We start from the raw sequence: 45,819 nt of genomic DNA, 5'->3' as shown, positions 1-45,819 counted from the left end.
GCCCTCACCGCGCTGCCGCGCACCCTCTCCCGCGGGAGAGGGCTGGGGTGAGGGCCAGCGCTTGAGGATTCATTGATTGTGTTTATCCATATTGACTGACTACAAGTAGCATTTCAGGCGCCTCCTATCGATGGATATTTTCATCCAGCAAATCATCAACGGCCTCGTTCTCGGCAGCATCTATGCGCTGGTGGCGCTGGGTTATACGATGGTTTACGGCATCATGGGGCTGATCAATTTCGCCCATGGCGAAGTGGTAATGATCGGTGCCATGGTCGCTTTGACTGTTATCAAGCTGCTGGCCGACAGCGGCCTGCCGGTGTTCGTCATCATTCTGGTCGCCCTCGCCGCATCGGTGACGGTGTGCATGGCGGTTGGCTTCAGCATCGAGCGCATCGCCTACCGGCCCTTGCGGCGCGCGCCAAAACTGGCGCCGCTGATCACCGCCATCGGCGTTTCGATCGTTTTACAGAATCTCGCGATGCTGGTCTGGGGACGCAACTACCACGCCTTTCCGCCGATTCTGCCAAGCATCAACCATGATGTTTTCGGCGCGACGATTACCAGCCTGCAAGTGGCCATCGTGCTCATCGCCGCCCTGATGATGACCGGCCTGATCGTGCTCATCCACCGCACCCGGCTCGGCCGCGCCATGCGCGCCACCTCCGAAAACCCGCAGATCGCCCAATTGATGGGCGTCAACATCAACCAGATCATCTCGCTCACCTTCGTCATCGGCTCGGCGCTGGCGGCGGTGGCCGGCCTGATGGTCAGTGCCAACTACTCGATAGCCCACTATTACATGGGCTTCATGCTCGGCCTGAAAGCCTTTACCGCCGCGGTACTCGGCGGCATCGGCAACATCGCCGGGGCGGTGCTCGGCGGCATTCTGCTCGGTCTGATCGAGTCGCTCGGCGCCGGCTACATCGGCGACCTGACCGGCGGTTTCCTCGGCAGCCACTACCAGGACATCTTCGCCTTTTTCGTGTTGATCGGCGTGCTGGTTTTCCGCCCCTCGGGGCTGATCGGCGAAAAAGTATCGGAGCGCGCGTGATGACGTTTGTAACTGCGCTGGAAAACTTCCGTCACGACAAACGCGCGGCCATCGCCGCCACCGTGCTCATGGGCATCGTGCTCGCTGCCCTGCCCTTCATGATCGGCAACCATCTGGGCAATTCCTGGCTGCGCATCGTCGATTTCGCCTTGCTCTACATCATGCTGGCGCTTGGCCTGAACATCGTGGTCGGCTTCGCCGGACTGCTCGACATGGGCTATATCGCCTTTTATGCCGTCGGCGCCTATCTCTATGCGCTGCTCGCCAGCCCGCAATTCGGACTGCATTTTCCGGTGTGGGTGATCATCCCGGCCGGCGCCGCGCTGGCCGGGATTTTTGGCGCCTTGCTCGGTGCGCCGACGCTGCGCCTGCGCGGCGATTATCTGGCCATCGTCACGCTGGGCTTTGGCGAGATCGTGCGCATTTTCCTGAACAACCTTAATTCTCCGATCAATATCACCAACGGGCCGCAAGGCATTTCCGGGATCGATCCGATTCACCTCGGCGGCATCACGCTGGCCAAGCCGGTCAGCTTTCTCGGCTTCACCATTCCCTCGCTTCACGCCTACTACTACCTTTTCCTGGCCCTCGCCCTGTTCATCGTATTCGTCACCATCCGCCTTGAAAACTCGCGCATCGGCCGTGCCTGGGTGGCCATCCGCGAGGACGAAATCGCCGCCAAGGCCTGCGGCATCAACACGCGCAACATCAAGCTGCTGGCCTTCACCATGGGCGCCAGCTTTGGCGGCGTCGCCGGCGGTCTGTTTGCCGGCTTCCAGGGCTTTGTCAGCCCGGAGTCGTTCAACCTGATGGAATCGGTCATGGTGCTGTGCATGGTGGTGCTCGGCGGCATGGGCAACATTCCCGGCGTCATCCTCGGCGGCATCCTGCTGACCATCCTGCCGGAAATCTTCCGTCACGGCGCCGGCCCGGTGCAACTGGCCCTCTTCGGCAAGATCCTGCTCGATCCCGAAGCCCTGCGCATGCTGCTCTTCGGCTTGGCGCTGATTGTCGTCATGCTCTACCGACCAGCCGGGCTGTGGCCATCAACGACCCGTCGGCGCGAGTTCAAGGGCGAATCCATCGACGTCATGAAGGAGGGTGAATGAAGCTAGAAAAAGCAGTTGACCACAGCGGACAGCGCGAAGCCTCCCTGAAGAGGGACGGCGAACACGGCGAAAAACCTCAGGTTTTTCTGTTTTTACGCTGTCCCTCTTCAGGGAGGCTTCGCGCTGTTCGCCGTGCCGCCGTGGTTAAACAGAGTTTTTCAGGATGAACAACCTCCTTGAAGCGCGCGCCGTTGCCAAGCACTTTGGCGGCGTAAAAGCGCTGAGCGATGTTTCGCTGACCATCCGCCAGGGCGAAATTTATGGCCTGATCGGGCCGAATGGCGCCGGCAAGACGACCTTCTTCAACGTCCTCACCGGCCTATATCACCCCGATGGCGGCGACCTCATTTTCGCTGGCGAAAAGCTGCAGGCCGACGCGCCGCACAAGGTGGCCAAATGCGGCATTGCGCGCACCTTCCAGAATATCCGGCTGTTCGGCAACATGACGGCGATGGAAAACGTCATGGTCGGGCGCCATGTGCGCACGCACGCCGGCGTGCTTGGCGCCGTCCTCTGTGACCCGCGCACCAGGCGGGAAGAAGCGGCCATCCGGCAACGCGCCGAGGAATTGCTGCATTACGTGAATATCGCCGACCGCGCCGACGATCTGGCGCGCAACCTTTCCTACGGCGACCAGCGCCGGCTGGAAATCGCCCGCGCGCTGGCCACCGATCCGAAACTGCTGGCGCTCGACGAACCGGCGGCCGGCATGAATGGCACCGAGACCGGAAATCTGCGCGTGCTGATCGAGGGCATCCGCAAGGATGGCATCACCGTCCTGCTCATCGAACACGACGTCAAACTGGTGATGGGTCTGTGCGACCGCGTGGCGGTGCTCGACTACGGCGAAAAAATCTGCGAAGACGTGCCATCGGTGGTGCAAAAAGACCCGAAGGTCATCGAAGCTTATCTGGGAGGCAGCCTTGCTTGAGGTAACCGGACTACGCGTCTCTTACGGCGGCATCCAGGCGGTGCGCGGCATCACCTTCCATGTCAATCAGGGCGAGATGGTGGCGCTGATCGGCGCCAACGGCGCCGGCAAGACGAGCACGCTCAAGGCTTTATCCCGCCTGCTCAATGCCTCGGGCGGCAGCGTGCGCTATTGCGGCAAGGAAATTTCCGCGCTGCCGCCGCATCAACTGATCTCGGAAGGCATCGCGCTGGTGCCGGAAGGGCGCGGCGTTTTTCCGCGCATGAGCATCGTCGAGAACCTGCTGATGGGCGCTTACACGCGCCGCGACAAGGACGGAATCGCCGCCGACAGCGACCACGTTTTCTCGCTTTTTCCCCGCCTCAAGGAACGTTCGCAACAGTTGGCCGGAACCCTTTCCGGCGGCGAACAGCAGATGCTGGCCATCGGCCGCGCGCTAATGAGCCGCCCGAAACTGCTGCTGCTCGACGAACCATCGATGGGCCTGGCGCCGCTCATGGTGCAAAAGATTTTCGAGGTCATCCGCACGGTGGCTGATGAAGGGATGACCGTTCTGCTGGTCGAACAAAACGCCAAGCTGGCGCTGGAAGTGAGTCAACGCGGTTATGTGATGGAAAGCGGCGAGATCACGCTGACCGACCAGGCCGCAAAACTGCTGGCCAACCCCAAGGTGCGCGAGGCGTATCTTGGGGAGTAGTGCACCTCTGCAAGCCGCACCAACAGGCGTTCTACAGAGATGCACGCCAGAGATCAATTGAATACGCCACTCTTCAGGCTAATGGCTTGTAGAACGCCTATTGACGAGGTCTACAGACTCGCAAATAAATTGGCAAGCGTGCAACTTGCACAGCACCTTTTGAAAATCAAAAGCTAATCATAAATCAAACAAAGTTTAACTTTTAATAATGACTCTCTCCTCCTAAACTTGGCAGACTTCAACCCAGGCGAAAACCAATGACGCTCAACTGCCAGACTGAACGCGACAGATCGGAGAGAACACCGCCAGCGTTCAGCGGCACGCCCTTGCAGGCCGTCATCTTCGACGTCGACGGGACACTGGCCGAAACAGAGCTTGCTGGTCACCGCGTGGCATTCAACCGGGCGTTTCATCAATACGGCCTTGACTGGTACTGGTCGCGCGAGTTGTATGGCGAATTGCTCGCCGTCACCGGCGGCAAGGAGCGCATTCGTCTTTACCTTGAAAGGTACGCGCCAGCGTTGCTCAGTCGGGTTGACATCGACAGCTGGATTGCCGGCTTGCACCAGCTCAAGAGCGGGATTTATTCCGAACTGGTGCTGGCTGGCTCCATTCCGCTGCGGCCGGGTGTCGCCCGGCTGATTAACGAACTGCGCGCGGCCGGTATACGCATCGCGATCGCCACGACGACCACGCCGTCCGCTCTGCTCAGCCTGATCACGGCAAATTTCAAGCGGGAAATGACGTCGCTGTTCGAGGTGATCGGAGCCGGCGATAGCGTCGCCAACAAGAAGCCTGCGCCGGACGTCTATGCGTGGGTACTGCAGCAGATGGGGCTTTCACCGGAAGCCTGCCTGGCTATCGAGGACTCCTTTCCCGGTCTGGCCTCCGCACGCGCGGCTGGCGTGCCGACGCTGATCACGGTCAACTCCTATAGCGCATTGCAGAACTTTGATGGCGCTTTGAGCGTCGTATCGGATCTAGGCGAGCCGAATGCGCCGGCTCATCACCTGGACGGATTGCCGCTCGACGGGCCATGCGTCGACCTGGCGCAACTACGCACCTGGCATCGACAGTATTTGGAGTACATTGCTGCCAACGCTCTGCCCTCACCCCCGACCCCTCTGAGGGAACTACTAGCCATTCGACTATGCTGCCAAAAGACGGCAGCCAAGTCGCTGGTTATCCCGCAGGGCGAGGGGAGATTCGCGAGTCGCTCGCGCGACTTTCAGACGACTTTGAACTTTTCCTGAACCAAAAACGGAGACAATAATGGATCAATCGAACCGCTACGCCGACCTCAGCCTGAAGGAATCCGACCTCATCAAGGGTGGCAGGCACATCCTGGTGGCGTACAAGATGAAGCCCAAGGCGGGCCATGGCTATCTGGAGGCGGCGGCGCATTTTGCGGCGGAATCGTCCACCGGCACCAACGTCGAAGTATCGACCACCGACGACTTCACCAAGGGCGTCGACGCGCTGGTTTATCACATCGACGAAGCCAGCGAGGACATGCGGATCGCCTACCCGATTGATCTGTTCGACCGCAACATCACCGACGGCCGCATGATGATCGTCTCCTTCCTGACGCTGGTGGTCGGCAACAACCAGGGCATGGGCGACATCGAGCACGGCAAGATTTACGACTTCTACATGCCCGAGCGCGCCATCCAGTTGTTCGACGGCCCGGCCAAGGACATTTCCGACATGTGGCGCATCCTCGGTCGCCCGATCAAGGACGGCGGCTATATCGCCGGCACCATCATCAAGCCCAAGCTCGGCCTGCGCCCCGAACCGTTTGCCAATGCCGCCTACCAGTTCTGGCTTGGTGGCGACTTCATCAAGAACGACGAACCGCAGGGCAACCAGGTGTTCTGCCCGGCCAAGAAGGTCATCCCGCTGGTGGTCGACGCGATGAAGCGTGCCCAGGACGAAACCGGCCAGGCCAAGCTGTTTTCGGCCAACATCACCGCCGACGACCACTATGAAATGTGCGCCCGCGCCGACTTCATCCTCGAATCGTTCGGGCCCGACGCCGACAAGGTAGCTTTCCTGGTCGACGGTTTCGTTGGCGGCCCGGGCATGATCACCACGGCGCGCCGGCAGTACCCCAACCAGTACCTGCACTACCACCGCGCCGGCCACGGCATGATTACCTCGCCGTCGGCCAAGCGCGGTTACACCGCCTTCGTGCTGGCCAAGATGTCCCGTCTGCAGGGCGCCTCCGGCATCCACGTCGGCACCATGGGCTACGGCAAGATGGAAGGCGACCAGTCGGACAAGATCATCGCCTACATGATCGAGCGCGACGAGTGCCAGGGTCCGGTCTATTTCCAGAAGTGGTACGGCATGAAGCCGACCACGCCGATCATTTCCGGCGGCATGAACGCGCTGCGCCTGCCCGGCTTCTTCGAGAACCTCGGCCACGGCAACGTGATCAATACCTCCGGCGGCGGCGCCTACGGTCACATCGACAGCCCGGCTGCCGGTGCAATTTCCCTGCGTCAATCCTATGAATGCTGGAAGGCCGGCGCCGACCCGATCGAGTGGGCCAAAGGACACAAGGAATTCGCCCGTGCCTTCGCATCATTCCCGAAGGATGCCGACCTGCTGTTTCCGGGCTGGCGTGACAAGATCGGCGCGCATAAGTAAGCGCAATCATTTACTTCCGTCATTCCGGGCTTGACCCGGAATCCAGTAGTGCACCTCTGGATTCCGGGTCAAGCCCGGAATGACGAGGGTTTGATACCTTTTGATCCGGATAAAGCCATGACCGCCAAAGAGCAATACAAGGTTCACAAGGAGCCCTTCTATCAGCCCCAGGGCAAGGAAGTAGAGTTGTACGAGGCGGCCTATGCCGCTCGTCTGCCGGTGATGGTCAAAGGGCCGACCGGCTGTGGCAAGTCGCGCTTTGTCGAATACATGGCGTGGAAGCTGGGCAAGCCGCTGATCACCGTGGCCTGCAACGAGGACATGACGGCCAGCGACCTGGTCGGCCGCTACCTGCTCGAAGCCAACGGCACGCGCTGGCTCGACGGCCCGCTGACCACGGCGGCGCGCATCGGCGCCATCTGCTATCTCGACGAGATCGTCGAGGCGCGCCAGGACACCACCGTGGTCATTCACCCCCTCACCGACCACCGGCGCACGTTGCCGATCGACAAGAAGGGCGAACTGATCGAGGCGCATCCCGACTTCCAACTGGTGATCTCCTACAACCCCGGCTACCAGAGCTTGATGAAGGATCTCAAGCAATCGACGAAACAGCGCTTCACCGCCTTCGATTTCGACTACCCCGAGGCGACGCTGGAAACGAAAATCGTCGCCATGGAAACCGGCATCGACGAAGCGACCGCAGCGAGTCTGGTGAAGATCGCCCAGACCGCGCGCAACCTCAAGGGCCACGGTCTCGACGAGGGGATTTCGACGCGTCTCGTGGTCTATGCCGCGCTGCTGATCAAGGGCGGCGTCGATCCCAGGGATGCCTGCCGCATGGCCATGGCGCGTCCGATCACCGACGACGCCGACATCCGCGCGACGCTCGATCATGCCATCGACGCTACCTTTGCCTGATCCGTCATTCCGGCGAAAGCCGGAATCCAGTGGTGCACCTCTGGTTTCCGGGTCAACCACAGAATGACGGCTTTTTGAGAACATGACAGCGATCACCGGACTGCGCCTTGTTGCCGACGCCCGCAAGCAGGCCATGCTCAATCCGCAGATCCAGACCTGGTGGGAGGAAATCGATTGCGGTTTTCAGCCGGTGGCCGACGTTTTCGAGGAGTGTGTCAACGAGGCGCTGAGCACCTTTTCCAGCGAGCAGATGCAAGCCTACCTGGAGGCCGCGCGCTTTCTCGGCAAGCTTGGCCGCGGCCCGGAGCCGATGCTGGCCTTCCTTGAGAAATGGCCGAGTGTCACCAGCAGCATCGGCGGCGGCGATGTGTTGCCAGCCGTCATGAACTTCGTGCGCATACTGCAGAAATCACCGAACAGCAAGGCGATCACCCCCTTGCTGCAAACCCTGGCCGCCGTCGCCCGCCGCCTGCAGTCGCCGCAGCAACTGCAGTTCTATCTCGACATCGCACAGAACCTGATGGTGCGCACCTCAGGCTCGATCCACGGCCACCACACGACCTTCGCCAGCCCGGGGCTACCCGAATTTTTTGCTCAGGCACCGTTCCTCCTCAAGCTGCTGTCGATGGCCGGGCTGAAGAACTGGGTGGATTACGGCATCCGCAATTACGGCGAGCACCCGGATCGGCAGATCGACTACTTCAAGCTGCAATCGGCCGACAGTCGCGCGGTGCTGCAGCGCGAACGACACGGCACGCTGTTCGCCGATGTCGAACGACAGCTCGACCTCACCCTGCGTGCCCTGTGGCGCGACAGCGATCAACTGGTGCCGTATTCAACCGCCTTCGATGAGTTGTGCCAACCGCCGCGCCAGCCGCTGCCCTACTACGACAAACTCGGCCTGCGCGTGCCCGACGTTTTCGACGACAGTAACGGCATCAGCGGCATCGACCGCTACCGCGCCGTGCTCGCGCACATGGTCGGCCACCGGCGCTGGAGCCAGCCGCAGATCGCCGACAACTGGAGTCCTTTCCAGCGCATGGCCGTGGAATTCTTCGAAGACTGCCGCGTCGATACCCTGCTGATTCGCGAATATCCCGGCCTGCGCCGGATCCTCCTGGCGCTGCATCCGAAGCCGGTCGAAAATGCCTGCGACCCGGAAACCACCTCGTGCCTGCGTCACCGACTGGCGATGCTGTCGCGGGCGCTGCTCGATTCCGATCATGGCTATACGGATCACCATCTGCTGGAGTTTGCCAAGCGCTTTCACGCGCTGCTCGCCGAGGGTGAATCGAGCACCAGGGAGATCGCCAGTCTGGCGCTTAATTACGTTACCAAAACGCGCCGGCAGAGCGACCAGTTGGCCAAAGTGTATTTCGACAACACGGTGATCGACTACCGCGACGACAATCGCCAACTGTGGCAATTCATCGAGGAAGGTGACGAGGAAGAATCCTTCGACGCCGAGCGCAAACCGGAACCCGGCGAAACGCCACACGGCCTGCCGCCGCGCCACTATCCCGAGTGGGACTATCTGAGCCAGACCTACCGCCCGGACTGGACGAGCGTTTATGAAACGCTGCACCCGAACGACGACGCCGCCGACATCGACAAGCTGCTGCTCAAGCACAGCGCGCTGGCCAAGCGCCTGAAGCGGCTGTTCGATCTGCTCAGGCCGCAGGACAAGGTGCGCATCCGCTTCCAGGAAGAAGGCACCGATCTCGACCTCGACGTAGCCATCCGCTCGCTGATCGACTTCAAGAGCGGCGTTACCCCGGACCCGCGCATCAACATGAGCCATCGCACCAACGGCCGCAACATCGCCGTGATGCTGCTACTCGACCTCTCCGAATCGCTCAAGCAGAAAGTCGCCGGTGGCGAGCAGAGCATCCTGCAACTGAGCCAGGAAGCCGTTTCGCTGCTTTCGTGGGCGGTAGACGCGCTGGGCGACCCGCTGGCCATCGCCGGTTTCCACTCCAACACCCGGCACGACGTGCGCTACCAGCACATAAAAGGCTACAGCGAAAAGTGGGGCGACGAGGTCAAGGCCCGGCTCGCGGCGCTCGCCGCCGGCTACTCGACGCGCATGGGAGCCGCGGTTCGCCACGCCGCGCACTACCTGGAACACCAGAAAGCCGACAAGAAACTGCTGCTGATCCTCACCGACGGCGAACCCGCCGACGTCGACACCCCCGACCAGCGCACGCTGATCGAAGACGCCCGCCAGGCAGTGAAGGAACTGGACAGCAAGAACATCTACACCCACTGCATCAATCTCGACCCGCACGCCGACGACTACGTCAGCCAGATATTCGGCCAGCGGTTTACGGTAATCGACAATATCCAGCGCCTGCCGGAAAGGCTGCCGCAGCTATTCCTGGCGTTGACCAAATAGGTGCCATGCAAGCCTTATGGATAGGCGTTCTGCAACTGGAATTCCTATAAAGCCAATGAATACGCCACTCTTCACGGCATCGATCTGTAGATCGCCTATTCATGCGGCTTTCAGGAAGTCCTATACGTTTCTTCCTTTCCTCAAGCCAGCTTCTTCAGATAATCCGGGGCAAATTCGAGGACGAAATCCCAGAATGCGCCGAGCGCCGGGGTCAGCCGTTTGCTCTTGTGGCGCACCAGGAACCAGCGACGCATCACCGGCGTTCCTTCGACCTTGAGCACGGTCAAGCGGCCGGCGCTCAGTTCGAGTCCCAGCGTGTGTTGCGAGATGAAGCTGATGCCCAGCCCGGCGACGACGGCCTGCTTGATCGCCTCGTTGCTGCCCATTTCCATGCCGATGCGCGGCTTGATCCCGTGTTGAAGGAAAAACTCTTCCATCGCCGAACGGGTGCCGGAGCCAGACTCGCGCACGATCATCGCCTCCGTGGCGATATCCTTGACGGAAAGGCGAGCGCGCCCGGCCAGCGGATGACCCGCAGCGGCGATGATGACGAGTGGATGCGGTGCAAAACTCACGGCTTCGGCGTCCATATCCGCCGGTGGGCGCCCCATGATGGCCAGATCGACCTCGTTGGAGATGAGTACGCGGCTGACTTCCTCCCGGTTATCGACCAGCAGGCGCACGCGAACATCGGCGTGCTCCTTGCGAAACTCGGCGAGCAGCCCGGGGGCAAAGTATTCGGCGGTACTGGTAACGGCAATCGCCACCCGTCCGCCCTTGAGCCCTTTCAATGCCATCAGCGATTCGTCGGCATCCTTCAGCGATTGCAGTATCTGCCGGGCGTGATCGAGCAAAATTTCGCCGGCTTCGGTCAGAAAAACCCGCTTGCCGATTCGATCGAACAGCATGGTTCCGAATACTTCTTCCAGTTGTTTGATCTGCAGAGAAATGGCAGGATGCGTAAGATGCAGTTTCTCTGCCGCACGGGCAAACGACAAGTGGGTGGCAGCCACCGAAAAGATCTGGAGCTGGCGGATTGTGGCGTTTCTCATTGATTACTCTTTGCTAAACAATTTACACATAACGTTTAACTTGTGATTTTCTATTACACCATTAGAATCTGCTCACTTATGGTGTTGGCAAGACATTTATTTTCCGGGGTACCTCTACATGTTATTCGGACGAACCAACGTAAACAAGTATCTGGTTGAGGAGCAGCGCCGCGTTCCTGCGATTGCGGGCGACTTTTCAATGCTCATCAGCGACGTCGTGCGCTCGTGCAAAGCCATTGCGCAGGTGGTTTCGCGCGGTGCGCTGGCCGTTCTGCCCAGCGCTGAAGCGAGCCAGAACGCGCCGGGTGAAACGCAGAGGACACTCGACATCTTGTCCAATCAGGCTTTCATCAAGCACTGTGAGTGGGGCGGTCATCTGTCATCGATGTCCTCTGGCGAAATGAAGGATATTTATCCGATTCCGGCCGAAAAGCAGCGCGGCAGGTACCTGCTGGCGTTCGAACCGCTTGATGGCGCGTCGAACATCGACGTCAATCTCACGGTTGGCAGCATTTTTTCGGTGATGCGTTGCCCCGACGATTGCCACGAACCTTCGGCCAGCGACTTTCTGCAGCCCGGCTGTTGCCAGCTCGCCGCCGGCTATGCCATTTACGGCCCGTCGACGATGCTGGTGCTGACAGTCGGCAACGGGACGCATGGCTTTACGCTGGATCGCGATATCGGTGAATTCCTGCTGACCCACCCCAATCTGCAAATTCCGGCCGAAACCCGGAATTTTTCCATCAACGCCTCCAACGAGCGCTTCTGGGAACCGCCGATCCGCCGTTACGTTGAAGAATGCCTGGCCGGGCAGACGGGCGTTCGCGAAAAGGATTTCAACATGCGCTGGGTAGCCGCGATGGTTGCCGACGTGCATCGCATCCTGATGCGCGGCGGCGTGTTCATGTATCCGCGCGACACCAAGGATCCAGACAAGCACGGCTACCTTGAACATATTCACCGGGCCAACCCGATGGCGATGATCGTCGAACAGGCCGGCGGCCTGGCCTCGACCGGCTACGAGCGGATCGGCGACCTGGTTCCTTCCAGCCTGCATGAACAGATACCGGTCATCCTCGGCTCACGCGACGAAGTCGAGCGTATCGACCGCTATCACCGCGAATATGTAAGCGGCGAAGATATACCCTTCAGTTCGCCCCTGTTTGCCACCCGCACACTGTTCCGCGCAGGGTGATCGGCGCAGCGGATTCTGGATTCAGAATTTAGAATTCAGCACTCCCCGAACAAATTTTTCAAAAACACTGGAGAAGCCTCATGTCGGTCAAACACCCCATCATCGCCATTACCGGCTCGTCGGGAGCGGGCACCACCTCGGTCACGCGATTCTTTCAGAACATTTTCCGGCGCGAGAAAATAAACGCCGAGATCATCGAGGGCGACAGTTTTCACCGCTACGACCGCGCCGCGATGAAAGCCAGGATGGCCGAACTGACCGCCCTCGGCGACAACCATTTCAGCCACTTCGGTCCGGAAGCCAATCTGCTGGCCGAACTGGAAGACCTCTTCCGCGAATATGGCGAAACGGGTGGCGGCAAGCGCCGCTACTACATCCACGACCAGGACGAGGGCAAGCGCCTCGGCGCGGAGCCGGGCACGTTCACCGAATGGAAAGACTTGCCGGAAGGCTCCGACGTGCTGTTTTACGAGGGCCTGCATGGCGCCGTCAAGACCGACAAGATCGATGTCGCCAGCCACGTCGACCTGCGCATCGGCGTCGTGCCGATCATCAACCTCGAATGGATACAGAAGATTCATCGCGACAAGGCGCAACGTGGCTACTCCACTGAAGCGGTGATGGATACCATCCTGCGCCGCATGCCGGACTACATCAATTACATCTGCCCGCAGTTTTCGGAAACCCACGTCAATTTTCAGCGCGTACCGACCGTAGACACGTCGAACCCGCTGATTGCCGAGGACATTCCGTCGCCTGACGAGAGCTTCGTGGTGATCCGCTTTGCCGACCCGCACGGCATCGACTTTGCCTACCTGCTGAGCATGCTCCACGATTCGTTCATGTCACGGCCAAACATCATCGTCTGCCCCGGCGGCAAAATGGGCCTGGCCATGCAGATCATCTTCACGCCGATGATCATGCAGGTAATGGACAGGAAACGCAGGAAACGCTGAGGTTAAAAGCATTTACCACGGCGACAGCGCGAAGCCTCCCTGCAGAGGGACGGCGGGCACCGCGGAAAAACAACAAATCTGAAGGTTTTCGCCGTGCCCGCCGTGTCGCCGTGGTTATTTTCTGGCTTCCTACGCTTTTCGGTGCTGCAGCCAGCCGATGAACAGTGGAACCATTGAAATCACGATGATGCCCACAATCACCACCGTCAGATTCTGCTGCACCCACGGCAGGTTGCCAAAAAAGTAGCCGACCAGCGTCAGTGAGCCGACCCAGCCAATCGCACCGATCAGATTGTAGAAGGTGAAGCGCGTATAGGTCATCGCGCCGATGCCGGCGACGAAGGGCGCAAAGGTGCGGAATAGCGGCAGGAAGCGCGAAATCACCAGCGTCTTGCCACCGTGTTTTTCATAGAAGGCATGCGTCTTCTGCAGCGCCACCTTGTTGAAAAAGCGCGAATTCTCCCATTGAAAGACCTTCGGCCCGAGAAAACGGCCGATCTGGTAATTAAGCATGTTGCCCAGTGCCGCCGCCGCGATCAGCACCGCGACCAGCACGCCAAGATCCATCCCGCCGAGCGCCGCCAGCGCACCGGCGACGAAAAGCAGCGAATCACCGGGCAGGAAGGGCGTCACGACAAAGCCCGTCTCACTGAAGATGATGGCGAAAAGAATGGCGTAGATCCAGGTCCCGTACTGCTGCACCAGCAGGGCCAGATGCTTGTCCAGATGCAGGACGATGTCGATGAAGTATGCGAGGTATTCCATGTTGGCGAGCGCTCAAGGCAAAGGCGCGATTCTACCGGAAGCTTGGCCGGTATAATTCGCCCATGTCCGAATCGCCCGTTCTCTCGCCTAAAATCCACCTGCTGCCTGACCTCCTGATCAGCCAGATCGCCGCCGGCGAGGTCGTCGAACGCCCGGCTTCGGTGCTCAAGGAATTGCTCGAAAACGCCCTCGATGCCGGCAGTTCGACCATCCAGATCCAGCTTGAGGAAGGCGGCGTCAAGCTGATCCGCGTCAGCGACGATGGTTGCGGCATCGCGCAGGACGAACTGGCGCTGGCGCTCACTCGCCATGCCACCTCGAAAATCGCCTCGCTTGACGACCTCGAACGCGTCGCCACGCTTGGCTTTCGTGGCGAAGCGCTGGCCTCGGTGGCCGCCGTGGCGCGCGTCACGCTGACCAGCCGTCAGACCAGATCAGCCCACGCCTGGCGGCTCAGTCCCGAAACTCACGCGACGCCGGAACCGGCCGCGCTGCTGGCCGGCAGCGTCGTCGAAATGCGCGACCTCTACTACAACACGCCGGCACGCCGGAAGTTCCTCAAGTCCGAAGCTACCGAATTCGCGCATTGTGCCGAAGCCGTCAAACGTATCGCCCTGGCGCACCCCGCTGTGGCTTTTACGCTTAGCCACAACGGCCGCGTCAGCCTGCACCTGGCAAAAAGCGATGCGCGCGGCCGCGCCGGCGCCATTCTCGGCGACGACTTTCTCGCCGAATCACGCCCGGTCGATACCGGCATCGGGCCCGGCATCCGCGTTTTCGGCCAATGCGCGCTGCCCGCCCATTCGCGCGCACGCAGCGACGCCCAATACTGCTACGTCAATGGCCGCTTCGTGCGCGATAAACTGCTCAGCCACGCGCTGCGCGAGGCTTATCAGGACATGCTGCATGGCAGCCGCTTTCCCGCGTACTGCGTTTTCCTCGAAATCGACCCATCGACGGTGGACGTCAACGTACATCCGGCGAAAACCGAAGTCCGCTTCCGCGACGGGCGCGCTGTGCATCAGTTTGTCTTTCATGCTGTGCAGCGGACGCTCGCAAGCTCGCTGGCTAGTGAACTGGGCATGCCGAGCGCGAACCAAGACAGCACGTCCTTTGCCGTCCAAGCCACCGTTGATCACACCACTCGCCCGACCTTTTCAAGCGCACCTCGTCCATCCTTCGCTAACTGGGCACCGCGACAGGAATCATTGCGGGTCAGCGAATCAGCCGTATCTTCCTATTTCGATCTGGCCCAGTCTGCCCAATCGACCCCGGCGAACGGTGGCGAAGCGCCGCCGCTTGGCTATGCGCTCGCCCAACTGCACGGCATCTACATCCTCGCCCAGAACGCCCAAGGGTTGATCGTCGTCGACATGCACGCGGCACACGAACGTATCCTCTACGAAAAGCTCAAAAACGCCCTCGACGGCCAGCAGGTGGCAATGCAAACGCTGCTCATCCCGGCCGTCTTCGCCGCCGAAGCGCTTGATGTCGCCGCCGCCGAAGAACATGCCGAAACGTTCCACAAACTCGGCTTCGACCTTGCGCCGATGGGGCCTGCGCAACTCGTCGTGCGCGCCGTACCCGCACTTCTGCAAGCGGCTGACCCGGCTGCGCTGGCTTGCTCGCTGCTCGGCGAACTGCGCGAACACGGCATCACGCAAATGATGGCGGCCCGGCGCAATGAACTGCTCGCCACCATGGCCTGTCACGGCGCTGTACGCGCCAGGCGACTGCTGTCGATACCGGAAATGAACGCCCTGCTGCGTCAGATGGAAGAAACCGAACGTGCCGATCAGTGCAACCACGGCCGGCCAACCTGGACACAGGTATCGGTGGCCGAACTCGACCGCCTCTTTCTGCGCGGCCGATGAGCGCAAGACCACTGAGACCACTGCCGCCAGCGATCCTGCTGATGGGCCCGACCGCCAGCGGGAAAACAGCCGTGGCGATGGAACTGGCGCGGCGTTTTCCCGTTGAACTGATCAGCGTCGATTCGGCGCAGGTCTTTCGTGACATGAATATCGGCACAGCCAAGCCCGACGCTGCCACCCTCAAGGCTTTCCCGCATCACCTGATCGACCTGATCAGCCCCGAAGAATCCTATTCGGCCGCCCGGTTCTGCGTCGACGCCTTGGCCGTAATGGCCGACATCAGCGCACGCGGGAAAGTGCCGCTGCTCGTTGGCGGCACCATGCTCTACTTCAAGGCGCTGCTCGAAGGCCTTGCCGATCTTCCGCCAGCCTGCCCGGAGACCCGCGTCGATATTGACCTACAGGCCACCGCCCACGGCTGGCCAGCGGTACACGCCGAGCTGGCCAAGGTCGATCCGGAAACCGCAGCCCGCTTGCACCCCACCGATGCGCAGCGCATCCAGCGCGCACTGGAGGTATTTCGCCTTTCCGGTCGTCCACTGTCGGCGCTACATGCCGAAGCCAGGAACCAGTTCCCTCCCTACGAATTCCTGAAACTCGGCCTGCTTCCCTCGGAGCGTAGCGTCCTGCACGCACGCATCGCCGAACGTTTTGACGCCATGCTGAGTGCGGGAATCGAAGGGGAAGTCGAGATGCTGCGGGCAAAGTACCACTTGAATCCCGACCTGCCGTCGATGCGCTGTGTTGGCTACCGGCAAATATGGGAAGTACAGGACGGACTGGCGCCACGTTCAGAAATGCGCGACCGTGGCATCTACGCCACGCGCCAGTTGGCCAAGCGGCAGATCACTTGGCTGACCAACACACTCAAGCCGGAGACTTTCGATTGTCTGGCGCAGCATCTACTCGCACAGATCGAAAAGCGCGTGGCTGAAACACTCACAGAAAAAAACAGGACGTCCCTTTCCTGAAAGCCAGAAAACAAGAAAGCCCATGTTTTGGGTTACATGGGCTTTCAGGAATTCTACCTTGGCACACTAGGCCAAGGTTATCGGCTTTTCGCCGCTAGGGTTGATACTCAATCATCTTTAAAGAGCGGTAAGAGGAAAGAACCATAAACTCCCCAGATAGTTCGGCTGGTGCTACTACTTCTCACTGGACTCACCGCAGATCACAGTGCAATACCAATATAGCCCATGGCGCGGGAAAAGCCAGGACAGAAAAATTCTGCCAAGCGAATTTTTGCGAGTTATTTTTCCCCGAGCGCTACTCGAATAGCCTTTTCATACGCTCCAGCTTCCGGCAAATTTGTAGGCGAACTAAAGGCGATCGAAACTTGTTGAATCGTGGTGGTTTTTGGTTTCAATGCTTTAAGCGCACGCGTAACACCTGCGCGATCAGGCTCGCAAAGCTGAATTGGTAAAAATGTTAGCGAGTTATTCTTCAGTGGGTAATCTGCCAACTCGCTACCAAGCCGATCCATGATTTTGTTAAAAACCCCATCAGGACAGGCGAAGAATAAGCCGCTTTGACAAAGCGATTCACGTTCAAGTAAATGCCCTTTGTAGATTAGCTGGGGAAGAATTCGTTTGTTTACATTCTCCCAGTTTGGCCCAGCAGATTTCCCGATATGTTCAAGTCCACTCAAGATCGCTTCACGTTCAGCGCGATAGCAACCAATTGTATCCATCGTTTGAACTTCCAGCGCGGCGAATTCAACAAGCTTTTTCTTCGCGTCAAGACGAGCAAGAATCCAATCGACAAAAAAACCGCTACTTTTTCGGCCTCTGATTGGGCGGCCAGGCACCTTAAGTTCGCCACCCCAACCCTTACCGAATACCGCGACCACGTTTTTTCGAGCCGAATGATTTGCGATTTGCCGACCATCGACCAATTTAACAGCAGTCATTTTGAATGCAAGTTTGGCTACGGTTGACAGTAAAGCATAGTTGTCGGCATACAAACGAATCGGACAAATGACGACCGGACCACCATCTTTATCAGTGATCGCGCATACTCCTGATCGAATACGATTACTTGCGCTACCGATTTGTTTTGAGCAAGGCCCACCAATGCTCGGGCATATTTGCTCTTTGCATGCAGTGACAGCAGCGACTGATTTATCGTTTGGCGAGTAGCCAAACAACTCAAAAATTTTCTTAGCCATGCGCGGCCACTGTAGTTGCCGCAGCCGTGACATTGCCCTCCAAATGCTCCCTAACTGATTTCGCAATAGACTTTGCCATCAATACAGGCACCGCATTACCGACCTGCACATATTGCGAAACGCGTGAACCTAGGAAACGATAGTGGTCAGGAAAAGATTGGAGCCGTGCTGCCTCCCTAACGGAAAGTGTCCGATCCTGATCCGGCAGGAATACTGTGCCCCAATGTGGGTCACACTTTGTCAGTACTGTGCCAGAGAGACCGTCGAAACTAAGCCGGCCATAACGTTTGGTATGGTCAGACTTGCGGGCTTGCTGCATTCCTAGCGGCAGCAGATGGTGCGGTATATCACGCCATGACCCACCGGGTGGTACATGTTGCATACGTTCAATATTTTGTTTTGAAAGTTTCGCAGCAACGTGATTGAAAGTTACGCCATCGGGGTTTCTTAAGCGCAATGCATAGCGGCTATTGGCATCAATTGTGTATCCAACTTCTTCCGCGCCCTCGCCCATATTCAGTCGCGGTAGATCACGAATGGCTTCGCCAACAGTAACAGAAGGTGCCAGCCGTTTTGCTTCTGCTGCACCTATTTGCATGGTCAAAGAACCACCGCCGCGAAAATTTGCGCGCCCCTTAGCAAAGTGTGTCGGTAGTGGGTGATTGATTTCTCCTGTCATGGAGCCGAGCAAAATTAGCCGCCAGCGTTCCTGTGGAATGCCATAGTGAGGACCAAACAGAATTTTCACAGACAACTGGTATCCAAGCTCATTAAAAACTTGAAGTATTTTATCGAAGACTGCGCCATCAGCCATCGACAACAAACCCGGCACGTTTTCGAAAACAAATGCTTTAGGCGCAAATTCCTCCACGAATCTTGCATAGTGTTTAAACAAGCTGTTTCTGGGGTCGTTCAGAAATCGACTGGGCGCATTAATTGAAAAGCCTTGGCATGGTGGGCCGCCGACCAAAACATCCAGACTCCCTTGCTGAACACCCAAGGAATGCCGCAGGGTTGCGGCATTTACCTCCTCGATAGATTTGCACTCGGCGCGAGTCGTTGGATGATTATGACGGAATGTGTCGATCGCTTCGGACATCCGGTCGTTTGCGTACAGACAGTTATAGCCCGCTTGATGAAATCCCTGGGTAATACCACCGGCACCGCAAAAAAGATCGATTGTTGAGAGCGGCGCGATATATGGCCTGACAGCAGGCTCAGATGCAACAAGTCGAATACTCTTGTTTTTTGTCGAATGCCTAATTTCCATTTTCACTCCCACTGTTTAAATATTCAGTGTTTTAATAATAAGCGAGAAGTATTGAATACGTCAAAAAAAGGGGCTGAAAATGCGAATAATGAATCGGGAACGAAACCAAATTAACCATGAAGTTTTACAGCCATCCTAGGATTTTCGTTAAATAGCGCGTCAAAAGATACCTCGCGTGACATATCGTAGATATTGCTTTCGAGACATGCGCTTTAGACATTGCTGACTTTGTTGGCTCGTAGCCTGCATGACTGCCGGGCAATGCTACGTATTGGCTGGAATCTACCGATGAATCAATGCTCATTCTGCTTCCACCGTTCTACGCCGTGCCAATAAGCTATAAACCGTCGGCACCACGAACAGCGTGAAGAAAGTGCCGAGCAGCAGGCCGCCGACAATTACCCAGCCGATCTGTTGCCGGCTCTCGGCGCCGGCGCCGGTGGCCAGCGCCAGCGGAATGGTGCCGAGCACCATGGCCCCGGTGGTCATCAGGATCGGGCGCAGGCGCAGTTCGGAGGCTTCGATCACCGCCTGCTTGATGTCGAGCCCTTTCTCCTGCAACTGGTTGGCAAACTCGACGATCAGGATGCCGTGCTTGGTGATCAGTCCGACCAGCGTGACCAGGCCAATCTGGCTATAGACGTTGAGCGTTCCACCGCTGAGCAGCAATGCCAGTAGCGCGCCGGTCATCGACAGCGGCACCGTCAGCATGATGATGAAGGGGTCGCGGAAGCTTTCGAACTGTGCGGCGAGCACCAGGTAGATGAAGGCCAGCGCGAGAACGAAGGTGAGCGCCAGCGACGAGCTTGAGGTCTTGAATTCGCGCGACTGGCCGGCATAGTCGGTGGCGTAGCCGGGCGTCAGCACGCGGTTGGCGGTTTGCTCCATGAACGTCAGCGCCTCGCCCATGGTGTAGCCGGGAGCCAGGTTGGCGGTGATAGTGACGGCTCGGCGCTGGCCGAAGTGGTTCAGTTCGCGCGGGCTGACCGTTTCATTGACGGTGATAAGGTTGGCCAGCGGAATCATGCTGCCGTCCTTGGCGCGCACGAAAATGTCACGGATGTCGGAAGGCGAGGTGCGTTCGGCGTCGGCTACCTGGACGATCACGTCGTATTGCTCGCCGTTCTGCTTGAAGCGCGTCACCTGGCGACCGCCAAGCATGGTTTCGAGCGTGCGGCCGACGGTCTCGATCTGCACGCCGGTGTCGGATGACTTGTCGCGATTGACCGTCACCGACAGTTCCGGCTTGTTCAGTTTGAGGTCGGTATCGACGTTGGTCATGCCGGGGTTCTTGGCCACTTCGGCAAGAATCTTGTTGGTCGTATCGAGCAGTTCGGGGAAGGAAGCCGAGGTCACCACGACAAAGTTCACCGGGCGTTCACGCGGACTCTGGCCGAGCGAGGGCGGCAGCACGGGGAAGGCCAGCACGCCGGGGATGCCCATGAAGCGCGGGAACAGCTCCTTGACCACCTGGCCGGCACTGCGTTTGCGCTCCTTCCAGTCAGCCAGTCCGACAAATGAAATGCCCTGGCTGACCGTCGGGTTGCCGGCCACCACGAAGTAACGTTCGACGTCTTTGGTGGTGCTGTAGATGCCTTCGAGCTGCCGGGCATACTTGTCCGAATAGTCGAGCGTCGCACCTTCCGGCCCGACGAAAACGCCGAGGATGACGCCACGATCCTCGACCGGCGAGAGTTCCGACTTGAGTGCGTTGAGCAGGAAAATGCTCGACGCGGCAACCAGCGCGAAACCCAGCATGACGACCCAGCGCCGCGCCAGCATGGTGGTCAGAACGCGACGATAGCCGTGCGTCATCCAGGTCAGGAAGTTTTCGATAAGCACATAGGCCTTGCCGTGCCTGGGTTCATGGCGCAGCAGCAGCGAACACATCATGGGCGACAGGGTCAGCGCGACGAAGCCGGAAACCAGCACGGCGCCAGCCAGTGTCAGCGCAAACTCGACAAAGAGCTTGCCGGTGCGCCCGGTCATGAAGGCAACCGGCGCATAGACGGCGGCCAGCGTGATGGTCATCGCCACCACGGCGAAGCCGATTTCCTTGGCACCCTTGAACGCCGCTTCACGGCGCGGCATGCCGTCTTCGATGTGGCGATAGATATTTTCCAGCACCACGATGGCGTCGTCGACCACCAGGCCGATGGCCAGCACCAACGCCAGCAGGGTCAGCGTGTTGATGGTGAAGCCGAGAATGAACATCAGCGCGAAGGCGCCAATCAGCGAAACCGGGATGGTCACCAGCGGAATCAGCGTCGCCCGGATGTTGCGCAGGAAGAAGAAGATGATCAGCAGCACCAGCAGAATGGCCTCGCCGATGGTCTGAAAAACCGATCGAATCGAGCGGTCGATGAACACCGACGAGTCGTAGGCAATATCCACGCGCATGCCTGGAGGCAACTCGCTGGTCACCTTGGGCAGCTCGGCGCGCAAGGCTTTCGAGAGATCCAGCGGATTGGCCGTGGCCTGCTTGATGACGCCAAGCGCCACTGCCGGCTTGCCGTTGAAGCGTACCGTGCTGCGCTCGGAGGCAGCGCCGATCTCGACGCGGCCGAGGTCGCCGATACGCACCGGGTAGCTGCCCTTGGCGTCGCTGGCCTGCTTGACGATGATGTCGGCGAACTGCTCCGGCTGGGTGAGGTCGGTTCTTGCCACCACCGAAAATTCGCGGCTCTGGCTTTCGATGCGCCCGGCTGGAACCTCAACATTCTGGCGGCGCAGCGCATCCTCGACGTCCTGTGGCGTGAGGTTGAACGCAGCCAGGCGGTCACGGTCGAGCCAGATGCGCATGGCGAATTTGCGCTCACCGAAGATGCGCACATCGGCCGCTCCCGGCAAGGTCTGCATGCGCGGCTTGACGATGCGGTTGGCGATGTCCGTCACTTCGAGCGCCGAATGCTTGTCGGAAGAGAAGGCCAGCCAGATGATCGGGTTGGCGTCGGCTTCGACCTTGGCAATCACCGGCTCGTCGATGTCGGTCGGCAACAGGTTGCGCACGCGCGAGACGCGGTCGCGCACGTCGGAGGCTGCCGAATCCGGATTACGTTCAAGCTTGAAGCGCACCGAAATCTGGCTGTTTTCCTGGCGCGAAATAGAGGTGATGACGTCGACACCTTCGATGCCGGCCAGCGAATCCTCCAGCGGCTTGGTAATGCGCGACTCGATGATTTCAGCGGACGCGCCGCGATAAGTGGTATCGACCGTCACCACCGGCTCATCGATTTTCGGATACTCGCGCACCGGCAACCGCGTGTAGGAAACCAGCCCGATCAGCATCACCGCGAGCGAGAGCACCGTCGCGAAGACCGGGCGACGGATGCAAAGGTCGGAAATTTTCATTTGGCGGTTCCGCCAGGCGCTGGTGCAACTGCCGCAGAGAGAGCCGCCGGCGCGGGCTGCCCACCTATCGCCATCACCGGCGCGCCGTCACGCAACTTCATCTGCCCGGCGGTTACCACTTCGTCATCGGCTTTCAGTCCCTCGACGATTTCGACCTGTGCATTACGCCGCAACCCGGTTACGACCGGCACCCGCATCGCCTTGCCTTCGACCACGCGAAAAACGAAAGGCGTCTTTGTGTCGGGAACGATGGCTTGTTCGGGCACCAGCAGCACCTTGCTGCGTTGCTCGAAGATCAGGCGCACGCGCACGAACATTCCCGGCCGCAGCCGGCCATCGGCATTGGAGAGGTGCGCGCGACACGAAATGGCGCGGCCACCGGTATCGACCAGCGGATTGATGGCGTCAAGAACCGCTTCGAATTGCTGTCCGGGCAGGGCATCGGTCGACACTTCAATCGTTTGCCCCGGCTTGAGCTGGCCGAGGTAGGACTCGGGCAGGCGGAAATCGATCTTCAGCGTCCCGATATCCTCGAGATTGATCAGTTCCTGACCTTCCTTCACGTAGTCGCCTACGCTCACGTTGCGGATACCCACCACGCCGGAGAACGGCGCCTTGATGCGCGTTTTGTCGAGTTTGGCCTGAGCCAGCGCCAGCGCCGCCATCTGCACCTTGAGTCCCGCCTCGACGTTGTCGAGCGCCTGCTGGCTGACAAACTTCTTCTCGAAAAGCTCACGCGAGCGCTGCAGATTGACCTGCGCCAGCCCGAGATTGGCTTTCGCCTGGTCGAATTCAGCAGACTGCGTTGCCGAGTCCAGCCCGACGAGCAACGCGCCCTTGGCCACCGCCGAACCATCCTTGAAATTGATCGATGAAATGCGCCCGGCCGTTTCCGGGCGCAGCACGACTGATTCGTTCGAGCGCAGCGATCCGACAGCCGTAGCATCCAGCGCCAGATTGGCCGCCAGCACCCTGGCCGTTTCGACCGGTAGCGCGAATCCGCCCGGCGACCCGCCGGCACCGGGTTTGGCACCCGGGGCACCACTCGTAGTTGCCGGCGGCATCGGGCCGGACGCCCCGCGAAAGGCGGAATAGGCCCAATACGCCAATCCCAGCAAACCAAGGATGGCGACCAACAAAACCCAGGAACGATGCTTTTTGCTCGGCATGACAATCCGAATCTCCCGCCGGAACGGGCTAAAGTGAAATGAAAACTAATGACTAACTGGTCAGTAACGGTGAAGTTTACCGTAGCCGGAAGGGATTGGACAGCCCCTATGCAGCAAACCGTATCAAACAAGGGGATTGGGGAGAGAACAAAAAACCCGAAATTTATCCGCCACCGATTCATCTCACCGGGATTTCTCAGTGATTCCAGTGGTCAATAATTAAGGCTTTCCCGATTAAAGCTTTCAGAAAGAACGTCGATAAATCAGTTACTCCCTGAGATTGACAGGAGAAAGTGGTGAGAATTCCAAGCGAAGCGACAACGCTGTACCTCAGCGAAAGTGACAACAAGGCCTTTTCTGAAGACAAGGGGCCGCAGCCGGTCGATGGTTCGGCCAAGCTCCGTGCTTCCTTGCCGCACTCCTTGCCGAAGCAGAGGCAGGCCTCAGAGGAGAATCTTGAGGGCGTTGAGCAAGGACAGAATCAGCACAGGAAGCGTCGTCAAAGCGTTGGAAAAAACGGTATCGAAGAACGTCGGCAAGGCGAACGCCGGAAAGCAAACCTGCCGGTGCTACTCGACACTCGCCTGACTCGTTCTCGCCGCGAATCTGCCAGGCAGTCAGCAATCAGTATTGATATCTGAGGGCGATAAACATTCCAGCAGTGGCAGTTTCCTTTGAAGCCCCTGATTTTTCAGAGGCCTCCCGTCAAATTACGATCGTCTGCGCTTCGCCTTCACTGCGTGCTTCGATGCGACCGATCTCGATCGCTTTCTCGCCAGCCGCATGGAGCAGCAACAACGCCTGTTGAACGCGCTCGCGGGCAACGATGACGACCATGCCGATGCCGCAGTTGAAAACACGGTGCATTTCGCTGTCGACGACCTGGCCTTCACTTTGCAACCACTGGAAAAGCTTGGGGAGTTGCCAGCTCGACTGCTCGATGACGGCCTTGACGGTCTCCGGCAATACACGCGGAACGTTTTCCGTGATGCCGCCGCCGGTGATGTGCGCCATGCCCTTGACCGGCAGGGCGGCGATCAGCGCCAGCATCGGCTTCACGTAGATTCTCGTCGGTGCCATGATGGTGTCGGCCAGCGTCCGGGTTTTCGTACCTTCGCCGTCGAACACCGCATCGAGGTCGGGATTGGACCGGGCAATGATCTTGCGCACCAGCGAGTAGCCGTTGGAATGGGCGCCGGAAGACGGCAGACCAAGCACAACATCACCCGGAACGATGTTCTGACCGGTGATGATGGCCGACTTTTCGACGACGCCAACGGCAAAGCCGGCCAGATCGTATTCGCCTTCCGGGTACATGCCCGGCATCTCCGCGGTTTCCCCACCGATCAGGGCGCAACCGGCGTATTCGCAGCCTTGCGCGATGCCCTGCACGACGCTGGCAGCGGTATCGACGTTGAGCTTGCCGCAGGCAAAGTAATCGAGAAAGAACAGCGGTTCGGCACCCTGCACCAGCACGTCGTTGACGCTCATGGCGACGAGGTCGATACCCACCGTGTCGTGGCGCTTGAGGTCGAAAGCCAGCTTGAGCTTGGTTCCCACGCCATCGGTACCGGAAACCAGCACCGGCTCGCGATAGCGCTTGGGCACCTCGAACAGCGCGCCAAAGCCGCCGAGGCCACTGAGTACGCCTTCGCGCAGAGTTTTTTTGGCAAACGGCTTGATACGTTCTACAAGTTCATCTCCGGCACTTATATCAACGCCGGCATCACGATAGGAAAGAGATTGCCTGGATTGCTGAGTCATCTTGTATATCGTCCCAAACAAGGCTTGCGAAGGCACGCTGGTGGTAAAATGCGCGATTCTTCAGCAAAAGCAGCGATTTTATCCGAAATGGCCGTCGCGCGTGCTGTCCGCACCGCCGCCATCTGCACCCTCCCAATGCGCCAACTGATCCTCGATCTACTGCCAGAAGTTCCTCCCAGCCTCGATAACTTTGTTGCCGGCGGCAACGGTGAATCGCTGACCGGCCTTGCCGCCTGGCTGGCACCGGACAGCCGCGAGCCCTCGCTGTTGCTGTGGGGTGAAGCGGGAGCAGGCAAAACCCATCTGCTACGCGCCAGCCAAGCCCAATACAGCGACGCTTCAGCCGACCCTGATCTGGCGAAAGCTGATGAACACATTGACCTGGCCGAGGGCTTCCACGCGGTCGATAACGTCGAAGCGCTGAGCGAAACCGGGCAGATCGCACTGTTCAACCTGTTCAACCGCCTGCGCGCCTCTGGCGGCCGTCTGCTGACGACGGCCAGTCAACCGCCGCTGCAACTCGCCTTGCGCGAGGATCTGCGCACGCGACTCGGTTCGGGGCTGATTTACCGACTGCACGTGCTGACCGATAGCGAGAAAATCCAGGCGCTCGCCACACAAGCCAAGGCGCGTGGACTCCGTCTGCCGCCGGAGGCGCTCGATTATCTGCTGGCGCACGCCCCACGCGACATGCGCAGCCTTAGTGCTTTTGTCGCGGCACTCGACCGCTACTCGCTTGAACACAAGCGTGCCATCACCATGCCTCTGTTGCGTGAGGTTTTGCAAAGCACACCGAATTGATGGCGACTTGATGACCTACGCGAAAGGCAACCATGCAACTTGCTCTATTTGACCTCGACAACACCCTGCTCTCCGGAGACAGCGATTACGAATGGACGCAGCATCTGATAACCAAGGGCGTCCTCGATCGTGACACCTTCGAGGTACGCAACAACGAATTCTTCGAACAGTACAAGGCCGGAACGCTCGACATCTACGAGTTTCTTGATTTTCAGCTCGCTTCGCTGGCTGGAAACTCGCGCACCGATCTGAAAACGTGGCACGCCGAATTCATGGCCATGCGCGTGCGGCCACTGCTTAGTCAGAAAGCGCGCGACCTCGTCAAACGCCACCAGAACGCCGGCGACCTTTGCGCCCTGGTGACCGCCACCAACAGCTTCGTCACCGGCCCGATCAGCCGTGAACTGGACATTCCCCACCTGATCGCCACCATTCCAGCGCAGCTAAACGGCCAATTCACCGGCAAGCCGCGCGGCACGCCGGCCTTTCGCGAAGGAAAGGTCTCACGCGTCGAAGACTGGCTCGAATCGATGGGGCTGTGGTGGAGTTGTTTCGAGCGCAGTTGGTTCTACAGCGACTCGCTCAACGATCTGCCGCTGCTCTCCATGGTCAGCGACCCGGTGGCCGTCGATCCGGACAACACATTGCACGCTCACGCCCAAGCCGCCGGCTGGCCGATCCTGAACCTGCACAGCAAGTGAAATTCGGCAATAAGCAACTGATTTACGTAACAAATACAGCTATGATGGAACATTTTTTCTGTACCAAAACATAACAAGAAACGAGCGATGATTCGCAAAATGATAACCCGCGTCTTCGGACGCAAAACTCCCGCCGGACCCGGCGAACCGGCGGTGATTGGCGTTGGCAAGCACGGCATCCACCGCGACGACATCAGCAACGGCAGCCGGCGCACCGTCGAAACGCTGCAACAACAAGGCTACAAGGCGTACGTGGTGGGTGGCGCGGTGCGCGACCTGCTGGCCGGCCTGACGCCCAAGGACTACGACGTGGCCACCAACGCCACGCCGGAACAGGTGCGCCACTGCTTCCGGCGCTCGCGCATCATCGGCCGCCGCTTCCAGATCGTTCATGTGTCGATGGGCTCGGAAATCATCGAGGTCACTACCTTCCGCGGGCACCACGGGGAAGTAGGCAGTCACGCCGGCAACAAGGCGCATACCGACGATCAGGGCCGCGTGCTGCGCGACAATGTCTTCGGTAGCGAGAAGGACGATGCGGCGCGGCGCGACTTCACGGTCAATGCGCTGTACTTCGACCCGACTTCAGAAACCATCATCGACTATCACCACGGTCTGGCAGATCTCAAGCAGAAAACCCTGCGCATGATCGGCGACCCGAAAACCCGCTATCGCGAAGACCCGGTGCGCATGCTGCGCGCCGTTCGCCTGGCGGCCAAGCTCGGACTGACCATCGACCCGGAAGCCAGCCGCCCGATCCGCGAGATGTCCGAACTGATCGAGAACGTGCCGCCCTCGCGCCTGTTCGACGAAATGCTCAAACTGCTGACCTCCGGCTATGCGGTGAAATGCGTGCAGCAATTGCGCGCCGAAGGGCTGCACCACGGCCTGCTGCCGCTGCTTGACGTGATTCTCGACCAGCCGCTCGGCGAGCGTTTCGTGATGCTGGCGCTGGAAAGTACCGATCGCCGGGTGCGCGATGGCAAGCCGATATCGCCCGGTTTCCTCTTCGCCACCCTGCTCTGGAACGAAGTGCTGACCAAGTGGGATGCGATCAAGGCCAGCGGCGAACGACCGATCCCGGCGCTTTTTCTGGCCATGGACGGAGTGCTCGACGTACAGGCTGAGAAACTCGCCATCACACGCCGCATCGTTGGCGATATCAAGGACATCTGGGCCTTGCAGCCGCGTTTCGAGCAGCGTTCGGGCAAGCGCCCTTACGGTGTGCTCGAGCAGCCGCGCTTCAGGGCCGGCTACGACTTCCTTTTGCTGCGCGCCGATTCGGGCGAGGTGGAAAGCGAACTGGGGCAATGGTGGACCGACTTCATGAATCGCGACGGCGACGCCCGTGCCGCCATGCTGCTGCCGCCAAAGCCGGACGAGGCGAAGAAACGCCGGCGTCGGCGCAAACCTGTGGCAGTAACAGAGGAATAACTTGAGTCGCACGATGGGCCTTGCCTACGTTGCGCTCGGCGCCAATCTGGCCGACCCGGTCGCTCAGGTGCTTGCCGCGTTAGAGGCGCTGACCCGACTGCCCGAATCGCGCCTGCTGCGCACCTCGTCGCTTTACCGCACGGCGCCGGTCGGCATTCGCGGCCAACCCGACTTCATCAACGCTGTCGCTGCACTTGAGACCAGGCTTACGCCGCAGTCCATGCTCGCCGCGCTGTTCGCTGTCGAAGCGCAATTCGGGCGCCGACGCGATTTCCACCATGCGCCGCGCACGCTGGACCTCGATCTGCTGCTCTACGATGGGCAGATTATCGACAGCCCGCAGCTCCAGTTGCCACATCCGCGCCTGCATCTGCGCGCTTTCGTCCTCGTGCCGCTGATCGAAATCGCCCCGGACTGCCACATCCCCGGTCGCGGCTTTGCATCGGCCTGGCTTTCGGCAGTCAGCATGCAGCAGATTGAACGCCTCGAAAGAGTGGTGCCGTGAAGTTCACGGTGTATCCTAGGCGCGGTATATTTCGTGTTTCAATCGTAAAGTTCACAAACTTTCAGGAAAGGGTGTGTCATGGGATTATTCGGGAATTCCGCGAAAGAGGTCGCGCTGCAACAACAACTCAATACAGCACAAGGCGAAATCGGCAACTTGAAGCAGCAAGTCGTCGCACTGGAAGCAGAACGAAAATCGATCGAGGACCGCTACAACGTTACGGCATGTGTCGCCAAAGGCTGGGAGGACTTGCTGCAGAATTTCGGACACTTCGGGAGCAGCATGGTCGAATCGCAATCGAGTATCTCGGCGATGACCGAAACCATGAAGGAAGAAATTGACGCCGCGACCAAGGCCACCGTGATGTCCAACGTCAGCCGCGACCTGATGCGCAAACTCAGTGACAATCTGAGCCTGCTGGCCAGCAATTCACACGGCACCATGGCTCAAGTCGAAGGCCTCAACACCAGCACTGAGAAAATAGGCAGCATTCTGGCACTGATCAAGGAAATCGCCGACCAGACCAACCTGCTGGCACTCAATGCGGCGATCGAAGCGGCGCGAGCCGGTGAAGCCGGGCGCGGCTTCGCCGTCGTCGCTGACGAGGTGCGCAAACTGGCTGAACGTACGACCAAGGCCACCAGTGACATTTCCGCGCTGATCGGCACCATCAAGCTCGACACGCTGCAGGCCAAGGACAGCATGTCGAACCTTGCCAGTCAGGCGGATGACTTTGGCCATCAGGGCACTTCAGCCACCGAGCACATCGAAGGCATCCTCGATCATTCCAAAAAAATGGAGCGGGGCATCGCCGAAGCCGGGTTGCGCAGCTTTACCGAACTGGCAAAGATCGATCACCTCGTATTCAAATTCGACATTTACAAGGTTTTCATCGGCATCTCCGACAAGAAAGCCGACGACTTCTCCAGCAGCAAGGCTTGCCGTCTTGGCCGCTGGTATTACGAAGGCGACGGCAAGGAGTACTTTTCGAAACTTGATGGCTATCAGGCAATGGAAGTGCCGCACCAGCAAGTGCATCAGCACGGCCGCGATGCCGTCGCCAAGCTGCTCGGCGGCGACTTCAGCGCTGGCGCCGCGCTTCTCTCCCGCATGGAAGAAGCCAGCATGCAAGTCCTTGCCTGCCTCAACCGCATGGCCGCCGCCGGCCTCAACGATCCCACCACCCTGTGCCTGAAAAAATGATCATTTGAATTGATGAAGAAGAATCCGCTGTCATCTGCCCGTCACATCGTTGTCGAAGGCCCCATTGGCGTCGGCAAGACCAGCCTTGCCCGACGCCTGGGCGAACATCTGGAAGCCGACTTGCTGCTTGAGCAACCGGAGACCAACCCGTTCCTGAACCGTTTTTATCAGAATCAGGAACGCTACGCCCTGCAGACACAGCTATTCTTTCTTTTCCACCGTCTCGACCAGTTGCGCGACCTGGCGCAGCCTGAACTCTTTCCGCGCACGGTGGTATGCGATTACCTGCTGGAAAAAGACCCGCTGTTCGCCGGCCTGACCTTGAATGAAGACGAATACAAACTTTACCGCCAGATTTATGATCGCGTTTCTCTGCAAGCTTCGCTGGCCCCCGATCTGGTGATTTACCTGCAGGCCAGACCTGAAACGCTGGTTTCCCGTGTCCGCAAACGCGGCATTGATATGGAACGTAAAATCAGTGACGACTATCTGATACTGCTGGGCGAAAGCTATACGCGCTTTTTCCACAACTATGAGGCAGCGCCGGTGATGGTGGTCAACTCCGAAAATCTCAACTTCGTCGATAGCCCCGATGATTTTCAACTGCTTGTCCAGCGCATCGAATCAATGCGCGGGCATCGCGAATACTTCAACCGGGGCGATTAACCCATGTCCGTACATTCTGCGACACGACGACTCACGCATCTTGACTTGGCAAAAATGCGGATAAACGGCGAGAAGATTGCCATGCTCACCTGTTACGACGCGAGTTTTGCGCAGTTGTGCGATGTGGCTGGAGTCGAATCTGTTCTGGTTGGCGATTCGCTGGGCATGGTGCTGCAGGGGCACGACTCGACGCTGCCGGTGACGGTTGCCGACATTGCCTATCACACCAACGCCGTGGCACGCGGTTGCCAGCGTCCGCTGATCATCGCCGACTTGCCCTTTGGCAGTTTCCAGGAAAGTCCGCAGCAGGCGTACCGGAATGCCGTGCTGCTGATGGCGGCTGGCGCGCAGATGGTCAAGCTCGAAGGTGGCGTGGAAATGGCCGAGACGACGCGCTTTCTCACCACGCGTGGCATCCCGGTCTGCGGCCACGTGGGATTGACGCCGCAATCAGTGCACCAGCTTGGCGGTTACCGCGTGCAGGGCAAGGATGACGCCGGCGCGGCAAAACTGATTGCCGATGCTCTTGCCCAACAGGAAGCCGGCGCCACGCTGATCGTCCTCGAAGCCATTCCTTTGGTGCTGGCGGCTGAAGCGACCAGGCAACTCTCCATTCCAACGATCGGCATCGGCGCAGGCAAGGAGTGCTCCGGTCAGGTGCTGGTGCTGCACGACATGCTGGACGTCAGCTCTGGCAAAAAGGCGCGCTTCGTCAGGAACTTCATGGCTGGCCAAACGTCCATTGCTGCCGCCATTTCCGCCTATGTAGCTGCGGTCAAGGACGGCAGCTTCCCTGGCCCGGAGCATTGTTACTAACCTAACCGCATTCGACACGGAGAACACAGAGACACTGAGAACACGGTGGTTTTAATGATGGGCTTTCTCTGTTAACTCTGTGCCTTTGTGTTCTCTGCGTCGAAAGAGTTTAAAAATCATGCAAATCCACTCTTCAATCCCCGACCTGCGCGCTACCCTGAAAACCTGCGACCGCATCGTTTTCGTCCCGACCATGGGCAACCTGCACGAAGGCCATATTTCGCTGATGACACAGGCACGGCAGCACGGAGACACCGTCGTCGCCAGCCTCTTCGTCAATCGCCTGCAATTCGGCCCGAATGAGGACTTCGACAAATATCCTCGTACCTTTGAAGCCGATTGCGAGCAACTCCAGGGGGCGGGTGTCAATGTCCTGTTTGCCCCGACTGAGCAAGATCTCTACCCCGAAGCGCAGCAGTATCAGGTAGACCCGCCGGACATCCAGAACCAGCTCGAAGGCGAATTCCGGCCCGGGCATTTTCGCGGCGTTGCCACCGTCGTTCTCAAGCTTTTCAATATCGTGCAGCCACAGGTCGCCATCTTCGGCAAGAAGGATTACCAGCAACTGATGGTCCTGCGTAACATGACCCGCCAGCTGGCGCTGCCTATCGAAATCGTCGGCGGCGAAACGGTACGCGCCGAAGACGGCCTGGCACTCTCATCGCGCAACGGCTATCTGACACCGGCCGAGCGTGCCGAGGCGCCACGCCTGTACCGCGTCCTGTGCGACATCCGTGATGCCATACGCGATGGCGACCGGGACTTCGTGAAACTCGAACAAGCCGCCGTTGTCCAACTTGATACTCATGGCTGGAGAACCGATTATGTTGCAGTGCGTCAACAATCTGATCTCCAATTGCCGCTGGCTGGAAAACAATCGCTGGTAGTGCTTGCGGCAAGCCGGCTTGGCATACCGCGACTCATTGATAACATTGAAATTTAAGCACTGCAATACGGGCGTTGACAGGCGGGGATTAGCCGCTACAATGCCTTTCCCTTAACCTTGCACGGGCACAGCCATGCAGAGAACGATGCTGAAATCCAAGCTGCACCGCGTTACTACCACGCATGCCGATCTTCACTATGAAGGTTCATGCGCGATCGACGACAACCTGCTCGATGCGGCCAACATCCGCGAGTACGAACAGATCGATATCTGGAACGTCAACAACGGCGAACGCTTTACGACCTATGCTATTCGTGCCGAACGCGGGTCGGGAATCATTTCGGTCAATGGATCAGCGGCCCGCCGCGCCGCCCCGGGCGACATCCTGATCATTGCCAGCTTTGCCATCTACAACGAAGTCGAACTCGCCAAGTATGCACCGGCGCTGATTTACGTCGATTCGAATAACTGCATCGTGCGCAAAGGTAGCGGGATTCCAGTACAAGCGGCCGCCTGAAGCAACTTACACACATTACACCCATAAAAAAAGCCCTGGCGGGAAACCGGCCAGGGCTTTTTGATTACCGCTTGTGGTCAGTGCTTGCTCGCTCCCGACGCACCGAAACCGGTCTGAGCCCGCATGTACTGATCATCAAATGCATCAATCTCCAACTGTGCCCTGGCGCTTGTATCGGTCTTCGAGAAGACGTAGGCAAACAGGAAGGCAATCGGCATGGCGAACAGGGCCGGCTGCGAGTAGGGGAACAGTGCCGCGGTGTTGCCCAGAACATCGACCCACACCGCTTTTGAAAACACGACGAAGGCTACGGCGGAGAAGAGGCCGCCATAACCGGCGAACAATGCGCCGCGGGTGGTCAAGCCTTTCCAGTACATGGAGAGGATGAGTACCGGGAAGTTGCCTGCCGCCGCCACGCCGAAAGCCAGGCCGACCATGAAAGCCACATTCTGCTTCTCGAACAGGATGCCGAGAATGATGGCAACAACGCCGAGGCCGATCGTGGCGAACTTCGAAACGCGGATTTCTGACGTCTCCGAAGCTTTACCCTTCTTGATGACGCGAGCGTAGAGGTCGTGCGAGATCGCTGAGGCGCCGGCCAGTGCCAGGCCGGAAACCACGGCCAGGATAGTGGCGAAGGCGACTGCCGCCATGAAGCCGAGCAGCATGTCGCCACCAACCGCCCTGGCCAGATGCATGGCGACCATGTTGCCGCCGCCGATCAGCTTGCCGCCAATGATGCCACCTTCGAAAAAGTCCGGATTCTGGCCAACGATCAGAATGCCGCAAAGGCCCATGATGAAAATCACGTTGAAGAAGTAGGCGACGATCCCGGAAGCGTAAAGCACCGACTTGCGCGCTTCCTTGGCATCTGACACGGTGAAGAAGCGCATCAGGATGTGCGGCAGGCCGGCGGTGCCGAACATCAGGCCAAAACCAAGCGAAATGGCGTTAACCGGATCGGCCAGCAGAGCGCCTGGCGTCATCAGTTTGGGTCCGAGCTTATGGACAGCCGTCGCTTTTTCCAACAGCGTCTGGAAGGAAAAGCCGAACTGGCTGAAGGCCATCAACATGGCCAGGGTGCCGCCGGTGAGCAGCATGCAGGCCTTGATGATCTGCACCCAGGTGGTGGCAACCATGCCGCCGAAGGTCACGTAGACCATCATCAGGATGCCCACGCTGATCACGGCGATGTTGTAATCGAGGCCGAAGAGCAGCTTGATCAACTGGCCGGCACCAACCATCTGCGCGATCAGATAGAAGCAGACCACGGTCAGCGAGGAAATTGCCGCCATGGTGCGCACCTTGCCCTCATCGAGACGGAAGGCGGTGATGTCGGAGAAGGTGAAGCGACCGAGGTTGCGCAAGCGTTCGGCCATCATGAACAGGATGATCGGCCAGCCGGCGAAAAAGGCCAGCATGTAGACGTAGCCGTCGAAGCCACTGCCATAGACCAGAGCGGTCAAACCGAGCAAGGTGGCCGCCGACATGTAGTCTCCGGCAATGGCCAGGCCGTTCTGCCGGCCGGTGATGCCGCCGCCGGCGGTGTAGAAGTCCGCCGTGGACTTGGTGCGGCTGGACGCCCAGTAGGTGATTCCCATGCTCAGCGCCACGAAGACGCAGAACATGATGATGGCGTGCCAGTTGGTGGGCAGTTTTTCCAGGGCGCCTTCGACCGGTGGACCGGCATAGGCCATGGCGCTGAAAGCCATGAGCCCGAGCGTGTTGCCAAGTTGAGTCAGGCGGCGCATTATTTGCCCTCCTTCTGTGCTTGCTTGATGACTTCTTGCGTCAGGGCGTCGAACTCGCCATTGGCGCGCTTTACATAAAGAGCCGAGAGTGCCCAGAAGCAAATGAAGAGGAAAAGTTCTACGGCGACCCCTATCGTCAGCATCGAACCTTCGCTGATCGGCTTGCCGAGAGCGCTTGGGTTGAATGCCACCGTCAGCACAAACCCGTAAAACAAGACTAGAACAATAGTGGTCAGCGTCCAGGCAAAGCGTCCCCGTGTTGCCACCAGTTCCTGGAATTTCGGATTGACCCGCATCCGCTCATACATTGCGCTACTCATGGCGTAAGCCTCCTCTTTGAATTTATAATAAAAGAAAAACCTCGGCATTTTATACGGGATTTTTTAAATATGGAACTTATTGCAAATTTCAGAAATACTTACCCATGGATTGCGCTGCCATGACTGTTTCTGACTCCTGAACCTGCCCATTTCCACATCGGCTGTCAATTTCGCTAAAATGCACGGTAAGCGCCGTGCGATCCGGGGCAAAAAAATACGCAGCATCCTGTTTGCAACATCATTTCCGCAAGTCAATTACCAGAACGAAAGGATCACATCCCCATGGAACGAATTTTCAATTTCAGCGCTGGACCTGCCACCCTCCCCCGCGAGGTTCTTGAACTGGCGCGTGACGAGCTCGTCAATTGGCATGGTAGCGGCATGTCGGTCATGGAAATGTCGCATCGCGGCAAGGAATACATGAGCATCCAGGCCGAGGCCGAAGCCGATCTGCGCGAACTGATGGCTATCCCTGCCAACTACAAGGTGCTGTTCCTGCAAGGCGGCGCGTCCAGCCAGTTCGCCATGGTGCCGATGAACCTGTTGCGTGGCAAAGCGTCTGCCGACTACCTGAACACCGGCGAATGGTCGAAGAAGGCCCTTAAGGAAGCCAGGAAATACGGCGCAGTCAACGTCGTCGCCTCGTCGGAAGACAAGAACTTCTCCTACGCACCGACTCAGGACGTCTGGAAGCTCGACCCGCAGGCCGCCTACGTGCATTACACGCCGAACGAGACGATCGGCGGCGTCGAAATCTTCTGGACGCCGCAGACCGGCGACGTTCCGCTGGTTGCCGACATGTCATCGACCATCCTGTCGCGTCCGATTGACGTCTCGAAGTTCGGCCTGATTTACTTCGGCGCGCAAAAGAATGTCGGCCCGGCCGGCCTGACGATTGTCATCGTGCGCGATGACCTGATCGGCGAGACAGTCAAGGGCACGCCGACGATGTTCGACTACAAGACGCAAGCCGATAACGATTCGATGTACAACACGCCACCGACCTACGCCATCTACATTGCCGGGCTGGTATTCAAGATGCTCAAGGCCAAGGGTGGTCTGGCGGCCATGGAAACGGCCAACCGCGCCAAAGCAAAACTGCTGTACGACACGCTGGATGCTTCCAGCTTCTTCAGTTCGCCGGTGGCGAAAGAGAACCGTTCGCTGATGAACATCCCGTTCACCCTGAAAGATGCGGCGCTCGACGAGGAATTCCTGAAGGAAGCCAAGGCCCGCGGCATGGTTCAGCTCAAGGGTCACCGTTCGGTCGGCGGCATGCGGGCCTCGATCTACAACGCCATGCCGATCGAAGGCGTGCAAGCCCTGGTCAATCTCATGCAGGACTTCGAAAAGAAGCACGGCTGAACGCCGCCGATCTTTCAATATAAATAACCAAGGAAACCAGCATGACGCGAAAAATACAGACGCTTAACGCCATCTCCAAGAAGGGTCTCTGCCGACTCCCTGAAAGCTACGTCGTCAGCAACGACGGGACTGACCCGGACGCCATTTTTGTACGTTCCCAGGTCATGCATGAATTGCCGATCCCGGCCAGCGTGCTGGCCATCGGTCGCGCCGGTGCCGGCACCAACAACATCCCGATCAAGGCCATGAGCGAACGCGGCGTCGTCGTCTTCAACGCTCCGGGCGCCAACGCCAATGCGGTGAAGGAACTGGTCATTGCCGGCATGTTGATGGGAACGCGCAACATTTTCCCGGCATTGAACTTCGTCGCCGGGTTGCAGGGTGATGTCGAGTCGCTGCACAAACAGGTCGAAGCCGGCAAGAAGAATTTTGTCGGTCACGAATTACGCGGCAGCACGCTCGGCATCATCGGTCTCGGCGCCATCGGCTCGATGCTGGCCCAATCGGCCATCGAGCTGGGCATGCACGTTATCGGCATCGACCCGGAAATCACCGTTGATGCCGCCTGGCGTCTGCCTGCGCTGGTCAAGAAAGCGGCCAGCGTCGATGACCTGGTCAAGCGCGCCGACTTCATCAGCCTGCACCTTCCCCTGCTGCCGGCGACCAAAGACCTGATCAATGCCGAGCGCGTCAAGCTCATGAAGAAGGGCTGCATCCTGCTCAACTTTGCCCGCGACGGCATCGTCAACGAACAGGCCGTACTCGACGGACTCAACGACAACAAGCTGCACGCCTACGTCTGCGACTTCCCGAGCAACCTGCTGCGCCAGCATCCGCGCTTTGTCGCGCTGCCGCATCTGGGTGCCTCGACCGAAGAAGCGGAAGAAATCTGCGCCATCATGGTCGCCGATCAGGTGGCCGATTATCTGGAAAACGGCAACATCCTCAATGCCGTCAATTTCCCGAACATCGCCATGCCACGCGATTCCGCCTTCCGGCTGGCCATCGCCAACGCCAACGTACCCAACATGCTGGGGCAGATCTCCACGGCCTTGGCTGACGCCGGCCTGAACATCCAGAACATGGTGAACAAGTCGCGCGGCGATCTGGCCTTCACCCTGGTTGATGTCGAAAGTGCCGTGCCGCAAGCCGTTATCGACAAGCTGACCGCCATCAGCGGTATATTGCGCGTGCGTTACCTGCCGGCCTGATCAGCGTCACCGCAACTAAAGGGCCAAGGCTGTACAACAGCCTTGGCCCTTATTTTTTGACAATTTCCAAACAACCGCCATCAAACGCCCGTCGATAGGCAATCTACAGACTATAGCCGTCGAGATCCGCATAAACATTACCTCCCACGGCATGGCCTGTGAAGATGCCCGTTCTGCCTGCCTCGCAGGCCGAGTCTAAAGCGACGGTGCACCATCTTCCGGGCTTGCCTTCGGCTTGCGCGGCCGTCGGTTGCGCGTAGCCGGTTTCTTCTCTGCTTTGGCTTCAAGCGCCTCTGTCGGCTCTGCCGGAGCGGGTGATTCCTCGGTGACAGGCGGCACTTCATCTCTTGCTTTTGCCGATGACTTGCTGCTGCCACGCCCTCTGCGTTTCGAGACGGGCGCCACGATTGCTTCTTCCGGCACTGTCGGCTCACTTTGTGCAAGCGGCGGAACCTCCGCTGTCTGAGTTGCAACCTGCGCTGCCGGAGCACTGCTGCGGTAGACGAAGGCGTTGGATTTTTCGTCACGCCCCAATTCGAGCAGACCGCGCGTCTGGGCTTCCTCAAGCAGGTTGCCGAAAGCGCGGAAGCCGTAGTAGCTCTCGTTGAAATCGGGTTTGCGGCGCTTGATCGCTTCCTTGAGCATCGACGCCCAGATCTTGCCGCTGTCGCCGCGCTCAGCGACCAGCGCCTCGAACGTGGCCACCGCCAGATCGACGGCCTCGCTCTTGCGCGCCTCGATCGCCTCCTTGCGCTGCGCGTTCTCTTCCGGGGTACGCTTGGCCGCCAATTGCACCGCCTTCGGGTCGCGATGCGCGGCCGAACGCTGGATCTCGCGCACCAGATCGTCGTAAAAGATGAATTCGTCGCAGTTGGCAATCAGCAAATCGGACGTTGACTGCTTGACGCCGACTCCGATCACGTACTTGGCGTTCTCGCGCAGTTTGGAGACCAGCGGCGAGAAATCCGAGTCGCCGCTGACGATGACGAAAGTATTGACGTGCGACTTGGTGTAGCACAGGTCAAGCGCATCGACGACCATGCGGATGTCGGCAGAATTCTTGCCCGACTGGCGAACGTGAGGAATTTCAATCAGCTCGAAGTTGGCTTCGTGCATCGTCGCCTTGAAGCCCTTGTAGCGATCCCAGTCGCAATAGGCTTTCTTGAGCACGATGCTGCCCTTGAGCAGCAAACGCTCAAGCACCGGCTTGATGTCGAACTTCTCGTACTTGGCATCGCGCACGCCAAGCGCAACGTTCTCGAAGTCACAGAACATCGCCATGCTGACGGTTTCGGGGGATGCGGCCATTTGTTTCTCCAGTGGGTTATGGTCGGGAGTATAAAGCCGGCCGAACGGCAAATATCACCAAATCGGCATTTCTCGTGTTATTAGCATGATAGATTCCGGCTCTTCGGGCCCCTGCGACGGGGCCACCAGACGAAGGAACTGCCGCCCTGATATTGGCGTCATATGCATTATTGGCAGAGCAGCGGATGTTCCAGTCCTTTCGTTTTGCTGTTTTATCCTGCACTGGGCGAATAGAGTGCATAGTTCATCGTGATATTCACAAACTTCTGTTGAAAGCTTGATTCCTCATGCAACAGCCAATTTTTCCGAGATCGCCCTTGCTGGCAGGCACCGATGCCGAGCAAAAACGCGCAGAAATACTCGCTTATTTCCACGCCACGTTTGATCGCTACGAGCGATTGTTCGAGGTTTTGAGTTGCGACGAAGCCTATTTCAAAAAACCCATCGCCTTACGCCATCCGCTGATTTTCTACTTTGGCCATACCGCGACATTTTTCATCAACAAGCTGCTGTTGGCCGGCTTGATCGATAGCCGCATCAACCCGAAATTCGAATCGATGTTCGCCATCGGCGTCGATGAAATGAGTTGGGATGACCTCAGCGAAGCACGCTACGACTGGCCCGGCGTGGATGAGGTGAGAGCCTATCGCCGGTCAGTGCGTGCGACGGTTGAACAACTGATTCACAGGCAACCGCTGTCCCTGCCGATCACCTGGGATCACCCGTGGTGGATTATCCTGATGGGCATCGAACACGAGCTCATCCATCTGGAAACCTCGTCCGTACTGATTCGCCAGCACCAGCTGAAATACGTTGCGCCACACGCCGCCTGGGAGCCTTGCCGGGCCGCCTCGGCGGCACCGCAAAACGAACTGGTTGCGATTCCGGCAACGAATTTGCGCGTCGGCAGGAACAGAGGCGAATCGGTTTATGGCTGGGATAACGAATTCGGCTGCCATCAGGCAGCGACTGCGCCTTTCCAGGCCAGCCGCTATCTGGTTTCCAATCAGGAATTCCTGGCCTTCGTCGAGGCCGGTGGCTATGCGGACGAGTCGTTGTGGCTGGAAGAAGGCGCCGGCTGGAAAAAATTCGCGCAGGCGGAACATCCCACCTTCTGGATCAAGGACGGCGCGCAATGGCGCTTGCGCCTGATGCTGGAAGAAGTGCCGATGCCGTGGAACTGGCCGGTGGAAACCAATTACCACGAGGCCAAGGCGTTCTGCCAATGGAAGGCGCGCGTCAGCGGCCAGTCAGTACGCCTGCCGACGGAGGACGAATGGCAGGCACTGTGCAAATTCGCCGGTGCCAACGAAATCCCGGCGCTGTCACCCGCGCCAGCGAACATCCAGCTTGATCACTATGCCTCCTCGTGCCCGGTCAGCGAGTTCGCCCACGGCCCGCTGTTCGACGTGATCGGCAATGTCTGGCAATGGACCGAGACGGCCATTTACCCTTTCGAGGGGTTCGAGGTCCATCCGATCTATGACGACTTCACGACCCCGACCTTTGACGAGCGCCACAACCTGTTCAAGGGCGGATCGTGGATATCCTGCGGCAATGAAGCGATGCCTGCGTCACGTTATGCCTTCCGCCGCCATTTCTTCCAGCATGCCGGATTTCGCTACGTCGTCGCTGACGCGCCGGCCACGATGCGGGGATCGCACTACGAAACGGACCGGCTGGTATCCGAGTACGCCGAATTCCACTACGGTGACGAATATTTCGCTGTGCCGAATTTTCCGCGTGCGCTGGCGAAACTGGCCATTGCAGCGATGGGCGACAAGCCGGCCAGGAAGGCGCTGGATCTTGGCTGCGCCACCGGCCGCGCCAGCTTTGAGTTGGCCCAGCATTTCGACCAGGTCACCGGCATCGATTTCTCGGCCCGTTTCATCAGCCTGGGCACCCGCTTGGCCGAACAGGGCAGTCTGCGCTATACCCTCGTCGAAGAGGGCGAACTGGTCGCCTACAAGGAGCGCACGCTCGCTGAGCTCGGGCTGGACGAAGTTACCGGGAAAGTCGAATTCTTCCAGGGCGACGCCTGTAACCTCAAGCCCTTATTCTCCGGCTACGACCTGATCCTCGCGGCTAACCTGATCGACCGCCTGTACAACCCGGAAAAATTCCTCGGATCGGTGCACGAACGTCTCAATCCCGGTGGCCTGCTGTTGATCGCCTCCCCGTACACCTGGCTGCCGGAACACACAAAACGCGAAGCATGGATCGGTGGATTCAAAAAGGACGGCGAGAATTTCACCACCCTCGACGGACTGAAAGCCATGCTCGGCGAGCACTTCCGCCTGCTACGCGGGCCACTCTCAGTGCCCTTCGTCATTCGCGAAACCAGGCGGAAATTCCAGCACACACTCTCTGAAGTCAGCATCTGGGAGCGTCGATAATCAGGCTGTATTTCGGACAACCAAGGACATTCCATGGAAACCATCATCATCAAAATCAGCGGCATGAAAAATGAGGAATGCGTGCGGGCCGTGGCCAATGCGATTCAGGACCTGCCGAGCATCGGTCATATCGCGGTGTCGCTGGAAACAGGCGAAGCCAGCGTCGAGCACGGCCGCTTTGTCAGCCCTGAAGACATTCTCCAGGCCGTCGTTGACGCTGGCTATGACGCGGCTTGCTGAAGTTCGACGTTCCCACCATCGGCATCAACCTGATCTCACCTTTGCCGTGAAGAACTGAGGCTTTCAAATTGAACCGGCCGGCAAGGGATTAAACACGGGCACCTTCAAAGCATGTGCCATGCAGGGCAATGTTCATGCGGATCTTGCAGCATGCCGGGCTGCAATGACCTATTGGCGCCCTTGCCGGTTATCAACGCCAGAGCATAGGCAGCGTTACCTCGCCAGGTCAAACAAGCCGGCCAGCGCCTGCCCGGGGCTGGGAGCCCGCATGAAGGCTTCACCGACGAGAAAGGCGTGTACCTGGTTGCGGCGCATCAATTCGACATCGCCAGCCGACAGAATGCCGCTTTCAGTGACGACGATGCGGCCGGCCGGAATGCGCGGCAGGAGTTCGACGGTGGTTTTCAGGCTGACTTCGAAGGTGCGCAGGTTGCGGTTGTTGACACCGATCAGAGGGGTTTCGAGTTGCAGGGCGAGATCAAGTTCCTCGCCATTGTGTACCTCGACGAGTACGCCCATGCCGAGACTGGCGGCGATGGCTTCGAATTCGCGCATGGTCGGCAGGTCGAGCGCGGCGGCGATGAGCAGAATGGCGTCGGCGCCCATGGCGCGGGCTTCAAAGACTTGATAGGGATCGACCAGAAAGTCCTTGCGCAGCACCGGCAGCAAACATGCGGCACGGGCGGCTTGCAGGTACTCGGGAGCGCCCTGGAAGAACTGGCGGTCGGTGAGCACAGATAGACAGGCCGCACCATGCGCGGCGTAATCGGCGGCGATCTCGGCCGGCTGGAAGTCGGCGCGTATGACGCCCTTGGAGGGACTGGCTTTCTTGATCTCGGCGATTACCGCCGGCTGGCCCACGGCAATCTTGCTGCGAATGGCGTCGACGAAACCACGCGCAGCAGGCTGCGCTTCGGCTTCGGCGCGCAAAATGGCCAACGATTTGCTGGCCGAGGCGGCGCTCACTTCCTGGCGTTTGACAGCGAGGATTTTATCAAGGATGTCGCTCATGGCTTATCGGTGTCCTGGTCAAGCGGCGGAATAACGTCTTCCAGCGTATCTTCCAACACTTCTGCAACATTCAGATTCAGGGAAAGCGAAGCCAGTTCAAGTGAATCGCCGAATCCGTAGTCGTAAAGCACCCAATGATTCTCGGGATTACGGCGAAAGACCTCAATGCGTTGTGCCGCGACATCGATCAGAACGTAATCGCGGAGACTCTCCAACTTGCGATAAGCGGCGAACTTGGCGCCTCGGTCAAAGGCCGCTGTGGAATCGGAAAGCACTTCAGCGACCAGCAGCGGATAACTCACGTAAGCCGGGGTCAAGCGGTCGCGGGCGTCACAAGTTACGACGACGTCAGGATAGAAAAAGCAATCGGCGGCCTCGACATGCGTTTTTACCGACTCTACGAAAACCCGGCACGGGCTGCCTTTAAGCTCGCGGCGCAGCAACGACGCGAAGTTTCCGGCCGCAATGTTATGCGACTGGCGCACTCCGCCCTTTGCGAAAACTTCACCAGCGACGTATTCGTTACGCTCGGGTTGCGCCTCCTCCCAAGCAAGATAGGCGGCGGCGTCAAAGCCACTTTCGGTTTTCGGTTGAGCCATGTTGAAACTCCTTGCGCAGGCATTTTGCCAACAAACCGATTATGCCGAAAAACTCCGGCTTAGCGCAGCAAACTCTTCCAGCTTGGCGCGTGCGGCACCGGAGGCGATTTCTGAGAAGGCTTGCTCGACGCCCTCGGCCAGCGTCCCGGCCAGACCGGTGACGTAGATGCTGGCTCCGGCGTTGAGGGCGACGATGTCGCGGGCGGCGCCGGGTTTGTTCGCCAGCGTGTCGAGAAGAACGGCTTTCGACTCTTCGACATTGGCGACGCGCAGCACCTTTGGATCATGCACAGCCAGGTTGAATTGCTCGGGGTGGATGGTGTACTCCTCGATACGGCCATCCTTCAGTTCGCCGACCAGTGTTTCGCCGGAAATCGAGATTTCATCGAGCCCTTCGCGACCGAAGACAGTTAGCGCGCGCAAACTGCCCAGGCGTTGCAGGACGCGAATCTGGATGCCGACAAGGTCGGGATGGAAGACGCCGAGCACCTGATTGGCGGCAGCGGCCGGGTTGGTCAGCGGGCCGAGGATGTTGAAGATCGTGCGCACGCCAAGTTCGCGCCGCACCGGGGCGGCGTACTTCATGGCGCTGTGATGATTGGGCGCAAACATGAAGCCGACACCGACTTCGTCGATGCACTGCCCGACCTGCTCCGGCGTCAGGTTGATATTGACGCCGAGTGCTTCGAGCACGTCGGCGCTGCCCGACTGCGAGGAGACCGAACGCCCGCCGTGCTTGGCGATGCGCGCCCCCGCCGCCGCCGCAACAAACATCGCCGCCGTCGAGATATTGAAGGTGTGCGCGCCGTCACCGCCGGTACCGCAGGTGTCGACCAGGTGCGTGGCGTCCTTCACCGCCACCTTGGTGGATAGCTCGCGCATCACCTGGGCGGCGGCGGCGATCTCGCCGATGCTCTCTTTCTTGACGCGCAGGCCGATGATGATGGCGGCGATCATGACGGGGGAAACTTCGCCGCTCATGATCTGGCGCATCAGCGAGGTCATTTCGTCGTGAAATATTTCGCGGTGTTCGATGACCCGCGTCAGGGCGTCTTGTGGCTTCATTTGGCGTGTTCCTCCAGGAAGTTCTTCAGCATGTCGTGGCCGCGCTCGGTAAGAATGGATTCGGGATGGAACTGCACCCCTTCGACCGCCAGCGTCTTGTGACGCACGGCCATGATCTCACCGTCTTCCGTCCAGGCGGTAATCTCCAGACAATCCGGCAGCGATTCACGTTCAATTGCCAGCGAGTGGTAGCGCGTGCAGGTCACCGGATTTTGCAGCCCGCCAAAAACGCCGACATCGGTGTGATGCACCGGCGATACCTTGCCATGCATCAGTCGCTTGGCATGCACGATGCGCCCGCCGAAGGCTTCGCCAATGGACTGATGGCCAAGACAGACGCCGAGCAAGGGTATCTTGCCGGCAAACTCGCGGATCGCCGTCAGCGAAATCCCGGCCTGCACCGGCGTGCCGGGGCCGGGCGAAATCACCAGGTATTCCGGGTTGAGCCGGGCAATCTCGGCCAAAGAAATGGCATCGTTGCGGAACACCTTCACCTCCTGCCCCAACTCGCCGAAATACTGCACGATGTTGTAGGTGAAGGAGTCGTAATTATCGATCATTAGAAGCATACTTGACTTAACCTATTGATTTTAATGAATGCAAATATAATCTGTGCAATTTGATACCCGCTTTAATACCCGATTTTTTTACCACTGGGTATATTTGCTCACCCCTTGCGCCGGATACAAGACGATTATCCAGCACCAGTGAATATCAGTCCATCAATACCCACCCTCACATCTATTTCTAAAATAATCCTTGCTTGTTTGATTGTATCGTATATAATCTATTCATCAGATCAACAAACGCAAAGGAGAACGAAATGAACAAGTTTGAATACGCCAAAAACCTAGCAGAGTTTCTGATGGCTAATACCGGATCAGTTCTTTCGACATGGTCAGGGCGCATGCCTGCCGCCGATCAGCGCAAACTATTTGGCCGCGCAATCGGCAGAGGCAGGATCATCATCGACGGGTATGCAGAAACTATAGCCAATCGCGTAAAAGTATGTTTCGGCGCTGATTACGACGACCGGAATGTAACCAAGTGGTCTGCTCTGTGACCGATAGAACTAAGCGCGGCGGTACTCGCCCTGGCGCTGGTCGTCCACTTATTGCGGCTGAAGTTACTCGCCCTGTGTCCGTTACCTTGCCGGTCTCCGTCATAGATGCATTGCGCGAGTATGGAGGCGGTAATCTGTCGGCAGGAATCCGCAAGGCTGCGGAGTTGCTCCCTACGACCCCTGGGGAATGACGCCCTTTACGCGCTCAAAAGTTCTGAGCGTTCCAAGCCCCAGCATGCCCATCAGCACCGGCATCATTTCCGACACGTCAGCCGGAGACAAATCCATCGGATGCCCGTAATAAGCGGCAATGAACAGCGCTAATTTCAGCCCTATCCAATTCCAAGCGCAGGCCATTCCGCAAACCCACCCGATGAATGGCCGCCAACCGGAAGTGAATGCGCTCGGCGATGCGGCTTCGACCTTGTTGATATCAATCTGACCTTGAACAACCATCATCGCAGCGGCGAGTTGCTGCTTTTCCGCTTCCGTCTTGTCCGGCCAGATTTTATTTACGACGGTACCAATCAAATCCGATACCGCACCAATCCCTGTAATGTCCATATCAATTCATTCGCGCAACGATCGCCACCACCCACACGGCGACAATCACCAGTGACCAGACAGCGATTAATTCCC

The 45,819-nt window shown here is 58.8% G+C and carries 42 protein-coding genes and 1 pseudogene; 28 read left to right on the top strand and 15 right to left on the bottom strand.

The annotated features are described in order from the left end of the window. Positions 1–130 precede the first annotated feature (130 nt). The 9 genes from ACOYNV_RS08785 (at position 131) to ACOYNV_RS08745 (ending at position 9,759) form a co-directional block, all read left to right on the top strand. Positions 131–1,054, top strand: coding sequence for a branched-chain amino acid ABC transporter permease (locus tag ACOYNV_RS08785; RefSeq protein ID WP_422899387.1), 924 nt, complete (start codon positions 131–133; stop codon positions 1,052–1,054). Beyond that, positions 1,054–2,163, top strand: a complete 1,110-nt coding sequence (locus tag ACOYNV_RS08780; protein ID WP_422899386.1) for an ABC transporter permease subunit — start codon at positions 1,054–1,056, stop codon at positions 2,161–2,163. The genes ACOYNV_RS08785 and ACOYNV_RS08780 overlap by 1 nt, the downstream gene beginning before the upstream one ends. Then, on the top strand, positions 2,160–2,330 hold the full coding sequence (locus tag ACOYNV_RS08775; protein ID WP_422899385.1) for a hypothetical protein: 171 nt from the start codon (positions 2,160–2,162) through the stop codon (positions 2,328–2,330). The genes ACOYNV_RS08780 and ACOYNV_RS08775 overlap by 4 nt, the downstream gene beginning before the upstream one ends. Continuing rightward, positions 2,327–3,094 carry an ABC transporter ATP-binding protein gene (locus ACOYNV_RS08770; protein ID WP_422899384.1) on the top strand — a complete coding sequence of 256 codons (768 nt, stop codon included), beginning with the start codon at positions 2,327–2,329 and terminating at the stop codon, positions 3,092–3,094. The genes ACOYNV_RS08775 and ACOYNV_RS08770 overlap by 4 nt, the downstream gene beginning before the upstream one ends. Beyond that, a complete protein-coding gene (locus ACOYNV_RS08765; RefSeq protein WP_422899383.1) occupies positions 3,087–3,791 on the top strand; it encodes an ABC transporter ATP-binding protein in 705 nt (234 codons plus the stop codon). The genes ACOYNV_RS08770 and ACOYNV_RS08765 overlap by 8 nt, the downstream gene beginning before the upstream one ends. Positions 3,792–4,048: 257 nt before the next feature. Further along, positions 4,049–5,044 (top strand): HAD family hydrolase, encoded by a 996-nt coding sequence (locus ACOYNV_RS08760; protein ID WP_422899382.1) that lies wholly within the window; start codon positions 4,049–4,051, stop codon positions 5,042–5,044. Positions 5,045–5,063: 19 nt separating this feature from the next. After that, entirely contained in the window at positions 5,064–6,443 is a 1,380-nt protein-coding gene (locus ACOYNV_RS08755) for a ribulose-bisphosphate carboxylase (protein ID WP_422899381.1), read from the top strand. A 117-nt stretch (positions 6,444–6,560) separates the two neighbouring features. Further along, positions 6,561–7,364 carry a CbbQ/NirQ/NorQ/GpvN family protein gene (locus ACOYNV_RS08750; RefSeq protein ID WP_422899389.1) on the top strand — a complete coding sequence of 268 codons (804 nt, stop codon included), beginning with the start codon at positions 6,561–6,563 and terminating at the stop codon, positions 7,362–7,364. 82 nt (positions 7,365–7,446) lie between these two features. After that, positions 7,447–9,759, top strand: coding sequence for a nitric oxide reductase activation protein NorD (locus ACOYNV_RS08745; protein WP_422899380.1), 2,313 nt, complete (start codon positions 7,447–7,449; stop codon positions 9,757–9,759). 140 nt (positions 9,760–9,899) lie between these two features. Here the strand turns inward: ACOYNV_RS08745 and ACOYNV_RS08740 are convergent, their stop codons facing one another. Then, a complete protein-coding gene (locus ACOYNV_RS08740; protein WP_422899379.1) occupies positions 9,900–10,811 on the bottom strand; it encodes a LysR substrate-binding domain-containing protein in 912 nt (303 codons plus the stop codon). A 118-nt stretch (positions 10,812–10,929) separates the two neighbouring features. On the opposite strand from ACOYNV_RS08740, the gene ACOYNV_RS08735 reads away from it, so the two are divergent. Continuing rightward, positions 10,930–12,006: a class 1 fructose-bisphosphatase gene (locus ACOYNV_RS08735; protein ID WP_422899378.1), complete on the top strand. Its 1,077-nt coding sequence runs from the start codon at positions 10,930–10,932 to the stop codon at positions 12,004–12,006. Positions 12,007–12,086: 80 nt separating this feature from the next. Beyond that, on the top strand, positions 12,087–12,962 hold the full coding sequence (locus ACOYNV_RS08730) for a phosphoribulokinase (protein WP_422899377.1): 876 nt from the start codon (positions 12,087–12,089) through the stop codon (positions 12,960–12,962). 129 nt (positions 12,963–13,091) lie between these two features. On the opposite strand, the gene ACOYNV_RS08725 is transcribed toward ACOYNV_RS08730, so the two are convergent. Continuing rightward, the gene (locus tag ACOYNV_RS08725; RefSeq protein ID WP_422899376.1) at positions 13,092–13,727 is read right to left on the bottom strand and encodes a DedA family protein; all 636 of its coding nucleotides are present in this window, start codon (positions 13,725–13,727) and stop codon (positions 13,092–13,094) included. A 62-nt stretch (positions 13,728–13,789) separates the two neighbouring features. Between ACOYNV_RS08725 and mutL the strand changes: the two genes are divergently transcribed. Then, positions 13,790–15,601, top strand: a complete 1,812-nt coding sequence (mutL, locus tag ACOYNV_RS08720) for a DNA mismatch repair endonuclease MutL (protein ID WP_422899375.1) — start codon at positions 13,790–13,792, stop codon at positions 15,599–15,601. Then, positions 15,598–16,572, top strand: a complete 975-nt coding sequence (gene miaA / locus ACOYNV_RS08715; protein ID WP_422899374.1) for a tRNA (adenosine(37)-N6)-dimethylallyltransferase MiaA — start codon at positions 15,598–15,600, stop codon at positions 16,570–16,572. Before mutL ends, miaA begins: the two co-directional genes overlap by 4 nt. A 278-nt stretch (positions 16,573–16,850) precedes the next feature. Here miaA and ACOYNV_RS08710 read toward each other — a convergent pair whose 3' ends face one another. From ACOYNV_RS08710 to ACOYNV_RS08695, 4 genes are all read right to left on the bottom strand, one after another. Beyond that, positions 16,851–17,768 (bottom strand): hypothetical protein, encoded by a 918-nt coding sequence (locus tag ACOYNV_RS08710; protein ID WP_422899373.1) that lies wholly within the window; start codon positions 17,766–17,768, stop codon positions 16,851–16,853. Beyond that, a complete protein-coding gene (locus ACOYNV_RS08705; protein WP_422899372.1) occupies positions 17,761–19,038 on the bottom strand; it encodes a DNA cytosine methyltransferase in 1,278 nt (425 codons plus the stop codon). Before ACOYNV_RS08705 ends, ACOYNV_RS08710 begins: the two co-directional genes overlap by 8 nt. Before the next feature lie 300 nt (positions 19,039–19,338). Then, positions 19,339–22,389, bottom strand: coding sequence for an efflux RND transporter permease subunit (locus tag ACOYNV_RS08700; RefSeq protein WP_422899371.1), 3,051 nt, complete (start codon positions 22,387–22,389; stop codon positions 19,339–19,341). Further along, positions 22,386–23,558, bottom strand: coding sequence for an efflux RND transporter periplasmic adaptor subunit (locus ACOYNV_RS08695; RefSeq protein ID WP_422899370.1), 1,173 nt, complete (start codon positions 23,556–23,558; stop codon positions 22,386–22,388). Before ACOYNV_RS08695 ends, ACOYNV_RS08700 begins: the two co-directional genes overlap by 4 nt. A 296-nt stretch (positions 23,559–23,854) precedes the next feature. Here ACOYNV_RS08695 and ACOYNV_RS08690 point away from each other — a divergent pair, with 296 nt between their 5' ends. After that, positions 23,855–24,199 carry a hypothetical protein gene (locus ACOYNV_RS08690; protein ID WP_422899369.1) on the top strand — a complete coding sequence of 115 codons (345 nt, stop codon included), beginning with the start codon at positions 23,855–23,857 and terminating at the stop codon, positions 24,197–24,199. Positions 24,200–24,263: 64 nt separating this feature from the next. Here the strand turns inward: ACOYNV_RS08690 and purM are convergent, their stop codons facing one another. After that, positions 24,264–25,322 (bottom strand): phosphoribosylformylglycinamidine cyclo-ligase, encoded by a 1,059-nt coding sequence (gene purM / locus ACOYNV_RS08685; RefSeq protein WP_422899368.1) that lies wholly within the window; start codon positions 25,320–25,322, stop codon positions 24,264–24,266. 48 nt (positions 25,323–25,370) lie between these two features. On the opposite strand from purM, the gene hda reads away from it, so the two are divergent. The 9 genes from hda to panD all read left to right on the top strand — a co-directional run bounded on the left by hda (position 25,371) and on the right by panD (position 32,851). Next, positions 25,371–26,123, top strand: a complete 753-nt coding sequence (gene hda / locus ACOYNV_RS08680) for a DnaA regulatory inactivator Hda (RefSeq protein WP_422899367.1) — start codon at positions 25,371–25,373, stop codon at positions 26,121–26,123. A 32-nt stretch (positions 26,124–26,155) separates the two neighbouring features. Next, positions 26,156–26,824, top strand: coding sequence for an HAD family hydrolase (locus ACOYNV_RS08675; protein WP_422899366.1), 669 nt, complete (start codon positions 26,156–26,158; stop codon positions 26,822–26,824). A gap of 87 nt (positions 26,825–26,911) precedes the next feature. Then, the gene (gene pcnB, locus ACOYNV_RS08670; RefSeq protein WP_422899365.1) at positions 26,912–28,258 is read left to right on the top strand and encodes a polynucleotide adenylyltransferase PcnB; all 1,347 of its coding nucleotides are present in this window, start codon (positions 26,912–26,914) and stop codon (positions 28,256–28,258) included. Positions 28,259–28,271: 13 nt separating this feature from the next. Then, complete coding sequence (gene folK, locus ACOYNV_RS08665) at positions 28,272–28,763, top strand: 2-amino-4-hydroxy-6-hydroxymethyldihydropteridine diphosphokinase (protein WP_422899388.1); 492 nt, start codon at positions 28,272–28,274, stop codon at positions 28,761–28,763. 78 nt (positions 28,764–28,841) lie between these two features. Next, positions 28,842–29,966 (top strand): methyl-accepting chemotaxis protein, encoded by a 1,125-nt coding sequence (locus ACOYNV_RS08660; protein ID WP_422899364.1) that lies wholly within the window; start codon positions 28,842–28,844, stop codon positions 29,964–29,966. 12 nt (positions 29,967–29,978) lie between these two features. After that, positions 29,979–30,632: a deoxynucleoside kinase gene (locus ACOYNV_RS08655; protein ID WP_422899363.1), complete on the top strand. Its 654-nt coding sequence runs from the start codon at positions 29,979–29,981 to the stop codon at positions 30,630–30,632. Between the two features lie 3 nt (positions 30,633–30,635). After that, positions 30,636–31,448, top strand: a complete 813-nt coding sequence (gene panB / locus ACOYNV_RS08650; protein WP_422899362.1) for a 3-methyl-2-oxobutanoate hydroxymethyltransferase — start codon at positions 30,636–30,638, stop codon at positions 31,446–31,448. A gap of 118 nt (positions 31,449–31,566) precedes the next feature. Then, positions 31,567–32,391, top strand: a complete 825-nt coding sequence (gene panC, locus ACOYNV_RS08645) for a pantoate--beta-alanine ligase (protein WP_422899361.1) — start codon at positions 31,567–31,569, stop codon at positions 32,389–32,391. Between the two features lie 76 nt (positions 32,392–32,467). Then, complete coding sequence (gene panD, locus ACOYNV_RS08640) at positions 32,468–32,851, top strand: aspartate 1-decarboxylase (protein WP_422899360.1); 384 nt, start codon at positions 32,468–32,470, stop codon at positions 32,849–32,851. Between the two features lie 77 nt (positions 32,852–32,928). Here panD and ACOYNV_RS08635 read toward each other — a convergent pair whose 3' ends face one another. After that, a complete protein-coding gene (locus tag ACOYNV_RS08635) occupies positions 32,929–34,602 on the bottom strand; it encodes a cation acetate symporter (protein WP_422899359.1) in 1,674 nt (557 codons plus the stop codon). Further along, a complete protein-coding gene (locus tag ACOYNV_RS08630; protein WP_422899358.1) occupies positions 34,602–34,922 on the bottom strand; it encodes a DUF485 domain-containing protein in 321 nt (106 codons plus the stop codon). Before ACOYNV_RS08630 ends, ACOYNV_RS08635 begins: the two co-directional genes overlap by 1 nt. Positions 34,923–35,204: 282 nt before the next feature. Between ACOYNV_RS08630 and serC the strand changes: the two genes are divergently transcribed. Both serC and ACOYNV_RS08620 read left to right on the top strand, forming a co-directional pair. Next, entirely contained in the window at positions 35,205–36,287 is a 1,083-nt protein-coding gene (serC, locus tag ACOYNV_RS08625) for a 3-phosphoserine/phosphohydroxythreonine transaminase (protein WP_422899357.1), read from the top strand. Between the two features lie 41 nt (positions 36,288–36,328). Further along, positions 36,329–37,498: a phosphoglycerate dehydrogenase gene (locus ACOYNV_RS08620; protein ID WP_422899356.1), complete on the top strand. Its 1,170-nt coding sequence runs from the start codon at positions 36,329–36,331 to the stop codon at positions 37,496–37,498. Between the two features lie 222 nt (positions 37,499–37,720). On the opposite strand, the pseudogene ACOYNV_RS08615 reads toward ACOYNV_RS08620, so the two are convergent. Next, positions 37,721–38,806: pseudogene (locus ACOYNV_RS08615) on the bottom strand (NYN domain-containing protein); the annotation flags it as partial. 287 nt (positions 38,807–39,093) lie between these two features. Between ACOYNV_RS08615 and ovoA the strand changes: the two are divergent. Next, positions 39,094–41,202 carry a 5-histidylcysteine sulfoxide synthase gene (gene ovoA, locus ACOYNV_RS08610; protein WP_422899355.1) on the top strand — a complete coding sequence of 703 codons (2,109 nt, stop codon included), beginning with the start codon at positions 39,094–39,096 and terminating at the stop codon, positions 41,200–41,202. A gap of 33 nt (positions 41,203–41,235) precedes the next feature. Further along, positions 41,236–41,442 (top strand): heavy-metal-associated domain-containing protein, encoded by a 207-nt coding sequence (locus tag ACOYNV_RS08605; RefSeq protein WP_422899354.1) that lies wholly within the window; start codon positions 41,236–41,238, stop codon positions 41,440–41,442. A 213-nt stretch (positions 41,443–41,655) separates the two neighbouring features. Here the strand turns inward: ACOYNV_RS08605 and trpC are convergent, their stop codons facing one another. Genes trpC through ACOYNV_RS08585 form a run of 4 tightly spaced genes read right to left on the bottom strand, consistent with a single transcriptional unit; the run spans position 41,656 to position 44,686 of the window. Continuing rightward, positions 41,656–42,453: an indole-3-glycerol phosphate synthase TrpC gene (trpC, locus tag ACOYNV_RS08600; RefSeq protein WP_422899353.1), complete on the bottom strand. Its 798-nt coding sequence runs from the start codon at positions 42,451–42,453 to the stop codon at positions 41,656–41,658. Then, positions 42,450–43,052, bottom strand: a complete 603-nt coding sequence (locus ACOYNV_RS08595; RefSeq protein ID WP_422899352.1) for a Uma2 family endonuclease — start codon at positions 43,050–43,052, stop codon at positions 42,450–42,452. Before ACOYNV_RS08595 ends, trpC begins: the two co-directional genes overlap by 4 nt. A gap of 39 nt (positions 43,053–43,091) precedes the next feature. Beyond that, entirely contained in the window at positions 43,092–44,117 is a 1,026-nt protein-coding gene (gene trpD / locus ACOYNV_RS08590; RefSeq protein WP_422899351.1) for an anthranilate phosphoribosyltransferase, read from the bottom strand. Beyond that, positions 44,114–44,686: an anthranilate synthase component II gene (locus ACOYNV_RS08585; protein ID WP_422899350.1), complete on the bottom strand. Its 573-nt coding sequence runs from the start codon at positions 44,684–44,686 to the stop codon at positions 44,114–44,116. Before ACOYNV_RS08585 ends, trpD begins: the two co-directional genes overlap by 4 nt. A gap of 254 nt (positions 44,687–44,940) precedes the next feature. On the opposite strand from ACOYNV_RS08585, the gene ACOYNV_RS08580 reads away from it, so the two are divergent. Continuing rightward, on the top strand, positions 44,941–45,180 hold the full coding sequence (locus tag ACOYNV_RS08580; protein ID WP_422899349.1) for a hypothetical protein: 240 nt from the start codon (positions 44,941–44,943) through the stop codon (positions 45,178–45,180). Between the two features lie 171 nt (positions 45,181–45,351). On the opposite strand, the gene ACOYNV_RS08575 is transcribed toward ACOYNV_RS08580, so the two are convergent. Further along, on the bottom strand, positions 45,352–45,744 hold the full coding sequence (locus ACOYNV_RS08575) for a 3TM-type holin (protein ID WP_422899348.1): 393 nt from the start codon (positions 45,742–45,744) through the stop codon (positions 45,352–45,354). Positions 45,745–45,819: the final 75 nt, after the last annotated feature.

The sequence above is a fragment of the Propionivibrio sp. genome (assembly GCF_049316945.1).
In the GTDB taxonomy this organism is placed as follows: domain Bacteria; phylum Pseudomonadota; class Gammaproteobacteria; order Burkholderiales; family Rhodocyclaceae; genus Propionivibrio.
This window is presented reverse-complemented; position numbering and strand designations above follow the sequence as displayed.

Excerpts from the sequence above, each read along its gene's own strand:
- ACOYNV_RS08785 (WP_422899387.1), top strand. The coding sequence starts at position 131 with ATGGATATTTTCATCCAGCAAATCATCAACGGCCTCGTTCTCGGCAGC.
- hda (WP_422899367.1), top strand. The coding sequence starts at position 25,371 with ATGCGCGATTCTTCAGCAAAAGCAGCGATTTTATCCGAAATGGCCGTC.
- ACOYNV_RS08770 (WP_422899384.1), top strand. The coding sequence starts at position 2,327 with ATGAACAACCTCCTTGAAGCGCGCGCCGTTGCCAAGCACTTTGGCGGC.
- ACOYNV_RS08760 (WP_422899382.1), top strand. The coding sequence starts at position 4,049 with ATGACGCTCAACTGCCAGACTGAACGCGACAGATCGGAGAGAACACCG.
- ACOYNV_RS08620 (WP_422899356.1), top strand. The coding sequence starts at position 36,329 with ATGACGCGAAAAATACAGACGCTTAACGCCATCTCCAAGAAGGGTCTC.
- ACOYNV_RS08705 (WP_422899372.1), bottom strand. The coding sequence starts at position 19,038 with ATGGAAATTAGGCATTCGACAAAAAACAAGAGTATTCGACTTGTTGCA.
- ACOYNV_RS08700 (WP_422899371.1), bottom strand. The coding sequence starts at position 22,389 with ATGAAAATTTCCGACCTTTGCATCCGTCGCCCGGTCTTCGCGACGGTG.
- ACOYNV_RS08780 (WP_422899386.1), top strand. The coding sequence starts at position 1,054 with ATGACGTTTGTAACTGCGCTGGAAAACTTCCGTCACGACAAACGCGCG.
- ACOYNV_RS08740 (WP_422899379.1), bottom strand. The coding sequence starts at position 10,811 with ATGAGAAACGCCACAATCCGCCAGCTCCAGATCTTTTCGGTGGCTGCC.
- trpD (WP_422899351.1), bottom strand. The coding sequence starts at position 44,117 with ATGAAGCCACAAGACGCCCTGACGCGGGTCATCGAACACCGCGAAATA.
- ACOYNV_RS08635 (WP_422899359.1), bottom strand. The coding sequence starts at position 34,602 with ATGCGCCGCCTGACTCAACTTGGCAACACGCTCGGGCTCATGGCTTTC.
- purM (WP_422899368.1), bottom strand. The coding sequence starts at position 25,322 with ATGACTCAGCAATCCAGGCAATCTCTTTCCTATCGTGATGCCGGCGTT.
- trpC (WP_422899353.1), bottom strand. The coding sequence starts at position 42,453 with ATGAGCGACATCCTTGATAAAATCCTCGCTGTCAAACGCCAGGAAGTG.
- ACOYNV_RS08710 (WP_422899373.1), bottom strand. The coding sequence starts at position 17,768 with ATGGCTAAGAAAATTTTTGAGTTGTTTGGCTACTCGCCAAACGATAAA.
- ACOYNV_RS08580 (WP_422899349.1), top strand. The coding sequence starts at position 44,941 with ATGAACAAGTTTGAATACGCCAAAAACCTAGCAGAGTTTCTGATGGCT.
- miaA (WP_422899374.1), top strand. The coding sequence starts at position 15,598 with ATGAGCGCAAGACCACTGAGACCACTGCCGCCAGCGATCCTGCTGATG.
- ACOYNV_RS08755 (WP_422899381.1), top strand. The coding sequence starts at position 5,064 with ATGGATCAATCGAACCGCTACGCCGACCTCAGCCTGAAGGAATCCGAC.
- folK (WP_422899388.1), top strand. The coding sequence starts at position 28,272 with ATGGGCCTTGCCTACGTTGCGCTCGGCGCCAATCTGGCCGACCCGGTC.
- ACOYNV_RS08775 (WP_422899385.1), top strand. The coding sequence starts at position 2,160 with ATGAAGCTAGAAAAAGCAGTTGACCACAGCGGACAGCGCGAAGCCTCC.
- ACOYNV_RS08660 (WP_422899364.1), top strand. The coding sequence starts at position 28,842 with ATGGGATTATTCGGGAATTCCGCGAAAGAGGTCGCGCTGCAACAACAA.
- ACOYNV_RS08735 (WP_422899378.1), top strand. The coding sequence starts at position 10,930 with ATGTTATTCGGACGAACCAACGTAAACAAGTATCTGGTTGAGGAGCAG.
- panB (WP_422899362.1), top strand. The coding sequence starts at position 30,636 with ATGTCCGTACATTCTGCGACACGACGACTCACGCATCTTGACTTGGCA.
- ACOYNV_RS08745 (WP_422899380.1), top strand. The coding sequence starts at position 7,447 with ATGACAGCGATCACCGGACTGCGCCTTGTTGCCGACGCCCGCAAGCAG.
- serC (WP_422899357.1), top strand. The coding sequence starts at position 35,205 with ATGGAACGAATTTTCAATTTCAGCGCTGGACCTGCCACCCTCCCCCGC.
- panD (WP_422899360.1), top strand. The coding sequence starts at position 32,468 with ATGCAGAGAACGATGCTGAAATCCAAGCTGCACCGCGTTACTACCACG.
- ovoA (WP_422899355.1), top strand. The coding sequence starts at position 39,094 with ATGCAACAGCCAATTTTTCCGAGATCGCCCTTGCTGGCAGGCACCGAT.
- ACOYNV_RS08725 (WP_422899376.1), bottom strand. The coding sequence starts at position 13,727 with ATGGAATACCTCGCATACTTCATCGACATCGTCCTGCATCTGGACAAG.
- mutL (WP_422899375.1), top strand. The coding sequence starts at position 13,790 with ATGTCCGAATCGCCCGTTCTCTCGCCTAAAATCCACCTGCTGCCTGAC.
- ACOYNV_RS08730 (WP_422899377.1), top strand. The coding sequence starts at position 12,087 with ATGTCGGTCAAACACCCCATCATCGCCATTACCGGCTCGTCGGGAGCG.
- ACOYNV_RS08575 (WP_422899348.1), bottom strand. The coding sequence starts at position 45,744 with ATGGACATTACAGGGATTGGTGCGGTATCGGATTTGATTGGTACCGTC.
- ACOYNV_RS08630 (WP_422899358.1), bottom strand. The coding sequence starts at position 34,922 with ATGAGTAGCGCAATGTATGAGCGGATGCGGGTCAATCCGAAATTCCAG.
- ACOYNV_RS08605 (WP_422899354.1), top strand. The coding sequence starts at position 41,236 with ATGGAAACCATCATCATCAAAATCAGCGGCATGAAAAATGAGGAATGC.
- panC (WP_422899361.1), top strand. The coding sequence starts at position 31,567 with ATGCAAATCCACTCTTCAATCCCCGACCTGCGCGCTACCCTGAAAACC.
- ACOYNV_RS08655 (WP_422899363.1), top strand. The coding sequence starts at position 29,979 with ATGAAGAAGAATCCGCTGTCATCTGCCCGTCACATCGTTGTCGAAGGC.
- ACOYNV_RS08750 (WP_422899389.1), top strand. The coding sequence starts at position 6,561 with ATGACCGCCAAAGAGCAATACAAGGTTCACAAGGAGCCCTTCTATCAG.
- pcnB (WP_422899365.1), top strand. The coding sequence starts at position 26,912 with ATGATTCGCAAAATGATAACCCGCGTCTTCGGACGCAAAACTCCCGCC.
- ACOYNV_RS08675 (WP_422899366.1), top strand. The coding sequence starts at position 26,156 with ATGCAACTTGCTCTATTTGACCTCGACAACACCCTGCTCTCCGGAGAC.
- ACOYNV_RS08595 (WP_422899352.1), bottom strand. The coding sequence starts at position 43,052 with ATGGCTCAACCGAAAACCGAAAGTGGCTTTGACGCCGCCGCCTATCTT.
- ACOYNV_RS08585 (WP_422899350.1), bottom strand. The coding sequence starts at position 44,686 with ATGCTTCTAATGATCGATAATTACGACTCCTTCACCTACAACATCGTG.
- ACOYNV_RS08695 (WP_422899370.1), bottom strand. The coding sequence starts at position 23,558 with ATGCCGAGCAAAAAGCATCGTTCCTGGGTTTTGTTGGTCGCCATCCTT.